Genomic DNA, 57,211 nt, shown 5'->3' on the forward strand with positions numbered 1-57,211 from the left:
ATACCAATGCCCGCTCGATCGTCTTCGATCAGCAGAGGGGCGCCGCCGAATTTGCGGGCAACATCACAGGCCTCGGCACCGAGACAGGGTACGGCACTATCGTGAAGACCGGCGCGGGCTTTCTGATGCTGACCGGCGAGACCAAGTTCAAGGGGCTGGGCGACGGCTACGCATTCGATGTGCAGCAAGGTCATCTTGAGGGCTCGAGCAAGAACCTCGTCGGCAAGATCCATATCGCCAAAGGGGCGGAGCTGACCTTCAAAGAGAGTGTCGACGGCACCTACGCAGGCGGCCTCGAAGGCGAAGGCGAGATCGCCAAGAACGGCAAGGGGAAGCTCATCTTCAATGGCATCAACAGCGCCCTTGGCGGCGCCACGGTCAATACCGGGACCCTCGTCTTGAACGGCACCCTGAGCACGGCCGGTGAGGGCACCACGATCTGGGCCACCCTTGCCCTGAACGGCACCCTGAACAGCGCCGGCGACGGCACCAATATCAACGACGGCGGCCTCCTCGCCGTGAATGGCACGCTGAACGGCAACGTGTCTGTCAACAAGGGGGGCACGCTTCAGGGGAGCAGCCGGGTCAACGGCAATGTCATCAACAATGGGGGCAAGATCACCCCCGGCAACTCCATCGGCCATCTGACGATCAATGGCGATTTCGAATTCGACGCCGGCGAGATGGTGGTGGAGGTGAACAACGCCGGCGACAGCGACCGCATCATCGTCATCGGAGCCGACCATACGGCGATCATCAAGGCCGGCACACTGAGCATCGTGCAGGAGCCCGGCGTCTACACCCCCGGCACCCGCTATACGATCGTCTCCGCCGACGGCGGCGGCACCGCGCATTTCGACACCATCACCGGCGGCACCACCGCATTCCTGTCCCCCGAATTGTCGTTTGATGCGCAGAACCTCTATCTCACCATCGGTTTCGCACCCGGCGCCTTCCGGGCCGGCGGCGTCACGGCCAACCAGCAGGCGGTGGGCGGCGCCCTAGATCTGGTGGCTGCGACCGGCGCCACGTCCCCCCTCCTCACCACGCTCGGGACCGTGCCGGTCGGTTCCGGCACCGCGACGCTGCAGCAGCTCAGCGGCCAGCCTTATGCCGACTTCGCCACGGTGAACCTGCGGGCCAGCCAGTTGTTCATGAACACGGTGGGCCGCCAGATGGCGTCCGATCGCGGCGCGGGCTTTGGTGGCGGGCAAAGCGTTGCCCTCGATGCGCCGGGCCTCGACGGCCAGTCCCGCTTCACCGGCTGGGTCAGCGGCATCGGCACCAAGGGCAGCCTCGACGGCAATGGAAATGCCTCCGACCTCTCCTATTCGCTGGGCGGCACGGCCTTCGGCATCAACTACCGGATCGACCCGCGCTTCCAGATGGGCATCGCCGCTGCGTTCGTGGGCGGCTCGCAGTCGGTCGCCGGCTTCATGGGCGACGGCGACACGGAGGCGAGCAGCGTCGCCATCCACGGCTCGTTCGCGCAAGGCCCGGTCTATGTGGACGCTTTGCTCGGCTATGCCCATGCCAGCAACGATCTGGAGCGCATCATCGCGGTGCCCGGCGTCGTTGGCATCGCCAATGGCGCCGCATCCGCCAACCAGTTCCTCGGCCAGATCGAGACCGGCTACCGCTTCCCCTTCGACGGCAGCGCCAACAGCGCGATCACGCCGTTCGGCCGCCTGCAGGTGGTGAGCCTCAATCAGGGCGCCTTCACCGAGACCGGCCTCAGCGCCTACAATCTGACCGCGAGCGGACAGACGCTGACCTCGGTGCGCACCGCGCTGGGCGCCGACTTCGGCACCCGGCTCGCGGTCGGGGGCATGCCGCTGGACCTCAGCGTGCGGCTCGCCTGGGTGCACGAGTTCGGCGACACCGCCCGCCCGTTCACGGCGGCCTTCGCCGCCGCGTCCTGGGCATCGTTCACCGTGTTCGGTGCGCCGGAGCAGCGGGACAGCGCACTCATCGGCTTCGGTGCCGAGGCCCAGATCCTACCCAATGCCGCGCTGTTCGCCAGCTATGACGCGGAACTGGGCGGCGGCAGCGACAACCATCAACTGTGGGGCGGCATGCGCTTCACCTGGTGAGCAGGACGCGGGGCGCCAGTCACGGTACCCCGCACGGGCTTCACCGGAGCCATTTGGTTTAAGTCACGCTGCCATTTGCTGCTCGTCGAGCATTGCATAGTAGCGCATCGAAGCCCGCGCCCTTCGACGTGGTGATTGTCCACTCGTTCAGCCGTAACGACGGAACGTGGGTCTCCGTGAGGGTGCGGCGCGAACTGTTCGCAAAGCCGCAACAGGTGGTTGAGGGCGCTTGCTTCCAACTCACGGGAGAGAGCTCCACAGGTAAGACCACCGCATTACGGCTTGCTCTTGCAACTATGACCGTTGCGGGCGAGTCTAGATCGCGCGGCGCTTGCTGCAGATCCGGCCTGATCTTGTTCAGGCAGTCGACGATCGGCTTTGCGCTGCGGAAGTTCGCCTTCTTGTCCACACGCGGTGAAATGCAGGGGGATTCCGCTTTTTGCGGATCGAACTAACGAAGCTGCAGCCGCGAAAAATGTAGGCATGTCTGTAGGCATGGAAAATTTTCTACCTGCATTTTTTGTTATAAGTCATAGGCTTAATCAGCTACATCGATTCCTCTTCCGCTTGAATTCCCGCATTGAAATGCCAAGGCAATTTCAGTGGTGCGGGATGTTCCGGCTCTGGTGCGGGGATGTTTTTCTCCTGACGTCCCGGACCAATCTGTCCCAGTCGTGACACGCCGCCACAGCCTCGGCCCGGTCCCGAATGTTTCATGTGAAACGCCCGTCGGGCGAAGATGAACAGCGGATTCGTTCGCGATTTCGCGCATGTTCTGCGCACGAATTTCGCCTTTTCCGTAGAAGTTCTGGCGATGCGCGCGGGAGACGCGGCACGCGATGTCCCTCGCAGCCCGAAACGGCGGCGGCCTGCCGGCCACCACCTCTCCATCCACCGCCGCTCCATCCACCACCCCTCGATGAGGTCTCCGCCGCCCGTCCCCTCGGGGGGAGGGGGGCGGGTCCGGTCAAAGCCCCATCTGCGCCTTCCGGGCGGCGACCCAGCGGCCGATCATGCGGTCCGTCAATATGCCGAGGAAGGCGATGGCGAGGCCGGCCGAGAGGCCCTTGCCGGGGTCGGCCTGGGAGATCGCCACCTGGATCTGCTTGCCGAGGTCGTTGGTGCCGACGAAGGACGAGACCACCAGCATGCTCAGCGCCATCATGATCACCTGGTTCACCCCCAGCATGATCTCGGGGAGGGCATAGGGCAGCTCCACCTTCAGCAGGCGCTGCATGGGGGTGCAGCCGGCCATGGTGCCGGCTTCGGTCAGGCTGGGCGGCACGCGGCGCAGGCCGTGGTCGGTGAAGCGGATCGCCGGCACCAGCGAATAGAGCACGATCGCCACCATGGCCGAGACGTCGCCGATGCGGAACAGCATCACCACCGGCAGCAGATAGACGAAGGCCGGCAGGGTCTGCAGCGTGTCGCACAAGGTGCCGAGGACTTTGTGCAGCCGGTCGGAGCGGCTGCCGAGCACTCCGAGCGGCACGCCGATGAGAATGGCGATGATCGCCGAGATGCCGCACAGATAGATGGTGGTCATGCCGCGCTCCCAGAGCCCGGCGACCGGGATGAAGGCGATCAGTGCCATCATGCCGAGGGCGAAGCGCCAGCCGCCGAGCCGCCAGGCGCCGGCGCCCACCAAGGCGATCAGCGCGGGCCAGGGCATGCCGATGAGCGCATTCTTCACCGGCAGGAGAAGGTTGAGCAGGATGAAGGTGCGGAAGGCCTCGGCGGCGGTGAACAGATGGGTGTTCACGAAGCTCACCACTTCCGACCACATGCTGCCGGTGGAGACGCGCCAGTCGCGCGGCAGGACCTCCAGTTCGGGTATGGCGAATGAGAGCAGGGTGAAGCCGAGCAGGACGGCGAGCCCGGCCCAGAAGAACCGGCGCCGGACCAATGCCGCCTTGCCATGGACCGGGCGCAACTCCACCACGGCGCGGCTCATGCGGTCGAGCACGATGGCGAGCGCCACCACGGCCATGCCGGCTTCCAGGCCCTTGCCGAGGCCGTTCGGCTGGCGCAGCGCATTGAGCACGTCGAAGCCGAGGCCGCCGGCGCCCACCATGGCGGCGATGATGATCATGTTGAGGGTCAGCATGATCACCTGGTTGACGCCGATCAGCAGATCGTCGCGGGCCGAGGGCACCAGCACCTTCCATAGCGCCTGCCGGGTGGTGCAGCCGGTCATGCGGCCGAGCTCGTCCAATTCCGGCGGCACGGCCTTCAGCGCCATCATGGTCACGCGCACCATGGGCGGCATGGCATAGAGAATGGTGGCCATGAGGCCGGAGACCGGGCCGACGCCCACCAGGAAGATCAGCGGCACCAGATAGGCGAAGGTCGGCACCGTCTGCATGAAGTCCAGCGTCGCCACCACCGCCGGCTGGAGGCGCGGCGCGCGGAACGCCCAGATGCCAAGCATCAGGCCGGAGGCGACGCCGAACGCCACCGCCAGGACCACCTGGGAGAGCGTGACCATGGCGCTGTCCCATTGGCCGAACAAAGCGATGTAGCCGAAGCCGAGCGCCCCAAGCGCCGCGAGGCGCATTCCGCCGAGCATATAGCCCCAGATGCCCATGGCGCAGATGATGCCGGCCCAGGACAGGCGGGGAATATGGAAGCCATCCTCGCCGAACGTGAAGCCGGTGGAGAAGACGGCCTTCGGCACCTGAAGCGCAGCCGCGAAGAGGGACGCCACGAAGCGGGTCATATCCTTGAAAGTGAACAGGCCGAAGCTGAGATCCCGCACCAGCCAGTAGAGGAAGGCGCGCAGCCAGTCGGACACCGGCACCACCCAGGCGGTGGGATAGCTCAGCGCCCAGCGAAAGCTGTCCGGCGCGGCGAGGGGGGCCACCAGTAAAGCGGTGACGACGATGGCGATCAGCCAGCCGGGCGAGAAACGGACGCCCCTGCGGGCGGGCGCGACGGCGAAATCGCTCATGCCCGCGCCCCGCTGACCAGAACCTCGATGACGGCGGCGCGCTCCAGCTTGCCGACCAGCGTGCCGGCTTCGTCCACCACCGCGAGCGGGGCGGTGCTGTCCACGGAGAGGGCGGCGACCTCGGCCACGCGGGCGCTCGCGCTCACCGCGCCGCCGAGATGCTCGCCTTCGCGCGCCGGCACGGCAATGCTGCCGACCCGCAGCACCTTGGCCCGCGAGACATGCTTGGTGAAGGCGGAGACATAGTCCGAGGCGGGGGAGATCACGAGCTGCTCGGGCGTGCCCACCTGGATCACCGCGCCGTCCTTCATGATGGCCACCCGGTCGCCGAGGCGGATCGCCTCGTCGAAATCATGGGTGATGAAGACGATGGTCTTGGAGAGCAGGCGCTGGAGGCGCAGAAATTCGTTCTGCATCTCGTGGCGGATCAGGGGATCGAGCGCGGAGAACGGCTCGTCGAGGAACCACAGGTCCGGCTCCACGGCGAGGCTGCGGGCGATGCCCACGCGCTGCTGCTGCCCGCCGGACAATTCGCGCGGATAATGCCCGGACTTGTCGCCGAGGCCGACCAACTCGATCACCTTCAGCGCCCGCGTCTCGCGCTCGGCCTTGCCCATGCCCTGGACTTCCAGCGGAAAGGCCACATTGCCCAGCACCGTGCGGTGCGGCAGCAATGCGAAATTCTGGAACACCATGCCCATCTTGTGGCGGCGGAGCTGAATCAGCTCCTCGTCGGTCATGCGCAGCAGGCTCTTGTGCTCGAAGAACACACCGCCCGCGGTCGGCTCCACGAGGCGCGACATGCAGCGCACCAGCGTGGATTTCCCGGAGCCGGACAGCCCCATGATGATGAAGATCTCGCCGCGTCCCACTTCCAGCGTCACGTCGCGCACGGCGGCGAACAGCCGGGCCTGCCGGATCTCTTCCGGCGTCGGCGTTTCATGCGCCTGCATGAAGGCGGAGGCGCCGTCGCCATAGACTTTCCAGAGATTGCGGCAGGTGAGCGCCACCGGACGCTCGGCGGGGGCCAGGGTCTTTGCTGCCGCGACGGGCGGCGCGACGGTGGCGGCCTGGGAGGCTGCGGCCATAAGCTCTCATTCCAAGATCAAAAGGGAAAAGACGCCGGCCCCGCGGGGCCGGCGGTTCACTGCCTCAGGCGAGGGCGCTCAATACTGGCCCTTGTGATCGGCCATCCACTTGGCGACCACGTCGTCGATGGACTTGCCGTCCACGTCCACGGCCTTGACCATCAGGTTCAGCTCGGGGCCGTCGACCTTGAAGTCCTTCAGGGCCTTGTAGGCCTCGGGCCACTTGGTCTTGGCCTTGGCGGAGATGTACTTGAAGATGTCGCCGTGCGGCTTGCCGCAGTCGAAGGCGAGATCGGGGTTCACGCCCCACTTGGGATCGGTGTAGCAGGCGTCGGTATATTCGGGGAATTGCACCCATTCGCCTTCGAACACCGAGGGCACCCAATGGGGCGAATAGACCCACAGGATGATCGGCGCCTTGCGCTCATAGGCGGACTTCAACTCGGCGAACATGGCAGCCTCGGTGCCGGCATCGACGGCGACGAACGGCAGCTTGAGCGCCTTGATACGCTCCGGATCATGCCCGCCCCAGGTCGCTTCCATGCCGAGATAGCGGCCCTTAGGGGCGGTCTCGGGCACGGCGAAGGCTTCGCCGCACTTCAGCAGCGCGTGCCAGTCCGGCAGCCCGGGGCACTTCTCCTTCATGTACATGGGGTACCACCACTCCTCCTTGGCCTTGGGGCCGAGGGGGCCGAGGTTCTCGGTCTTGCCGGTGGCGTCCGACGCCTTCATGGCATCGCCAGCAGTGGTCGCCCACAGCTCCGACATGAAGGTGATGTCGCCGTTCTCCATCGCCGTGAGGCCGGTGAGATAGTCGATGGTGACGTATTCGACCTTGTCGCCCTTGGACTTCACGATCTCGCCCGCGATGTGGGAGGTGATCGCCTGGCCGGTCCAGTCATGCAGGGCGATGATGATCGGGTCCTTGGAATCGGCCGCATAGGCCGCAGGTGCGCCCGCCAAGGCGGACACCAGCCCGCCGGCGACGACCGCAGCTTTCACATATTTACCCAGCATCTGCTTTCCCCTTGGTTCAGATCGTCGGATGCCACGCGAGCAATCGCGGCTCACGGTCGTCGAGGCTCGCCGACATGGCCCATGCAATGCCTGGGCCGTTGTGTGGGGGAGGCGGGCGGCCTTGCGCTGGCGGCCTGCTCATCCCCGGTTCGAGCCTTCTGAAAGGGGATTGTTCGCGCTCGATCCGAGGCGAGCCATATCCCTAAAGGGGTATGCCGGCCGATCTTTGGGCGAAGATTATTTTCTTCTCACGCAAAAAAGGCCCCGTTCTTGCAAGGCTTCCGCGGGCCAGACGAACGGAGGGCCAGGCACGTGTTCACTCCCGAAACGACGGCGCGGTTGATCGAGCATATCGGCCAGGAGAGCCTGATCCAGGTGCTGGATGAGATGCTCAACGACGTGGTAAGCTTTGATTTTTCAACAATATTCGCCTATCCGTTCGGGCGTCGCCCGATCTTTCTGCACGACGGATACCAGCATCATGCCTCCCCCCAGGCGCTTGATGCCTATCTCGGCGGCACCTATCTGCTGGACCCTTTCTATACCGCCTGCGTCCACGGCCATGCGCCGGGCCTCTGGCGCATGGCGCAATTGGCGCCGGACGATTTCTTTTCTTCCGACTTCTTCAATTCCGCCGAGGTCCATCCCTGCGTTTCCATGGAGCCGGGGGCCCTGGTCGAGGAAATCGGCTTCATCGTACCGCTGCGGGGTGGCAGCTCGGCGGTCTATTCGCTGATGCGCATGAAGGGGCACGAGCCGTTCCGCGACGAGGACCTGGCCGCGCTGCGCGCCACGGAGCCGGTGGTACGGCAGACGCTGCGCAGCCATTTCCGCTCGCTCGAAGAATTTCCGGTTCCACGGCAAACCCTTATGGAAGCGGCATTCGAGCGGTTCTGCGAGAGCAGCCTCACCCATCAGCAGCGGCGCATCGTGCAATTGATCCTGCGCGGCCATTCCAGCACCTCGATCGCCGAGATCCTGGAATTGTCCGAGGGGACGGTGAAGATCCACCGCAAGAACATTTACCGGCGGCTCAACATCTCCAGCCAGACCGAGCTGTTCAACCTGTTTATCCAGGACATGAACCGCCAACCCGCAATGCTTCCCCGCGCGGCGGCCGCCGCGCGGTTTTGAGGCCGGGCGCGCAGGTTCAGGAGAACAGCAAGCCTAAGTGGTCGTTGAGGAACATGCCGTCCGGGTCGAGCTTGCGGCGCAGGTCGCGGAAGGCGTGCGCCTTGGGATAGAGTGCGTCCACATCGTCCCGGTTCATGAAGTGCAGCTTGCCCCAATGGGGACGCGAGGCATATTGGCGCAAAATGCCGTCCACTTCCCTAAGGTACGGCCAATAGGCGATGCCCGGACCGCCCGACACGGACACGGTCACGCTGTCCTGCTCATAAAATGGGCTGATCCAGCCTTTATCACTGGCAGTAAAACGGTATTCCAGAGGATAAATGCAATCCAGGTGCTTGGCCTGCATCAGCGCGCGCACCTCGCACAGCGCATCCTTCCCCTTTGCCAGCGGCACCGCATATTCCAGCTCGTGGAAATTCGGCACATATTCGATCGGGTAGATTTCCGAGGAATAGGCGATGCGCTCGAACGGGCCTTGCGCCGCCTCCGGCGGTTCGTCGGTGATGTCCATCACCTTCATCTCGCACACGTCCGCGCGTTTCGAGGTGGTGGAGACGGGAGATGTGTCGGGCAGGCAATAGAGATGGCGGCTCTCCGGCGTCGGGCACCAGAAGAAGCCGAAATGCCGGTGCTCCGCGGCCAGGGCGTCGTGATTGGCGAGGCAGGTCTCGAAATCGTCGCGCCACAGCCGTTCGCGCAGATTATAGGCGTCCATCACCTGCAGCGTGACTTCGCTGATCACCCCGAACAGGCCGATGGAGACCCGCATCGCATTGAGCAGGTCGGGATCCGCGTCGGTCACTTCCAGGATCTCGCCGGACGGCTGGACCAGCCGCATGCCCACCACCTGCGAGGCGAGGTTGCCGAGCTTGATGCCGGTGCCATGGGTGCCGGTGGAGAGCGCGCCGGCAAACGCCTGGGTGTCGATGTCGCCCTGGTTGGTCAGCGAAAGACCCAGCGCCTTCAGCGCGCGGCCGGCATCGCCGATGCGGGTTCCCGCCGCCAGGCTCACGCGCTTGCGCGCCATGTCCACCTTGCGGATGCCGCTGAGCTTTTCCAGCGATAGCCGCAATCCGGGAGTCGCCACCACGGGGGTGAAGGAATGGCCCGAGCCGGCGACCCGCACCTTGAGGCCGCGCCGTCCCGCCTCCGCCACCAGGGCGCACAATTCGTCCTCGCTCTCCGGCACCGCGGCGTGCTGGGAAATGAACGATTGATTGCCGACCCAATTGTTCCAGTGGCCGCCGGTTCCGAGTTCCATGATCTCCCCCTCGCTTCGCCCTTCACATGGCGGTAAAGCAATTGTCCACGAAAAGATGCGTGCCGCTGACGAAGCTTGCATCATCGCTCAGCAGGAACAAGGCGGCCTTCGCCACCTCGTCCGGCCGGCACAGCCGCCCCTGCTGGGCGGCGAGAGTGGCGTCGGAGACGTCGATGCCGTAGCGCGTCAATTCCTCCACCTCGCGGATGCCGTGGGGCGTGCGGATGAAGCCGGGGCAGACGGCGTTGCAGCGGATGTTGCGCTCGCGGAATTCCACCGCGATGGCGCGGGCGAACATGTGGCACGCGCCCTTGGTGGTGTCGTAGAGCACTTCCATGGGCGTGCCCGCCACCGCCGAGATGGACGAGGTGCACACGATGGCGCCGCCGCCCGCCGCGATCATCCCCGGCAGCACCGCCTTGGTCATCAGGAACATGCTGCGCACGTTGATGCCCATCAGGCGGTCCCATTCCGCTTCCGTCGTGTCGAGGAACGGCTTCACCACCAGCGTGCCGGCGTGATTGAACAAAGCGGTGACGGGGCCGAAGCCGCGCTCCACCTCGGCCACCGCCGCGCTGACCGCCGCGCTGTCCGAGACATCCGCCGCAGCGAACATGGCCTGTCCCCCGGCGGCGGCGATCTCCTGCGCCAGCGCGGCGCCCGCGCTCCCGGGCAGATCGACGATGGCGACCTTCGCGCCTTCCTGCGCAAACAATTCGGAGGCGGCGCGCCCGCAGCCGCCGGCGCCGCCGCTCACCAGGGCGACGCGCCCGGACAGTCGCCCGCTCATGGCCGCGCGCGCCCCACCGGTTCCGCGCCCGCTGCTTTCGGCGCGTGCGCGCGCCCGCTGTCCTGGCCCATGGGTTGGCTCCTTGAAGCTCGCCGGTGCCGGTCCGGGGCCGGCGGATGAGGCGCCATTGTTCTGGCACGGGGCGGGCGTGCCCATATCCCCAAAGGGATAGAGGTTCGAAACGAGTCCGCGCAGGCGGGAATCTGCTATAGGCCAGGGCCGAGCCTGCCTTGATCGCGGGTGGTTGCCGCCGGCTTCGGCGGCGCAGACCGGATGCCGCCGTGACCATCTATCTCCCGATCGCCGAACTGCCGGTGGCCATCTTCGCGATCTTCGCGATGGGCCTCGCGGTCGGCTTCATCTCCGGCATGTTCGGGGTTGGCGGCGGCTTCCTCATGACCCCGCTGCTGATCTTCACCGGCGTGCCGGCGGCGGTCGCGGTGGCGAGCGTCTCGGCCCACATGGCCGCCTCGTCCTTTTCCGGCGCCCTGTCGTATCTGCGCAAAGGCTTGATCGACCTCCCTTTGTCCGGGGTGCTGCTGTCCGGCGGCCTGGTGGGCACTGCGGCGGGCGTCGCCACGTTCACGCTGCTGCGCGCCTATGGCCAGGTCGATCTGGTGATCGGTCTGTCCTACATGACCCTGCTCGGCAGCGTCGGCGGCCTGATGCTGGTGGAGAGCGTGCGGGCGATCCTGCGGTCGCGGCGCGGGCAGGGGGTGAGCATCCGCCGCCCCGGCACCCACGGCTGGCTGCTGCGTCTGCCCCTGAAGATGCGGTTTCGCCGCTCGCGCATCTATGTGTCGGCGATCCCGGTGGTGGTGATCGGCTTCGGCATCGGCTTTCTCGGCGCGCTGCTGGGCGTCGGCGGCGGGTTCCTGCTGGTGCCGGCGCTGATCTATCTGCTGCGCGTGCCGACCCAGACCGCGGTCGGCACCTCGCTGGTGCTGACCCTCGTCACCATGACGGCGGCGACCGTGCTCCAGGCGGTGGCGAACGGCACGGTGGATGCGGTTCTGGCGCTGATCCTGATGGTCGGCGGCACCATGGGCGCCCAGTTCGGCGCCCGTGCCGGCCAATCGCTGAAGGCGGAGCACCTGCGCCTCCTGCTCGGCCTGCTGGTGCTGGCGGTGGGCTTGCGCATGGGCTTCGATCTGGCACGCCCCCCCTCCGATCCGTTCGCTGTGACCGCCAAGGGGAGGGGAAATTGAGCCGCCTCCTGCTCGCGTGGGCGCTTATATTGGCGGCGTGCGCCGGTGCGCGCGCGGAGCGCCTGATCTTGTCTGTGTCAGAGCCCCATGTGCTCATCCATTCCAACTTCACCGGTGCCGATCTGGTCCTGTTCGGCGTGGTCGAGGGTGTGGATCAGGCAACGGCGGGGCGGCGCTACGATTTCGCCGTGACCGTGCGCGGGCCGCAGGAAACCTTCGTCACCTGGCGCAAATCGCGGGTGCTGGGCCTCTATGTGAACACCGACAGCCGCACCTTCGTCGATTGCCCGGCCGTGCTCGCGGTGGCCACCAACCGCCCCGCCACGGAGATTGCCGCGCCCGAAATCCTGCGGCGCGAGCAGATCGGGCTGAAGCGCAACATCTTCCTGCAGCGGGTGGGGCCGGATTTCGCCGACGTGGTGCCGGACGATCCCTTCCGTCTCGCGTTCCTGCGCATCAAGCAGGACGAGGGGCTCTATGGCGAGGCGCCGAACGGGGTGAACCTGCTCTCCGCCACCGCCTTCCGCACCGCGTTCCGCATTCCCGCCCGCGCGCCGGTCGGCTCCTATGAAGTGACGGTGAAACTGTTCGCCGACGGGCAGTTGCTCCAGACCGCCGCGACCTCGGTGGTGGTGGAGAAGGGCGGGTTCGAGCAGGATCTGGCCCAGTTCGCGGAGCACTCCAGCCTGTTGTACGGCCTTGCGGTGGCGATCGGTTCGCTGGTGGTCGGTCTGGTGGCAAACCTCCTGTTCAAGCGCGACTGAACGTTGCGGCAGGCGCCAAAGGCGCCGACAATGTTGGCGGACGGCGCCGATCTGCGCTAGGCAGGCGGTGCGTTCCAATGCATGACGCCGGCGGTTCGAGCGAGCGAGGGGACACATGGCCTCGGGTGATGTTTCTGTTTCCATCGAGGGCGGCATCGCGCGGCTCACCTTGTCCAATCCCGAACGGCGCAATGCCATATCCAGCGGCATGTGGCGCGCGCTCGCGGCGTTTGCCTCGGACACCGCCAAGCGCGCGGATATCCGCGTCGCCATCGTCCGCGGCGAGGGCACCCTGGCTTTTTCCGGCGGCGCCGACATTTCCGATTTCGATGCCGCCCGCTCCGACAGCTCGGGCGCGCAGACCTATGACGAACTGGTGGAAGGCGCGTGCGCGGCCATCGAGGCGGTGGCCTTCCCGACCCTTGCCCTGATTCATGGCGCCTGCGTCGGCGCCGGCGCGGCGCTGGCTGCGAGCTGCGATCTCAGGGTGGCGTCCGACGCGGCCTTCTTCGCCATTCCCGCCGCTCGGCTCGGCCTCGGCTACGATCCGCGCGGGGTGGTGCGCGTCGTGCGGGTGTTCGGCAGCCAGGGCGCGCGCCAGCTCTTTTTCGGCGCCGAGCGGCTGAAGGCGACCCGTGCCTATGAAACCGGCGCGGTGGACCATATCGCGTCGGCCGACGAATTGGATGCGCTGGCCGAGAAGGTGGCCGCCCGCATCGGCGAGAACGCGCCCTTGACGCTTCGCGCGGCGAAAGCGGCCATCCGCGCGGCCGAGGGCGCCGGCGGCGCCGTCGCGGCCGAGGCGCGGCGGCTGACCACCCTTGCCAATGCGAGCGGGGATTATCGCGAGGGCCGCCTCGCGTTCGCGGAAAAACGCGCGCCCCGTTTCAGCGGCAATTGACCGGCGCCGATCCTGCTTATCGAGGCGGGAAAAGGCGTCGCGGGGCGTTGCATTCGGCCCGCTTTAGCGGATATGGTCCGCGCCCATCGCGATGGGGCGTCGCCAAGTGGTAAGGCAGGGGATTTTGATTCCCCCATTCCCAGGTTCGAATCCTGGCGCCCCAGCCAGATTTCCATTTGTTTTCCGCAGCCTATCAATCCGACACTTCGGACACGGCGGAACAGATGGAGAATTTCAGACGCACGAAAACCGGCACAAATTTGTTCCTGTTTTGTTCGTAGCGTTTGATCAGATGTCCTCGCTCGATTCGGGCGCCCGCGCTTGCATCGCTTCAATGACGCTTCTGGCCGGCGCGCTCATAACGTCATAGCCAAAGATCTTCAACGATTGGGCGGTGACCGTCATCACCACGATCAGAGCTTCGTACTCGAGCGAGCCGATTGGAGCGTGCATCGACACCGCCAACACTCGCCGCCGAATGTCGTGCAGCATGGCAACCGCCTCGGTCGTGCGCTGTGCCGTCCAGGCTCGTTTAGGTCCGCGGGCGCTGCTCATGGCTTTGTCTCCTGCTAATGGCGACATAGATTCCACGAGAACAAAAAGAGAACAACTCTGAATCGCGGCGGTGGTCGGGGTGTCCCGCCAACCTGAGGTGGCGGGACGGGCCGGCTATTTTTTGGTGAGCAAAATTCGCTCGGCCTCATGCTTAGCCATGTCCAGGACATATGCGAGCACGAGCAATCCACGGGCCAATGCGAGCCGGCGCAGCTCTTCCGTGTGCGATGCGATATAGTCGGCCGCCGCTTTATCGTCGTCCATGAGTCATCTCCTCCTATGCGGGTGACAGGGACTCACCCGCGCAGGAGGGCGCCGTAACGGAACGTCATAAAGGTATTCGGAAACCCGCCATGTGTAACCTGTACAGCCAAACATCGACGTTGCAGGCAATGCGGGATTTCACTCGCAACATCCGGGAGCATGGCAGCGTCGGCAACCTTCAGCCGCAGCCAGGCATTTTTCCCGACGTGTCAGCACCGATCGTCCGCAATGCGCCGGATGGCGTGCGCGAGATGAGCATGGCGCGATGGGGCATGCCTTCGCCGCAGTTCGTACTCGCCGGCAAGACGACGGTGCCGCCTACGACCCCAGTACCACGCGATTGCGACCTTCGCTCTTCGCTCGATATAGGGCGGCATCCGCAGCGTCGATAAACTGCCTCACGGAGGCTTCGCCAGTTGGCAGCACGGACACCACGCCAATACTCACGGTAGAACCCGGAACGCTGGAATTGCCTGGATTGTTGGCTGCTAAGGCAAAGCGCGATCGGATGGTTTCGGCCATCTGGACGGCGCCCTCTGCGTCAGTGTCAGGCAGCACCACCGCGAATTCTTCTCCACCATACCGTGCGCCTAGATCGCCCGGCCGGCGGATCGAGTGGTCAATGACCCTCGCCAGCGTCCTGAGCACCTCGTCACCGCGGCCATGGCCAAATTTATCGTTGAGTTCCTTAAACCGGTCGGCGTCGATCATAAGCAGGGCCAGGGACGCCCCTGTGCGCTTTGTCCGTCTCCATTCCCTCGCGATCACATCGTCGAAACGCCTCCGGTTGGCCAAGCCGGTCAGGGCATCGGTGATTGCAAGAAAGGCTAGGTCGGCCTCCGCAGTCGCGCGCTTGATCAACTCTCGTCGCAACAGGATCCCTAGCGCCAACAGCCCCAGACAGCAGGCCGCGGCAATCGAGCCTATTACAGCGACCCGCTGAAGCCATCCATCAAAAATGGTCTGCGTCGCGACCGCTGCGATCACGATCATCGGAGTACCGGCGACATGAGCAAATGTATAGAGTCGGTCAACGCCGTCCAGGGACGCCTTTCCTGAGAATGTTCCGGACCCCATCGCGCGAATCCTCAGGAAATTAGGGCTGCTCGCGATGTCGGTGCCCACATCTCCATCGTCGTTCTGCGAAGGACGCCGCATGAGGATCTTGCCTTCGGTGTTCGCCATCACCAGGACGCCCTTGTCTCCCATGTCGATTTTGGAAAAGAAGGTACCGATGAAGGCGAGCCGAACCGCGATCAAGACGATGCCGGCGAAACTTCCATCGGGATTTGAGATTCTGCGGCTGACCACAAAGCTGGGATCTCCGCCGCGCAGCCGGCTCAGGTAGGGCTGGCTCACGAAGAGGCCCGCTGTCGCTTTGTCTCGTTGCGCAACAAAATAGTCGCGATCGGCGAAATTTCCATGCCGTGGTTCACTGGAGGAAGAGTCGGCAACGATCGCGCCTTCCTTGTCGAGAATGAGTATCGATCCGACAAAGTCCGTAACTTGCGAGATCGCGGCCAGCATCCTGTGTTTCATGATCGGGGTGAACGACACGAACTCAGGGTCGTTGAGGGCATCTGCGGCAAGGCCAAGGGCGAACAAATAGAGCCGCATGTGTAGGTCGACATGCCCGACGGTCGCCTGCAGCAGATTTTCGGACGAGCGCCGCGCATTCTCACGGGCGTCCCGGTGTCCTTGCCAGAGCGTCAGCCCCACAAGGAGCATCACGATGAAGGACGCCGCGATGGTGGCGGCCAAAACGAAATGAGCGCTCCGGGGCACAGCTATCGGCTGCTGACGGTCCTCCACAATTTCTCCATCAATCGGGCTTGGATCCTTGACGCTATCCAGAAGGAGCAACGCCGAGCATATCTATACATCTTTTGGAAGTGATTTTTGGCATTTATATCTCCATCGTTCTGCGAACCTTGCGCAGAAATTGTGCTTTGCTTCGTCCCAATGTGTTCCAAGGGCGCTTCCGCCTTGATGCCGGCGAGGTGCGGCTGGCGCTGTGCGGATTTTATGGCTGCTTCAGGACGTGGATCTTGAAGCCCACCCACAGCATCAGCATCACGCCGCTGGTGATCGCCAGCAGGATCGCCCGGCCGACCGTCATGGCCATCGCATCGGTGCCGCGCCGCCAGCGCCGCAGGTGGCGAAAATCCTCTCGGACCTCTTCGCGCTCCTTCGCTTCATCCGCATACAAGCCGATATCGGCGAAGGCCTTATGCACCGCGGCGTTGGTTTCCTCCCGGATCAGCTCGCGCAGATCCTCGCGGGAGATGGTGACCATCTCGGCATGCAGTTCGCCCGTCATGGCTCGCCCGCCTTTGCCAGCGCCGCAGCCTGTGCGTCATAGAGCGCGATGAGCCGTTTGCCGCACGCCGACAAGCGCAGTTCGGAATCGCGCAGGCGGCCGATCAGCGCGACGACCTGCTTTTGCGAGAGAGCGCCGGTGCCGGCCGGGCGGCCGGTCAGCTCCTCGAAGCACCCGCGAATGTCCGCCGGAAGATCGGCGAGCCGCAGATCAATCCGGCCAGAGGGATCGCACGCCGTCAGAAGTAGCGGCGTCAAGGCAAGTGCCATCAGGCGTGCGGGCTTCCAGGGCATGGGTCTTGTCCTCAAGGGTGCGGCGCGCGGCGGCGTCGGCCGCGGCACGTTGGGAATCGGCTTGGAGAGCGTCGGCCTGCGATTGCAGGAAGGTGATCTGCTGTTGGGCCTGGCGCAGGCTGTCGCGCAGGGCGGCTTCCTCGCTGACGGCCTGGGCGGATCCGACGCCGGCGAGCCAGCCGGCCACCAGCAGCCCGGCCGCGCCGGCGCACTGCACCAGGCGCCCATAGGGTACCAACGGCACGAGGCCGTAGATGATGGCGCCGACGGCGACGAGGCCGAGCGTGCCGGCGCCGAACGAGACTGCCCAGGCGGGCAATAGGGCGAGAATCCACGCGATAAGGGTCATGTCGGAGGGCCGTCCTCGGGCGGATTGTCGGTGGGGTCGCTTGGCGCGCCGCGGCGGCCGCCGAGCACGCGGCCGAACACCATGGTGTTGCGGTCATCCCAGGCGGCGCCGAACACGTAGGCGCCGATGGTGGAGCCGGCGAGCAACAGCACGCCGCTGGCGATCGTCCCGGCAAGGTCGGTGTCCGCGCCCCAGCCGGTGAGGTAGACGATCTCGCCGGCGCAAAACAGCAGGGTGCCGATGATGATGCGCCGGCGGATCGCCCAATGGTCGCTGCCGGGCGCAGACGGCGCCGGCGCGCGGCGCGGGCTCACGCCTCGTTGCGCGAGGGCGCGCCGCTGCGGGTCAGGAACACGCGCGGGCCCGGCGTGCCGCCGCCCTTGGGCCAGCGGATCGCATCCAGCCGGCTCTTTTCCACTCGCGTGATGGTGACCGCGTCGCTCTGGTTGCCGCCGAGCACGTGGAAGCAATCGGCATCCTCGCCGATGTAGAATCCAACATGCCCGCCGCCCGGCCGGCGGAAGGTGAGGATCGCGCCGGGCGCGCCGTTGCGCAGGGCCGTGCCGAAGTCCGACCATTGCAGGGCGCCGAGCGGATTTTTCGGGATGTCCTTGAAACCGCTCAAGGTCATGACGTGGGCGACGAACAGGCCGCACCAAGGGATGGCGTCGCCGGTGAAATAGCTGGCGACCCAGCCGCCGAGCCGTTTGGCCCAGCCCATGATGGTCGCGGTGTTGCCGCCGCCCGGGGTTTCCTTGGTGCCCAACAAGGCGCGCGCGTTCGTCAGCCAAACAGGTTCGGCCATAGGTCTCTCCAGTGATGTGATGATGTGGAAATGAAAAAGCCGCCTCAGAGGGCGGCGGGGCAGTCGTTCGGGAGGGTGCGAGATCAGTCGCTTGGCTGCATCCACTCGTCAGGCGCGACCGCCCGAACCAGCATCGTGGCCAGCACCTCATGGTGCATCGCGTGCTCGGGAGCGGTGAGCGCTTCGGCCGGCAGCACCCATGAGACGCCATCGGCCAGCTCGACGGGATCGAGCCCATAGCCGGGATCGGTCGGCCCACGCACGGCTTGGGCGGTGTCGTGATCGAGGATCAAATAGAGATTGGTCATGCGGCCACTCCCAGGATTGCAGCGAGGCCCTGATGGGCGGCGAGGTGCTGTGCGGGCGTGGGCGAGGCGCCGGCGAGCGCAGCGCTGATCTGGCCGGGATAGTAAATAGCCTGCCGCAGCAGATGCAGCGTTGTCGGCATGGTCGACGATGCTGGCGCGGCCTGAAATATATTGACCCCGTTTTTGTAAATTTGGGCTTCGGTCGGGCCAGTGCGGTTGAGCACGGTGAGGCCGCGTGCGTCCGCTATATCAATGCCAAAGCCAGAGCCGCTATTGATCCGCCCAATGACGCCACCACCAGGGTCTCTAGGTCTGATGTACACGACGCCAGCCGCACCTGCGGCGTCGCCGAGGATGCTGCCATTTGATGTCAAATTGAGACCAGCCCATGCTCCGTAGCAGGCCGAATTGAGGGCCATCCGCACAAAGTCCACGCTCGGATTGGCGTTGGTGTCGAGATAGCTGGTGGTGCCGTTGCCCGTGTATCCGCCCGGCGCACCGGGTGCCGATGCGGTCCAAGTCGGGTTGTTGATCTCGGTCAAATCAAACCGATACAGCGTCTGCACCTGAGACGCCGCCGCCCCGCTGGTGGGGATGTAATTGCCCGGCACGTCCATGCACACCAGTTGAGGCATGCCAATCCGCAGCACCACGTCATAAGTCACGGGAGTCGTCGTTGCTGTCGGCGTGTTGTATCGCAGAACAAGGTTGCCGGCCGTAGAGGCGAGGGTCGCAACGCGGGTGTTGGTGTATTGCGCCCGAGCCCCCGGTATGAAGTTGCTCCCGCCGCCATCCGAGTTCAGTCGCAGCGTCACGGCAGAGAGGCCCGCGACCCAGGAGCCCGAGACAAGCTCCACGCTCGCGCTCGATGTCCATCGCTGCCCGATATCAACGTTCGTGTCCGACCGGACGTTGAACGTAACGGCCCCAACGCCCACCGAGGTGCCATAGAGGCGCAGCCTGATAAACCGCTGGCCGTTGACGCTATCGACGCCCTGGATTTCGTATGTGTTGCCGGTGCCCGCCGCGAAGCCCGTCAGTGTTACGCCATCCGGTAAAACACCGGGCGCAGCGCCAACGAACTCGCTGTTCGTCAGCGCGTTCGTCACCGTCCCGGTCCAGGGCACGAGATTGAGCTTGGCGGCCGCTCGGTCGTAGCTGGACGTCATCCACAACCCATCGAGCGCATCAAGCACGCCGGCTGGACGCAGTATCCGTGCCCCGGCGTCCAGCCGCTGCACGAAGGTGTCAGGTGGCAGCGTCATCCGCCCGAGCGCTGCGGCCGCCCACGGGTCCATTCCCAGCGGGTGGTTCAGGATGTTCACATTGCTCAGCCGACGCACCTGCGGGCCGCCGTCGGCAAGACCACGCGGACCGATGATCATGATCAGCTCCGCGCCTTGAGTGGCATGGCTCCGACATTGGCCGTGCCCGTCACTGCCATCGCGTAAACCGCCACGCCCGCTTTCACGGGGATGATTTCGGCACCAGTCGTGATGCGGATGGATGCAGCATTGGCCGCAGCGGCGGCGCCGGCGGTGTTGACGTAGATGGCCGCGTCAGTGTCGATCCGCACCCACTTGCAGCCGGCCGGCGGGGTGAGCAGCGCAACACTGGCAGTCACAGCTAGACGTGCGCCATTTGCGGTGTCGAAGTCGGGATCTTGATCCGGCGGCAGCTTCACGGTGCTCTCGGACTCTTCGTCCACCCCGATCACGAAGACTGGCGTGCCGATCATGCCCCGGCTGTTTGGATTGCTCATGTGTAGCTCCATATGGTCGGAAGGGTCAGGCGATCAGGTCAGGCCAATCGATCGCGGCAACGGCCTCGGCCGTGATCGCCGCCACCACATCCCGCGTCAGGCCATCAAGCTGCGTCTGGCAGGCGACGACGTGGGCTTTGCCGTCTGCGCCAACGGTCTGGATTTGTTCGGCGCTGTGCGGCCGGAACACCCACGCACCGTCCACGTGATCCGCGCACCAGAATGGCGTTGACCAGTCGGGGACTGGGTCGGGCAGCAACGATGCAGTGACCGATCCCATGAGGTTGATCTGATCGGTCGTCGATGAGGGGTAGGTGTGCGGAGCCCCGAGCGCCGAGGACACGAAGCCCTCGACGATGGTGGCCGCGCACGCTGCCGATAGGTCCGAGACCTTTGCGGCCTTCAAGTCGGCGAGAGGGATCTCCGGCGCCATGAAGCCATCTTCGGCGGACCATGCCCAGCCGATTGTCGGCGACACATCGGCAGGTACCTGGACCAACCCGGCGATGTCCGGGAGGCTGTCCGGGTCGATGACGATGAGGTTGGTGACGAGACCGTTTTCGACAATTGCAGCTTTGGTCATGTTGATCCTCACGAAAATTCAAAAACGAGGATGGCCCCATTTCCACCGGTGCCACCGCCGCCCGAGTCGCCGCCGCCACCGCCGCCGCCATAAGTTCCGCCATCGCCAGCGCCTGAGGTGGGAGCGACATTGTCCTGGCCTCCACGCCCGCCGCCGGCGCCAAAGAGGCCCGCGCCGCCGCCGCCGCCATCGAAGCGAGATCCTGGGGAGCCGGCCGATCCCGGAAAATGAATGGCCGTCCCAACGCCGCCGGAGCCGCCGGCACCACCAGAGCCGTTAGAACTCGTCCCGTTGCCCGACCCACCGCCCTGACCGCCACCCGCGCTAATTAGGTTGGCAAATGTCGTGGTGCCGCCTGAGCCGGCCCGGGTATTCGGGGTGTCAGCAGCCCCGCCGCTGCCGCCGCTGCCGATCACAACGGGCACGCCGGCACCCCAGCCGGTCACGTCGAAACGACCGATGTCGATCTCGCCACCGCCGCCACCGCCGCCGTTATAGGTCGTGCTCCCCCCGCCCCCGCCGCCACCAGCGCCGACCGCGAACGCGATGACGTCATTGACGCCTGCGCCAGGGGTATAGGTCCCTGATGTGATCAGGAACTGCATGCTCAGAAATCGCCCGGCCACGGCGGGGGGAACGAAAACGGTCGGGGCTACGGCAGCAAGCTGAGCCTGGGTGCCGTCGAACGTCGCTTCCATCAGCCCCCATGCGGGAATATCTCCACCGCCGAGCGCTATCCCCCCGACGCGGGTGAGTGCGACGGTGGACCCGTTGATGGTCAAGGTCGATGCACCCGTGTTTGCCCACGGGAACAGGATCTTCAACGGGGTGCCCGCAAGCTCGGCCAGTGACGCCGGCGCCGGGCTCATTGTGATCGCATAGGCGTTGGGTCCGCCCGTCGCCTGGAAGTAATTCAGGTGCTGCGAGCGGATCGCCTTGGTGACCTGCTGCAGGTCGGCCGAGGTTGGCGTGAATCCGCTGGTGGCGATGAGGGCATGCAGCTCGCGCAGCGGATGCTCTATCGCTTCGCCGCCCGGGATGGCGCCTTCCAGTCCATTCGCCGGGTCCGCATTGGGCCATCCCCGATTGGGGTCGCCAGTGTTGCCGTTGATCGGAGGCAGATATTTCATGAGATCCTCTCAGGGCACCGTGCCGATGAAACTCGCCATGCCACCGCCGACCCGCGTCACCTCGACGTAGAGACCCGAAGTCGGAAATCCGTACACGGCCGTCATGGCGTCGCTCGTGAAGGTCCACGTGGGATCGGTGACGGTCACGGTGGTGAGCACCGCATTGTTGGTGATGTTCCGGTTGAGCACGCTCCAGCTGGCGCCCTCGACGTCATCCCAGGTGACAACCAGGTCCGAACCGGAGTGATGGGCGGCGATGCCGGTGGGTGCCGGCAGTCCGCCGCCCGCGCCGATCTCCTGCACCAGCACGGCGGCCGGTCCCTGGATGGCTCCAGATAGCTGGGCGACGTTGACGTTGACGTAGCCGGCGAGCGAGCCATAGGCGGCATTTTGCGCCGCCGCCGTGAACGTCCAGCTCCCGCCGGTCACGTCCACGATGGCGAGCGTGGCGCCGGTGGTGACGCTGATGTTGCGCAGGTGATAGGTGGCGCCCGCCAACGCGTCCCAGGTCACGACGATATCGCTGGATGACGGGGCGCGGTCCGCGGCGAGGTTGGCCGGGGTAGCGAGCAAGGTCCAGGCGGGGGGCGAGGCAATCCGGTCGAGGCCGGTGGCGATCGCCTCCGACAGCTCCAGCGCCGTCGCGTGATAGACGGAGCTGGAATAATGGATGAAGCCGGGGTTGCCGATCTCAGGCGTATATCCTGCGATGGTCTCGGCACCCGGCGTCCAAGAGCCGATCATCACATAAGGATCGGCCGCCGCGATCGCGACCTGGACGTCGCGGGCGGCTTTGTAATAGGCCCCGGTGGGCTCGGGCGGGTCCGGCAGGTCGCCCCAGTAGGCGCGGCCGAGCGTCTGGAACCAGATCTTGAGGGTCGGGTTGCCGAGGGCGGATCGCATGTGCGCGAAGATCGCCTCCGTGGTCGCCCGGTAGCGCGAGGGCGAGGAGAAGCGCGGCGTCGCCGCCGGGTCGAAGGCGCTCACGTCGTTTTCGCCTTGCCCCCAGATCACGTCGGTGACCAAGGAGCCCGCTGCCTCGACCCCGGCGAGAAACTCGGTCATGCGGGGACCGGGCGTGCCGGCATCCAGATCCCACCAGTAATTAACCCCGGACACCGGATCGTCGTCCGCGTGCCGGTCGGCCGCCGAGGAGCCCCATGCCGTTTGCAGAGGGATCACCTCGATATCGCGCAGCCCGAGGCGCGCGGCGAGGTCGCGCCGGAAGTGCGCGGCCGAGACCAAATCCTTACGTCCGTTCGTTCCGCTCAACGTCGTGAAATGGCCAAGCGCATTGCTTTGGCCGGCGAAGGCCACCGCGCGGACGACGAAGGCGCCATCATCCACCGGCACGGCGCCCGCCATGCTGGTCGCGAGCGCAGCACCATCAACCCGCAGGCGCCACGCGAGGAAGGTGGGCGGAAAATCGAAGTCCGGCACACCCATTTCCACGGGATAGGCGCAGCGCACGCGCCCCGCCTCGGCAACAGGATGGACGAGGGTGATCGTGCGCAGCACGTCGGCGCCGCTGACGTCGAGGATCTCGACCGCATAGACATGGTCCGTCGGGTCGGCGTCGCCCGGCGACCAGGAGAGCATGACGTCGCCCCAGCTATTGGCGACCATCGCCAGATCACCGGGAAAGCTGGGCTCGACAGGGTCAGGACCAGGATCGGGGCTCGGGCCTGGGCTGGGCAGAAGAGCACCGGAAGGATAGGTCCAGCCGTCGCGCCACACCTGCGGCCGCGCCCACACGAACGTCTCCGCGACACCCCAGGCGAACCCATCATCCGCAGCGCGCAGGATGCGCGGCCACACCGCCGCGGCGTCCTCCGGCAGCAGGTTGAACCCCGCGAAATAGTGCAGGTGGTCGAGCGGGTAGCCGAGCGAGACCGTGCCGGCGGACAGCGTCGTGTCGTGCAGGTCCCAATCATCGGCCGTCACCCAATCGTAGTCCTCAAGCTGGACGATATCGAAGGCAGGATGGCTCCAGCTCGCCACCGGGAGATTGATGGCGGTGAGGATCGGTGCGCCGGGTGCCAGCACCTGCGGGGTGAAGACCAGCAGCATGACGGTGACGCCCGGATGCGCCGTCCGCATCTCGTCCCGCAGCCACAGCGTCGAGGCGCCGAGGCGGTTGCCAAGCCACGCGAGATAGTCCGCATGGATGCCGATCGCCTGCGTCGAGCTCGTGATGCGCGGCGTCGGCACCGCTTGTCCGGTCTCGGCCGTGTAGAGCGCGGTCGTCGCCGCATCATAAATGCACGGGCCACCGCCGCCGAAGGACCCATCCCACCACCACGGCTCGCCGATCTGGTAATGCAGCACGCCGCCGGCGGTTGCCACGGCGCCCAGCAGCCAGTCGGCGACGCTGCGCAGATAGTCCAGCGCTGCCGTGCTGCTGGGTGAGATCAGGGTGGATGGCGGCGTCCATCCGGTGAGGGCGGGCGCGCCGGCATAATCCCGCTGCTGCCAGGCGGTCGGGCAGACGTCGGCGAGGATCTCGTAGGACTGCGAGACCACGATCTGGAAGCCCCGCGCCGTGAGCCGGGCGAAGAGATCGGCAAACCAGGCGCGCGCCGGCCCGCTGACCGGGTGCGCAGGGTCCACGACAAGGCGGCCCTCGCCATCGTCATAGACCAGCGCGTGGAGGTGGGAGGCCCCCACATAAATCACGTACCAGTCGCGATACCCGAGCCGCCAGATGCCATCGACGATGCGCGCCGGCGTCAGGTTGTAGGCGTCGTCATAGCCGTCGGTCATGCGCAGATCGTGCACCGCCGTCGCCTTGTGTCGCCGCTGCAGGTGGGTGTTGATCCCCGAGGCCGTCAGGCTGGAGATCTCTACAAGCACGTCCACCGGTTCGATGGGGTCTGGCACACCGGTGTAGCCGGGGGCGGCAACGCCGATCGAGATCTGCTTGACCCGGTGCCATGGGATCACGGTTCGTTCGGCGTCGTCCTCGGGGTCAAAGCCCCCCAGCACCGGCGCCCCGGTGAAATCGAGATGGATATGGCCGCTCTGGCCATCGCCGGCCGTCATGTAATTGGCGAGGCGCACGAAATAGTCCACGGCCTCATCATCGGTGACCGTCATCACCAGGCCGGCGGTGTCCGTGATCGGTGGCAGGCCTGTGAGGGCAAACTGAAAATCGAGGACGCAGCCGGTGTAATTTCCCGACGTAAAATAGGCGAGGCCGCGCGCCGACCAGCGGTCTTCACTTTCCCAGCGCATGCCCACCACATCCGCCGCAGTGCGCAAGGTACAGGCCAGCCGTAGCCCATCGTCACCCACGGTGATGAGAGATCCCGATGCGGTTAGCGGCAGGTCGATCGTCCAATAAAGCGGTTCGAACCTGCGGATGGGCGGCTGCACGGAGACCGTCTGTTCCGCCGTCCAGTCGCTTGTCGCTCCGTTAAGCATCTGCCGGGCGCGCACGCGATAGGTGCCTTCGGAAAGGGTCGCGGGGATCAGAATCGACCCCGCGCCGGCGCCATCGGATTGGCCCGAAATGACGGTCATGCGGCCTCCCAGAACTCAACGCGGTACGTGGCGTCCGGCTCAGTGGTGACCTCGACCACCGGCCAGCCATCGATATCGAGCAGCGGTGGCGCGATCAGCAGCGGGTACGAGAACACGATGCGCGTGTGCGACGGCTTGTACTGGTTGAAGACGCACATCAGATCGGAGGCGAAGGAGATGCGGGCGAAGGGATCGCGGCCGCATTGGCCCAAGCCCATTTCGAACCAGATCACCCGCTGCCCGGAGACGATCACCCACCAGTAGAAGGCGATTTCCTCGGAGCCGATCTGATCTTCGCCACCACATTGAGACAGGCCGCACATGAAGGGCGCTTGCTCGACGATCGAGATGTCATAGCCGAGCCGCGCCGCCACCCCGATGAAGTAGGCGCGCGACTGCCCGCCCTCGGCCGTCAGGCGCTCCACCAGCGCGGCGCGGCGCTCGCCGATGGTGCTCGGCTCGGTGACGCAGGGGTTGGGCAGGCCAGCCATGCGCTCCCATTCCGGGAGCAACAAGAAGGTGCTGAGGGGCTGGGCTTCGACGTCCACCAGGTTCCAGGCGGCATCATCGACGCGGCCCCAGATCTCACCGAGCCCGGCGCAGAATTGCGCCATGGGCATGCGCGGGTCGCGGGGCCAGGCCTCGCCGACGGGCAGGAGCGAGAGCAGGGCATTGCCGTAATCCTCACCCGAGCGGCGGATGGGCGCGTCAGACATAGGAGATGGTTCCGAGCACGCCAATTTGGCCCGCGGTCATCGGCACGTTGGAGGCAGTAAGGTCGTGGCTGTTTTCACCCAGCGCCGCGGACGCGGCCTCGGCAATCCACGATTTGGAGATGGCCTTCCCCGGCTCGGCCCGACGCAGCAGCATCCGGCGCACGCTGGCCTCGATCGCGGCGCGCACCGTAGGCGTGTCCCGGTCGAGGTTCGAAATCGCGAACGACACCGGATTGGGGATCGGCGGCAGCACGAACAGGCGCTTGACCGTCACCGGCCGCAGGGGGTCGATATGCGCATGCACCAGCGCGCAATCTTCAAGGGTCGGGATGCCGTTCGGCCGGAGCGGCGTGCCGTCGGGGAGCACACCTTCCATCAGGAATCGCACCGTCGCGGCCCCGACGATTTCCGAGGTACCCCATGCGCGCGTCACGCCGGCCACCTCGCGCGCCCAGGCCACATAATCATGGTCGGCGCCGCCCTGCGGGGGCTTGCGAATGCGTTGCAGGATGCGGTCGCGATAGCTCTCGGCGCTCTCGGTCTCCGCACCGCCGGTCCAGTCGGCCGGGATGGTAGCGGCCGCCTCGACGCCGGGCAAAGCGGATCGGAAGGACGCACTCGCGCCCGCCTGAATATTGCCACCGATGCCGGCCTCGGTCGCCCGGGCGGCAATGACGACGCCGCCAGGAGAGGCCGCTGCATCCTCAGTCGTTTCGACGATGACGTTGCCGGCGAGCAGCTCGGTGCCGGCGAGGATCGGTGCGCCGGCGGTGCCGCGCGCGACAATGGTGCCGGTGGCGAACGTGGCCGCCTGCTTCGGGCCGATCCAGATCCGCCCGTGCCGGTCGAGCCAGAACACCGACGTGTCAACCATGAGCTCTTGGGCGAGGGTCTCCAGATATCGGTAAGCGCCGTCGGCGAGGCCGCTGTTGGAGTCCGCCAGCACCCGCATGTTGGAGTTGGGGACCGAGGCGTCGGCGCCGGGCAGGTGGGCGGCAATATCGTCCCGCACCTGCCGGCGGATGGCCGGCAGGGTGTTCAGATCCAAGGCCATGCGGTCAGCTCCAGAGGGTTTGCCAGCGCAGGTCGAGCAGGCGGGTGGATCCGCGATAGGCGTCCACCGTCACCTCAATTTGTTCCATCTCGGTGCGAGTGGCGGTGACGTCCAGGCGGGTGCCGATCTTCAGATCCAGGAACCATTGCAGCGCCTCGCGCACATAGTCCTCGGCGCGGGCGCGAACGTCCTCGGTCCATTTCTCTCGGCGTAGCAGCCAAAGGCGTGAGCCAATGGGTGTCGCGCCCCAAATCTCAGAGGCCTGCCAATCCGCCCACCAGCCGCGCCGGTCATCGTCGGTGGGGTCCGGCAGAACGTCGTCGTCCTCGGCCGTCCGGTCCGTCATGAGGGAGATGATGAAAGCGGTCTTCAGGTCCTCGCCGGTATCCAGCACGCTGCCCTTGAGCAGCCATGTGGACTGGAGCTCGTCGGGGTTCCAATCGGTGCGAATGTCCACCATGTCACACCTTCGCGAAGACGCGGGTGGATGGGCCCGCCGCGGTCATCACCGCCACCGCGCCGGCCTCGCCGCCGAGATAGATGCGGTCCGCTTCGATGATCACCTTTTCGGCGCTCTTCACTGTGACCGTCTTCGCGCTCTCGATCGTGATCCCGGCCGCACCAAGAAGCACCCGCTGGCCCTGGTGATCGTAGAGGGCCACCTCGCCCGACTGCAGGCCCGTCAGCCGGTACCGGCGGTCACCGATAGCCACGACCACCGCGTGCGACCGCTCACCAGAAGGAAAGGCGATAAGGGCCTCGGCGCCGTCCATGGGCACTGCCGTCAACCCGTAGGGTTCCCAATGCTCCACACTGTCCTTGCGCTCGTCCTTCAAAATGGAGACGTCCACGCGCTGCATTTTCTTGGTGCTGTCGGTTTTGCGGAGGATGCCGCGCGCCATCGTCTGTGTGGCCCGGCGGCCGGCATCTGCCTGTGACTGCCTCATGCAACACCCGTTTTGCTGTCTACCGGAGGGCCGTCCCAGATCTTCCCGTCATCGCTGCCACCGCCGCTCTTCTTCTGCCCGCCGCCCTTTTTGCGCAGCGCGCTGAGGGGGACGAGCTGCAGCTTGGTCGAGGTCGGCCCCTGGCCCTGGCTGTGGGTCACCTGCTTGATGTAGAGGGTCCGGTCCAAATAGAGCGACGGGCTCGACACCTGCACGGCGTCGCCAGGCGTCCACAGCTTGCCCTCAGAGACGTGCCAGCCGAGCACGGTGATGTCGGCCACCAGCCCGTTGCCGGCGCGCACGGCACGCTCGAATTCCAGTCGGTTGCGCAGGTCCTTCATGGTCAGGGGCTTTTCCGGGGTGACGATCAGCGGCCGGTGGCGCGGCACGCTCTCGTCGTCCACCTCGTCCCCGATCTCAGATGCGTCGGAGCCCCAGATTTCATCGGTGCCCGCCACCTGGCTCTTGCCGATGATCTTGGAATGCCGCTCCTCGGCGGTCAGCGCGGCGCGCCCCTCGAAGATGTTTTCGCCCTCGATCAGCTTTGCGACCGGATCGCTTTCCTGCGCCTCATCGATCACCAGGCGCCCGGAGGGATCATCGTGCAGCACGACGCCGCGCGAGCGCGCAAGGTCATCCAGGGTACGGAAGACCGTCGAACCGGGCTCAACCGAGACGTCCGAAAAGGTCTCGCCCAGGTCCGCCTTGGCGAGCACATCCACGCCGAACGGCTTGCACAACTGGTTGCCGATGGCGTCGAGCTTGTAGCCCTTGAATTGACCGCCCGGAACCACCGCGCTGCAGTCCACCAGGTCCCCTGTCTTGGACCGCCCGGCCACATGGATGCCGCGCTGTGTCGCGTTATAGGCCGGCTCGACGCGGTCCACATAGCCGGTGATCGCCAGCACCCCGCCGAGCGACACCGTGCATGGGTCGAACAGGTTGATGGGCCACCCGAGTTGCTGGCCGCCCTCGGCCCACGTATCGATCACCGCGAGCGAAAAGGTGGACGCGGCGGCGTCGAACGCGCGCGTCACCTCGACCGTCTTCCAGCCCCCATATTCCCGGTCGCCGATAGCGATCCAAGCCCGCAGGTCGTCAATCGGCATCATGCCGTGAGCGCCCGGATTTCGCGCGGCATGAAGCCGGGATGCAGGGCGCCGGTTTCCGCCACCACCTCGCCCGCCCGGCTGGCGTCGCGCCACAGGCGATGCGCGATGACCAGCGCCGGCAAGGACCGGGACAGCGTCACCGATGCGAGACGCGGCAGCGGACGGCCGCGCTCCAGCAGATCCCGCACGACATTGGCGTGCAGCGTCCGCAGCGTGGACAACAAGTCGGATTGCCGCGCCACCGCAGCGATATCGATCTCGGCATCAAACCGGCCGGTGATGGCGGTGCGCAGCGCATCCGCCTGATCGCGCGAGGTCAGGTCCTGGTCCATCAGCGCGCGCGCCTCCTCGATCAGGAAGAGCCGCCGCACCAGGTCCTGCACACAAACGGCATCCGGTTCGATGGTGGCGGGGAGCGCGGATGTCGGTGCGGCGAACACCTCGGCTCCGGCGCCGGCGGCGCGAAGGGCGGCGATGATGATCGGCAGCGCCGCGGCGGCGTCGGTGGCCGGACTGATGGACTGCTGCAGGTCCAGGATGCCGAGCGCGCAACGGGCGTGTGCAGCGCTGTCGCTGGCGACGAAGTGGAGTTGGCCGAGATTGCCGGTCACCGCCAGCACGGTGTCGTTGACGATGGACTGGCCGAGCTGGTCCAGCGCGCCGAGCGCGGCGGTGTAGATGCCGCTGATCACCGGGACGGCCGCAGTCGCGGCCGCGAATCCGGCGGCGCCCGCCAGGACGTTGACGATCAGGCCGGGCGTGGTGCCCTTCTCGACAAACTGCAGGTCGAGCACGGCCATGCGGCCGCCGTCCACGCTTTCACTGTGGCGCACCGTCTCGCATTCAACCAGCACCTGGCCTTCGCTCGGAAGGGTGATCTGCCCCGCGCCGTTGGCCTCGCATGCGACCGCCAACGCCACCGCGCGCGCCCCGGCATCGGGGCCGAGCAGGAAGGCGCGGAAGCTCCAGCGCCGCGCCTTGCGCCCGTGGCTTTCGGTGTACGGGACGTCGCGGCCGTGGAACTCGTTCACCTCGAGGCGCTTGCCCTTTTCCCCTGACGCGTCGAGGACGTGGAAGCGCACACCGCGGAACGAGGCGGGACGGTAGGCCATCAGCCGGTGCCTTCCATGGCATAGCCCATCTTCATGTTCACGCCGCTGAACAACGGGCCGGAGGAATCGGCCTGCGCTTTGGTGCCTGGCGGGGCATTGCTGAAGCGGACATCGAGCGTGGCGGCGGAGCGCTGGCCGCCCGATTGGATAACGCCGGCCTGGGCGGCCTTCTCCAACAAAGAGCCCTGCTGCTGATAGCCGGGGTTGCTGCGGCCCGGGCCATAGGTCGAGGGCTGTCCGCCTGGGACGGTATTCTGGTTGTTGAGAGGCGATCCGCGCGGCGCGCCAGCAGGGGCGATGCTGGGCGCGGAAAACGTCATTGAATTCCAGAGCGCCTTGACCTTGTTGATGGCATCCATGAAGGGGCCGACAAGGTACTTGTTCAGCAGATCGACGAGCGGCTGTGTGGCCTCTTCCAGCATCTTGTTCAGATCGACGCCGATCGCGTCGCCGATCATCTTGACGACCCCCTTGACCGCTGCCCCGCCAGCGTCGAGAACTCCGCCGAGCATGTTGGTCACGCCAGCGATGATGTTGCCGTCCATCAGTTGGCGGAATCCATCGCCGACCCGACCGATGGCGGCGGAGAATTCGTTCCAATTGTAAATGGCGCCAGCGAGCAGCCCGAGCCCGAGGATGACCGGAAGGCCCGCGGCAGATGCTGCGAATTTGCCGAAATCTACCGCCAGCCGGATTAGGCCTAAGCTGAAATTTAACAGCGGCGCCAAAAGTGCGGCCGTTAGAATAGCGCCCAGGCCAATCAGCACATTGCCCCAGCCGCCCACCTTCTGCGCGAACGCATCGGCGCTGGCGGCGAATTCCCGCATCTGCCGACCGATCTCCTTGAAATCGAGGTCCCTGACGTATGACGTGAGGTCCCTCACCGCGTCCGCAATCGAGGTGGCCAGCCATTCCTTATTGACCTTCATCCACTCGATCATGTCCTTCACAATGGGACCGATGATCGGCGCCAGCTTCGCGCCAATCTGGACAGCGACCCCGCCCACCGCATCGCCGAGGTCTTCCAGGTCGTCTCCGAGTTCATCGGCCGCAGCCACGTCGGCATCGGACAGAACAATACCGAGGTCCCTGGCCTTCTGCGCCATCTTGGCAAGGCCATCCTTTCCGCCGATCAACAGCGGAATGAGGTCAGCCCCCGCCTTGCCAAAGAGGAGCATCGATGCAGCGGTGCGCTGTGCCGAATTACCGTTCTTCATGAAGGCTTCGGAGATCTTCGGCAGAACATCTTCTAGTTTCATGCCCTTGATGTTGATGCCCATGGCCTTGAAATATTCGGCGGCCTTCTTGTTCTTTCCAGCCCGGGTCTCAGCGAGAACCTTGTTAAGCTTCACGAAGCCAGTGTCGATCGATGCGGAGTCGACACCCACCTTCTTCGCGGCATAGCGCAGTTCCTGGAGCTTTTCGGCCGACATGCCGATCTTGGCGGACGCGTCGGCGAGGCCACCACCTAAAGCGGCGAACTTTCCCACCGTCATACCAGCGAACCCGACTGCGGCGCCTTGGACGCTGGCATAGGACACCCCAAGGGCGCCGAGGCTCACCGCTACACGGCCGATGGCAGATCGCACGCCTACGAATGCGCCGCTGGTCCGAGACGCCTGCGCGGCCAAACCGTCAAACGCCCGGTCGCCGGCGACACGGCGCATGCTGGCGCTGATCTGCCGAAGGATGGGTGTCACCCGGTCGGACAGCTCAGCGACGCCTCTAATGTCCAATGGTCCGGCCATTGCTCACCTCATGAAAAATGGCATTCGAATGTTCAGTGCGTCAGCGCTGCATGGCGCTCGGCGCCGGTCGGCTTGTTGATGCCGATCACCCGGCCGATCACCGGCCACTTGGAAGCAACAAGCTCCCGCTCTCTACCGAAGATATTCTGTGTGTACCGGCGCCCGTCGTCGGGCCGGGTGAGGGCGTGGGTGCCCTTGCGATGGACCCAATGGGGTTCGGGCTGACCGGTCCCTGGGTTCATCAGAATGAGCAGGGCAGAAGGTGTCACCGCGTCGAGCTTCACGTCCGAGCAGAATTCCACAATCAGCTCGTCACCACGTTCTATGAACGGGTACAGCATATCCGTGTTGGCGATGATGGTGCCGAAGCCGGGCTTGGGCCGGCGGCGCACATGCCCGCGAACAGGGACCACATCCGGAGCAGCCTCGGCCAGATCCCCCGACTGCCATGCGTCGAAGACCTCGACCATTTGAATGGTAACCTCGGTCGCGTTGGCCGTCTCGGATTTGGTGCAGATATAAAGCGCCTGCTTTTTGTTCAGCCAGTAGGTCTTACCGGGGCGGCCCTTCTGACCATTTCCGTCCACCGTGGACGGAAATGGTCCAAACCGTTGCAGCGCCTCACTATGACGATCCACAAGGTGCCCCATTTTGTGGACCTCGCCGTAGCCGAGAACTTCGGCAAGACGGCGGTGGGAGATCCGCGGTTCGTGGTTGACCTTCGTGTTCAAGTCAGCGGGCGTCAGTGCATGCGTTGTGTTAGGAATTGCCGCAGCCTGATCCATTGAGAGACCCTCTCATGGTTGGGTTAGAGCCGGGAGCAAGGTTGCCGCCTTGCCCCGGCTTGTCTTTAGAGATATCCTTATATCCTCATTGCGTCAATACGGATATCTGGATATTCTCATGGCCCGCCCTCTTCGGTACCCGTTCAAGAAGCTTGTTGCGTTTGATCAAGAGATTATCGACGCGCTCGAGGCATGGAGGCGGGAACAATCACCGATACCGTCTGAGGCAGACGCCATCCGCTTCATCATGCGCGACTGGCTGATTGCCCACGCTTTGCTTCCCCTAGAGGAAGATCATTCGGCCCCCGAATGAGGCGGTAATGGGGGCTGCCGCACTGCTCATGAAAAAAGGGCGGCCGAAGCCGCCCTTTTTCGTCGCCCCAATTGCAGAGGCCATTACTGCGTCTTGCGATAGGACGCCAGTTGATCTTGTGCGTTCGCGGTTCGCGCTGCGGTCAAGAGTTCTTTGGAGACGACTCGCTTGCCAACGGGGAACAGCGATATTCCAGCGAGCTTGAAGTCTTGTAGGCCCAGCGGAATGCCGATGATGGTTATGAACATCAGGCATCCGTGAATAATGTGTGCGACGGCCAGTATCAGGCCGAGCGGTAACCAGATGATATTAGCCAGAAGTCGAAATATCTTGAGGCCAGCACTGCTACTTCCAGTTAGTTCAGAGTGCGAGATTACGTCGCGCCCAAACGGCATTAGGTTCATCAGACCGATTTCCCAGCAGGCCCGAGCCCACGGCAGTCCGATGATGGAAATCGTCATCAACACGGCGGCCGCCCACCATATCAACGCTAGTATCCATCCACCCAGCAGAAACCAAAGAATGTTGGCGCCGGTCCGCATGAAATTACCCCTTACCCCGATGCTTGTGAAGCTTCAGGTTGAGCACTTCGGGTTCCGCGCGTCAACGGCCAGCGCCGTCGTCCAACGAACAGCCGACTCGACTCCTGTCCACTCCCTGTTACCTTTTGCAAGAAATTCGTAGGGGGGAATTGACATGGACGACGCTTTACTTCGTAGGATGAATGATGACCGCATCACAAGCAGGCAGGTCGATGAATTGATAGGTCTCGCGCGCGGTCTAATTGCGGACGATGTCATCAATCATGCCGAAGTAGAATTCCTGCAAAAGTGGCTCGCTGCGAATTACGACGTCAGTTCTCAGCCAATCATCAGTGTGCTTTACCAACGCGTCTCGGAAATTTTGGCTGACGGCATTCTAGACGAAAGCGAAAAGATTGAACTTCTCGATACATTGAGCCGATTTACGAACAATAACTTCGAACTCGGCGAGGTCATGAAACCGACTTCTCTTCCACTGTGTGACCCTGCGCCAACTTTGACGTTCATGGGTAAAAGATATTGCTTCACCGGGACGTTCAACTTTGGCCAACGCAAGAGCTGCGAGGCCGCCGTTTTGGAACGAGGGGCGTTGGTTGGTAGCATAACACAGAAAACCAACGTTCTGGTGATCGGATCTTACGCTACTGACTCATGGAAGCATTCGACCTTCGGAAACAAGATCCTGCAAGCCGTCGAGTGGCGCGACTCCGGGCTTCCCATTTCGATTGTCTCGGAAGATCATTGGCGCAAGCATCTGTGATCGAAAATTGTTCTCACCAACGTTACTTTCCGAGGCGCTCCAGGAAGGTCCGCGTATCGGCTTCGTCCTGGAGCAGCTCGGAAAGTGGTTTCGCCAGATAGTGGTCCGGCGTCGTCTTCCAGACGTGGGCGAGGTCGAACGCCAGCGCGATCAGGGCGCTGGCGTCGATGGCATGAAAAAAGGGGCGAGCGCCGCCGCCAGCGGAAGCCAGTCCCCCGCCGAGATGTCGTCCACGGCGGCCGGCGTCAGGGGCGGATTGGACAGCACCGCCACATACTGGCCGACCCGCTCCATGTCGAAATCGACACCGCCCTCCTTGAAGAGCAGAGGCGATCCGATGCGGCGAACCTCCTTTCCGGTGGGCTCGCGAAGTTCGAACGAGCTGACCTTCTCACCGAAGGAAGTGACCGGGCGGCTCAGGGTTACCTTGGCGTTTTCCATTACATCTTCCTCAGGCGTTCGCCGGCATCAGCTCGTCGCCGGACAGACCTTCGAAACGGAAGGCGACGCGGCCTTCCGCCGGCGCCGCAGTCGCCTCGGCGGCGTACCAGGCATTGCGGATCACGATCACCCGGCCATCGGGGCATTCCGCCATCACCGTGGCATCGGTGGTGGCGTGCAGCGTCTCGATGGAGACCGTGGGCGCGGTCGTGATCTGGCCGGAGATGTAAGGCACCTTCGGCGTTTCCTTGAACCCGTGCACGCCGTCGAGCCCGACGACGCCTTCGCGGGTCGAGGGCGTGACGTCGTATTCCAGCTCCTGCACCGGATATTGCGTCGAGCCCACCTTGAGGTAGGAGACGCCGGCAACTCGTTTTCCCATCAGGGTATCTCCTCAATTTCCTCGGGCAGCGGAAGGCGGTTGCCCTTGGATCGGTTCTCCAACGCCGGGATGACACGTAGATTCCAAGGAACATGCAGCCCGCAGGACGACTTTCCCGCCAAAGGGAAGATGTGATCGACTTCGTGAAGGACGCCGGTCGATAGCGTTGTGGCACGCGCCTTTTCGTAGACGCTCGCTATAGTTTCATCATCGACCCAGGGTGGCATCGCGCAGCGTTTCCGTGCGTAACGCGCCATCGTGCGTGCCGCCTTACGCTCCGGGCTTTCGTGCTTGAAGCGGTTCCTATAGTCGGGATTATTTTTCCGCCAGTTGCGGCCACGCTCGTTATGATCGGCGCGCATAGCCGGGTCCGCCAATTTTCGACGCTTGCTTTCGCGCGCCCATAATCGTTCGCTTTCCCTGCGCTCTTCGCTTGAGAGACGCTGTAGTTTCACCCACTCCACAGACCGTCGCACAATACCTTCGCGATTTTCGCTGTAATATTTTCGAAATCGAAGGCGGCGGCACTCTCGACATTCGGCGCTAAGCCAGACTTTCCCCTTCTTCTTGAGGGGTTGGAAATAGTCTTGCGTAGCGAGGAATCTATTAGAACATTTTGAGCATGTCTTTTGCTCACTCATTCTTGCGTCCTAAACGAGATCTGCAGTTGTGCTATAATTTAATCTAAACTGCGCCAGGACGGCGAAGACCACGAGCTGGTTCACCAGATCCGGCGGCCACAGCACGTTCAGGCGGTCGGGATCGGTGCTGTCCCGCTCCACCACCAGATAGTCCTTGAACGCCTTCGCGTTCTCGACCAGGCCGCGGTCCTCCATCTCGCGATAGTGGGCGACCAGCCGCGCCCGCACGACGTTGGGCGTGACGATGGCCTGGCCCGGGCCGAAGCGCGTGCCGTCGTTGGCCAGCTTGTGGCGCGGGTATTCGCTGGTGATGATAGCTCGCTGTTCCCGCAGGATGCGGGCGAGCGTGGCGCGCGTCTCGATCCGGCGATAGGCGCGGTCCTCGATGCCGTAGGAGTTGGTCTTGTAGGTGGTGACCGACGCCTCGATCATGATCTGGTTGTCGTTGGTGGTGGAGTGCGTCCAACCACCCTGCAGGGCCAGGGCCGCGCGCTCGGGCTTCGTGAAACGATCCTCCGGCGGCGCCGGCAGGGCGCCGGTGAGCAGGAGCGTTTGCAGTGGCCGGGCGGGGTCCGCATTGATAGCCTGCGCAGCCGCCGCAGCATTCAGGGCGGCGATCTCCCAGACCGGCGTCGGTACCGTGGTTTCGACCATGTCCACGCAAATCGCCGGGTCGTTGCGACCGGCGAGGAAGGTCAACAGGGCGGCGTAGGTGCCGCGCTTGGCGGAGAAGCCCCAGCCATAAATCTGCTGGTCGAACGCCCAGCGCGCCGCGATCAGATCCCGGAAGGCATCAAGCGATGCACTGTCGGTGAATGGGAAAGCGCTGTGGTCGAACTCCTGATCGCCCAGGTTCGCAATCGCTGTGTCGAGATCCGGCGCACCGGTGCCGCTGGCCATTGCCGTGATGGTGAGCGAGAGGCCGGCCGGCAACGCCTCGCCGCCCTCGCTGCCACGGTAGTTGGTCACCAGCCGGATATCGTTGCCGCTCTCGCCTTTCCATTTGCAGGTAAGGGTGACGGTAGAGGTCGCGGCGACGGCGGTGACGGGAAGATCCGTGGCGGCGGTGATCGCGGCTGCGATCTTCGTCGCGGTCGTGGCGGTCGTGTCGGAGGAGGTCACCGCGATGGAGATCCTCTGTCCGGCGATATAGAGGAAGATCGTACCGGCAGCGGTCGGGGCGGCGGCGACAACGATGCTCCCGGTCGCAGCGACGCCGGCGGCGGGCTCGGCCACCGGCAGCACCCAAACCTCGCCGGAGGGATTGCGGCGCCGGAAGACGGTCAGCATGCGCGCGGCCATCGATCCGGCACCGAACAGAGCGGCGCCCTGGGCGGCAACGCCGACGGCCACGGGGACGTCAACAGGCGCCGTGCCGGCGGCGAGCTTGACGCCCCACATGAGCGCCCGGTCGGAAATGATGATGCCGCCGGCCTGGCTGCCATCGACTTCGGCCCAATAGAGCGGCAGCGGCCAGTTGCTGGGGATCTGGTTGAAAGATACAGGCATGGCCGTCACTCCTTCGCGGTCTTGGCCGGCGCGGGCTCATCGGTGGGAGGGCTGGCCTCGGCGACCGGAGGCGTGGCCTCGACCACGTCACCGTCCCGCAGCCGGCGCATCAGGAACTGATCGTGCGGCCACCAGTCGCCTTCCTCGAGCAATTTCTGCCCGGTGGCCGGGCGCACGACCACGGCCCCGGGCGAGCCGGGCTTCACATACTTCTCGGACATGGGGGGCTCCTACTGGTCCAGGTGGTCGGCACCGAAGACGTCCGGTCCGTCCTGTGTCAGGCGCCCGCGGATCGATGTGAGATCCGTGCCGGTCGCGCCGTAATCCATCCGCCACGTGGCGGTGATCTCTATCGAGAGGTCGAACAGGGTCAGTTCGTTTTCCGCCCCCTGCCGAAGGGTGGTCTCCACTGTCTCCACGGCCTCGACCCCAGCGAGCCAATCGGCATCGTTCAGCAGGGATTCGATGATGGCCGTCTCATCGGCGAGCAGCGCGTTTTCCAACAGCTCGCCGTCGTCCGCCGTGCGGCGCATCACGATCATGATGGTGGCCCGGGCGAGGAAGCTCGGAGCGCCGAGGTTAGCCCGGCCCTCGCTCTCCAGCCGCGCGCGCCGCGCAGTGATCGCCAGCGCCGGCAATTGCTCGGCCGTGACCGGCAGCCAGGGCGCGCGGATCACGGTTGGAATTATGCCGGCGGCAATGAGCCGGTCCGCCGTGCGATCGCGCAGCGCGCGCAACTCGCTCATGCGGTCACCTTGCGCAGCACCACCGTGGCGCCGCCCTGGCCATCGGGTTCCGCGAAGACGACCAGGAAGGTTTCCGTGCCGATGAGGATACGGTCCTTCTGCAGCGGCACCGCCGGCCACTCATCAATACGGATGCCGAGACGGGGCGCGACGGACTCTTGCACCGACCCGTCATCCGAAGGGACCTGGACATAAGCCCGGTCGAAGATCCCACACACCTGGTGCTCGCCACCGGCGGCGGGCTTGAACACGACGGCGCGGGAGAAAACCCGCATCGCCGGGCGCAGCACCAGGCGCGAGAAATCAACCATGGGTCAGGTCCGCCGGCCGCGATGCAGGGCGGACGGGGCGACACACACCGGCAGCGGGTAGGAGTAGACCTCGACGTCCGCCCAGGCGTTGCGATCCTTGTCCAGCACGATCCAGGAATAGACCGGCTGGCCCGGCGTATTCACGAAGTCGAATGTCTCTGCTGGGGCGTAGGCAATCTGGAAGATGCCGGCGTTGACCGGGAAGAACTTCACCTTTTCCGTTCCGACCGACACTGCGCCATCATCGGACCCGCGATAGTTGATCCAGGTGATACCGCCATAATTGAACTGCTGGTACGGCGCGCCGAAGCCATTGCGCAAATCAGCGGCGGACTGCGTGTTCAGGAAGGTCTTCTCGACCTCTGGGTGGCCGGTGAGATCATCCCAGAAGGCATCGCCGCACAGCCCGACGATGGACACGGAGGCTCCACCCATACCCTTCAGGTTGGTCAGGATGGACCGCACCACCGTGTTGCATTTCTTGCGCACGGCGCCGGTCGCCGGCGTCGCGTTGTCCAGATCGAAGTCGATCTCGGCGGGAATGGCCTGCCCGAACTCGGTCGCCCAATCGAACAGCACGCTGCCGTCCGCATCGGTCACCAGGCCCTGGATGGCGCCGAGGCGCATATTCTCCAGGGTCAGTTCGTGGTCGTTGCGGATCAGCAGTTGCCGCCGGGCAATCTCGGTCTGCACCTGCTTGAGTTCGGTCTCAGAGCCGAAGGCACGGATGTTCTGCAGCTCGCTCGCCTGGATCTTCGAATTCCGCGCCAGCCGCACCGTATCGAAGCTGCGTCCCTTCCGCTTTTCCTTCTGGCGGGGATCTGGCGGCGCGCCGCGGGGCGAGGTGTTGATCAGCAAGGGACCGTCGCCACGCTCCTCGACGAACACAGAGGTGGTGCGGACGGGCACCGGCTGGAACAGGCCGGGGATGCTCCCGAGCACGCCGGGCACATAGCCGATCTTATCCACCGCGGCCGTGAGGCTGGTGGCGCTGAAGAGGTCCTGCTTGAAAACGTCCATGGTGATCATGGAAAAGCTCCTGGGGAGATGCCGAATTGCGGCGCGCGCCTTGCCCAAGGGCGAGATGGGCGGGCGGCGCGCCGCGCCGCCGGGGTTAGCGAACGGTGATGCGGGCCCGCTTCAGGTCCGCGATGGCGGCCGCCTTCTGGATAGCGGTGATGTCGTCGGGCCAGGTGAGATCGCCATCGGTGACAGCCGCGATCTGGACGATGGCAGTGGCGCGCGCGGTTTCGCCTGCACCCGTCGTCACGCCATCCCAGAGGATCGCAACGGCGACCTCGCTGCCGTCCGTGGCCGTCGGGTCGAACCCCTTGTAGACCTCATCAGCATCCTCGATGCCGACCGTGATCTCATAGGCATCGCCCACGACATTCGCCGTGCCGCCGGCGGTGATCGTGAACTTGACTTCCTTGTTGAAGGCCGCGCCGTGCGTGGACTGCCCGATCTCGACGCCGTTGGGATCTTCCCAGCGCACGGTCGTGGCGGTCAGATGGACGCCGCGGTATTTGCCGTTCTTCGCCTTGGAAGAGACGGCCGGATTCGCCATCGCGATGGTGCTGTTTCCGGTGTTCCCAGCGACCGGCGCCGCGGTCGCGGTGACGCCCGTGTCGGTAGCCGTCTTGCCGAGCACGTGTCCGGCAACGAGGGTTTGGCTCGCGGCGATGACGATCGCTTCGCGGGACATGAAGTCGGGCAGTTCCGAAAGCAGGAAGCCACCCGCATGAAGGGTTTCGGTCAGCGTGGTCATGGTGATGCTCCTTCAATCCGGCGGCTATACCGGCGGTTCACTTCTGGGCGACGCCGTATCGGCGGTTCACCTCGGCGGTCACTTCGTCCCAACCGGAGCCACTCGCCTTGGGCGCGCGGGCCGCATCGAGAATTTCTTTGTCGGCCGCCTCAGCGGCGCGTTTCGCCAGATCCGCGCGCACCTGGTCGAGCGGCGTTTTCGCCGTGACCATCTGGGATGCGACGACCGAACTGACGCCGGCGATCGCGCAGAGCTCCAGCACCGCGGCCGCCGTTGCGGCGGTGTAGGTGTCGGCGGTGGGCGCAGGGTTGGCGGCAGCGGCAGCAGCAGCGGCAGCAGCAGCCGCGGCAGCGGCGTCGATCTCCGCCTGGGTCTTCTCGGTCATGTTGACCTCCTGGTTTGCGGCGGCCGCCGCGGGACGGGGGACGAAAGGGGTGAGGGCGCGTGCCGCGGCGCGAAGGTGTTCGGGCGCGTGGGCATACAGCCGGTAGTCGTAGGCGGAAGCCGACGCATCGGCTGCGGCCGTCTCGTCCGAGCTGGTGGCGAATCCCTTGTCGACCGCATCCGCGGCGGTCAGCCAAGTCTCCGCCTTCATCAGGCTGGCGATTTCATCGCGGCCCGTTCCCGTGCGGCGCGCGTAGATGCCTGCCATCTGGCCATCGAGCTTGCGCAGCATCTCGGCGGATTTTTCTAGATCGTCGGCGGTGCCGGAGCTGTTGGCGGACGCGTCGTGGATCATCATCAGGGCGCCGCCCCGCATGACGATCTCCTTGCCCGCCATCGCGATGATGGACGCCGCCGATGCCGCGATGGCATCCACGATGATGGTCACCTTGCCGTCGTGGGCGAGCAGGGCATTATAGATGGCGATGCCGTCCCAGGCATTTCCGCCACCGCTGTTCAGGCGCACCTGGATGTCGCCTTCGATGCCCGCCATCGTGTGCAGGACGTCGCGCGCGGTGAAGCCGATCTCGTCGTCCCAGAAGACGCCGCCGACGGGCCCGTAGAGCACCATCTCGCTATCGACCAGCAGATTTTTGGGCATGGAAGCTTCCTGTTCTGGAGTCCGGCAGGCCGGGTCTCAGGCGGCGATGCGATCCTGCTGGCCTTCCTTCGGCATCAGGCTGGGGTCGGCGATGCCGGGCACGTCGGGAAAGGTGAGGCCGAGGCTGGCTGCGCGCTTGGCATCGTCAGCAATGCGCTGATCGACCTCTTCCGGGTCTTCGCCTTCGGCCTCGATCGTCTGCGACCGGGCGCGGAACCCGTTTTTGATGGCCAAGACTTCCGCCTGCCGATCCTTGTAGGGATCGACCCACTCCCACCGCGGCGTAATCCAATTCACGCCGAGGTACTGGCGCGGGGCCGTGGCATAGCCGGGCATCTTCAACGCGCCGGATAGGGCGGCGGCATCGAGAAACCAGCGCCACACCGGGCGGCAGAACTGGAAGACCATGACGCTGTGCTGGATCGCCTCGATCCGCCGGCGGAATTCGACCAGCGCTTGGCGGCTGTTGCTGTAGTTCGACTTCACCATGTCGCTGGTTAGCGCCATGTAGGGAAGGCCCAGGGCGGCGCTGATGCGGGTCAGGGCGCGATATTGCCACGCCTCATAGGCGCCGCCGACGTCGGCCGGCGTGGAGAAGGTGATGTCCTCACCCTCTTCCAGAATCTGCAGGGTGCCGGGTTCCAGCGCCACCAGCGGGGGAGCGGCGCTCCCGTCGTCTTCGATGTCGAGGCCGACTTCGCCATTGGCCGGCTTGCGAATGAAACCGGCGAACATCGCCGCCGTCTTCTTCCGCTCATGCTCGGCGTCGTCGTATGCGTCGAGAGACCAGAGCGCGACGATTGCGGGCGTGAGCCGCGGAAGCCCGCGAATTTGCCCGGCCTCGACCGGGTCGAACACGTGCAGGATTTCGGACGCGGGAATCCGCACCGTGTCCGGGTTCGGGTCCTGCGTCACGTCGCCGGGATGGCGGCGGTAGAAGTGATATGCAACGCGCCGGCCGACGCGGTCGAACTCAATTCCCTGCCGGATCACGTTTCCGCCGGAGGGCGTGATAGCGATCTGCTGGATCGGGCACATCTCCGATGGGATGACCTCGATCTGCAGTGGCACGGCGAAGCCGTCCGAGAGATAACGGGGGCGTCGGCGCACGAAGCATTCGCCCGCGATGAAGAGTTCCCGCGCGACCCGCCGCTGCAGGCCGTAGAAATCTGTCAGCCCCTCGGCGTCGGCATCGTCGGTCCAGTCCTTGAAGAGCTGCTGGCCCGCGCTCTTCAGCTTGCTTTTTTTCTGCAGCCAGGCGGGCTTGATGCCGTAGCCCACCAGGGCGGCCGAGAACACCTCGACCGCGTTCGCGGCGTAGGGGTTGTTCCGCGCAAGGTAGCGCGAGCGCGCCAGCACGGTGTCGCCGGACGACTGGACCAGCGTATTGACGTGCTGGCGGCTGGGCAAAAACCCGGAGAGGCGACGCTGATACTGCCCCGCTTCCAGGCCCGTGCCGGATGCGGGCGCGCGCGCCTTCGGCGTTCCCCGAAACCGGGAGAACAGACCTTCCAGCATTTCAGAGACCCTTGTTCGACACGGCGCGCAGCGACCGGCTGCGGCGCGGCGTGGCCGACAGGTCGCGGTCGATGATGTCGAGCACCGAGCGCATGTCGTTCAGCGAGCGGTATTTGACGGTCTTCCCGTCATAGGTGACTTCGGTCGCGCCGCTCGCGATCGCCTCTCGCAGGGCCTCGCGCTGTTCGGTGGTGTAGGCCATGACGGTCACCCCATGTAGGAGGACGGCGCGACGCGCGATCGGCGCTTCGTCGGGCCCTTGGTTGCAGCTTGCGGCGGAGGCGGTGTCGGTGCCGGCGCGCCGTCCTGCCTGGGCGCCGGCCTGGACCTGCTGGCGCGCTCCGGCGCCGGCGGACGATCAAGCCGTATGTTGGTGGACAGGCGCGCGGCCATCGCCAGCACGAACGTGTCGAGCGCCTCGTTGCGCGCACCTTTGGGGCATTCCCAGATGCGGTACGGGCGACCCTCGCGGAAACGGGTCAGCACCTTCTCGACGGTGAGCTGTGCGAAATATTCAGCGTCGAATCCGTCGGCCGCTGGGAAATGGACATAGCCCGGGCGGATCTCTTCACCGTCGCCGAGCCGGATCTTCAAGCGCCCATAGATGGCGTCCTTCGCGGTATCGACGCCGATAGCGTAAAACTGCAGCGAATGGGTCTTCGACCTGGTGCCACGCTTCGGCCAGATCGGCCGCGGCCCGCTCATGCCCTTCGTTGCGTACACCCCCTCTCGGCGGTAGGCCTTTGCGTAATTGAGCACCTGCGCGGTGTGGTGCCCGCCCATGTCGATGCAGCAGGCTTTCACGCGCATCGGCCGGCCGGTGTCCGCCACCAGCACTTCACGGCGCATGTCGGTGAGCTTGGCCCAGACATCCGGCTGCGAAGGATCGCCAAGGATCACCTCGTATCGGCAGGGCCAGCTTTCCTCGCCCTCGCCCCACGCGATCCATTGCGCTTCGAGACGATTGCCTTGGACGTCCACCCCCATGGTCACCAGCCGGCAGGAGTCCGGCAGGGTGTCATGGTCGAACAGTTCCAGCCGGTGCATGAACCCGTTCGGGTCCAGGCCCTCTCCTTGCTCCTCCCACGACTCTCCGAGGACCGTGTTGACGAAGGTCTGCAGTAGCTCGGGGGATTTCCGGCAGTCGAGGAATTCCCGCACCAGGCCGGCAAGCCCGTCTTCGAGCAGCTTGGAATACAACGCGTTGAAGCGGAAACCAGCGATCCCTTCGAACGGCCGCGTCGCCACCCACTTTCGATTGTCGATCGCGGCGAGCCGGTCACCCTCGGTCCACAGCTCGCCGCAGCCTTCACACTGATAATGGGCGGTGTCGAACAGGTGTTTCCCGTCCTCGGCCTTGTCCCATTTCACCTGTTCCCAACGCAGCGGCTGGAACACATCGCAATAGGGGCAGGCGACGTGACAGACCCGCATGTCGGACCGCTCATATTCGCGCTCGATGCGCGAGAAACCTTTGCGCGTCGGGGTGGAGCCCCCGATGGTCTTGCGGTTCCAGAAGGTGGTCTGACGCTTGCGGGCCAGCCTGATGGGGTCACCTTCGGTGCCGGCGGAAACCGGATACCGATCCACCTCGTCGTAGAGCACGACCCGCTTCGGCCGGGAGGCAAGGCCGGATGGCGCGTTCGCTCCGACCATATCCACCTGTCCGCCCGGGAACTGCTTGTGCAGGATCTTGTTGCCGGAGTTCCGCGACTTCGGGTCGGCGATCAGGCCGGTCAGAGCAGGAGAATCCCGAACCATCGGCGCGAGCCGGTCGGTGCTCCAGGCCTCGGCCATCTCAACGGTGGGCTGGACCACCAGGATGGACGTCGGATAATTCAGGCCCTGCCTTTACAATGGTTTAGCGACATTTGCGCAACCCTTGCGAAAGACGTTCTCACTGGACGTGCGTCGGCTTTAGATCCAAGGCAGGGGGCGGCAGGAGCTGAATCGCAGCGAGATCGGTCATCTCCCTCCGCCGGTGGCCACCAATCACGGGATGGGCGTATGTCTGTAGCGTCGTGTTGAAGGTGCGATGCCCAAGCAGCGAAGCCACCTCCATCATGCCGATGCCTTGGCTGATCCACCAGCTTGCCGCGAAGTGGCGCAGGGCATGAAAGTGCAGAACCTCCTCACCGTCTGCCAGCAATCCCGATAGCCGCAGAAGCGGCCTCCAATCGCCACGGTGAAAATTCGATGGTGAGTGCATCGTGCCGGACTTCTGTCGGAAAATGAGCCCTCGTTCGTTCCCGACCGCGAATTGCTGAAGCCATTCAGACAGCAAATTCGCAACATGGGAGGGCATGGGGACATCGCGAACCCCGGCTCGCGTTTTGGGCGCCTTCAGTTCATCAAAGTCGGTCAGACTGTGACGCACGTGCACAACGCGGTCATCAATGTTGATGCACGGAAGGGTAAGGCCTGAGATTTCACCGAACCGCAACCCGCAGAAGACAGCGAGATGAACATAGCATTTTAGCCGGAGATGGCAGCGCTCACGCTGGTGTCTCCGCTTAATTTCCAGTTGTTTCAATAGCCTAACAAGTTCGTCTTGCGTGAATGTTCTGACAGTGGTCTCCTTCGCGCCGCGCAGATCCTGCAAGAAAGCAGTGACCGGCTCTTGCGCCATCGCTCCTCTTTTTATAGCGAACTGGCACACGTTTCTAAATTTGGTGAGGCGCATCCGAGCCGTCGTCGGATGCAGTCCCCGATTTTTTATCATCTCCTTGTAGAATCCTTCGACATGCGCAAAGGTGATCTCGTTGATTTTCATTTTTCCAAAATATGGAATGACACCCTTTTCGATGGATATTTTGTAATTCTTCTGAGTTCCTCTTCCCATACGTCCATCTTCTAACCTGTCTTCAATAGATCTCAGAAAAGCTTCGCATATCGCATTTACCGTCCTTTCGTCAGTCGATGAGATGTGTCTATTTTTCTCTAACTCAATTTCAACTTTCAGCCGAAATTTATCAGCGTCCTTCTTCTTTTCGAATGTCTTCTGACAATGCCGACGCTTCGCATCAAAATATCGGACGATCCATGCGCTCTTGGTTTCGCCCTTGTGCGTCCACTCTCGCTTGCTGACGCTTGCCATGTTCAAGGCTCCTAAATGAGGTTGGGTGCCCGGCCACCAGCGCGGCCGGGCCTTCGATGAGCCGTCGGCTAGGCCGAAGCTCCCGGTGCGGCCGGGCTTATTTCAGATACGGGCATCGTCGTGCGGAACGTCATCGATGCCGTGATCTTCCTCGAGCTCGGCATCCCAGTCGGGCTCCAGATCCTCATCCGGTCCCTCTGCATCCGCCATACCGCGGTGGTCGCCCCAATGCTCCTGTGAGCCGAAGGCGATGCGCTTCGTACTGCCGATGGCCGGAAGAAACCAAAGGGGCGGCTGGAGGTTTTCCGTGGCGCCCAGCGACGGCTCCTCGTCGTCCAGGCTGGAGTAGCCGAGATGCGACTGGTCGGGATCGCTGGCCCATCCCACTGGCTCGCGATCTTCGTCCGTCTCCCCTTCCTTGGTGTCTAGATCGTCGTCCTCCTGCTCATCGTCGTTTCCACCCTCGTCGGATTCCTCTGCGTCTTCATCCAGCGCCTGGAAGGCGGCGAGCGCGTCGAGAATGGCGGAAGTGACCGGTGCCAGCAAAAACCGGCGTGGCCCCTGGGTGAAAACGTGAGCTAATTCGCAGAGGTCCCGCAGGGCCTGTGTCTCCATCAGCGTTACCGGGCACCCGCACCGGAAGAGCATGAAAACACGCACCAGCTCCTGTCGCACAGCGGCGGCAACCGGTGTCCGCGAGAGGGCGCAAATTACCAGCGCCTGCCCCTCATTCAAAAGCCAGCCTGCGCCCGGCCGGCCCCTCGTCCTTTTTTCTCCACCGCGGAGAATATTCGGCAGGAGCGCGCCGTAGCTCTCCAACTCAGCGCGGTTCCGATCGATCAGCCGGCGGATGTTGTGGGGTTTTTCGAAGCCCAGGCGTTGGGCCAGGGTTAGGTCTGCGATACGAGGTTCATCGGACGCGGCGACAAGATCATTCTTGCGCAGGCGCGGCCCGCCTAGGACGTGCATGTTCATGAGTTTTGCTCTGTGACCGATCCGGCTTCTCAGGGCCGGGGTCCCACCATCGAGGCGGGACCAACGCCAGCAGCAGGCTGGCACCGGGAGTCTGAGAACACGTCACAGAGAACGTGCGCCACGGCCTTCACCCGAAGGCTCTTGTATAGCCGTGGCACTCCCGGCATAGTTCGCCGGTCACACCCACGGCGTGGGCGCGTCGTCTTTTCGATGGCTCTCATCCCCGGCAAGGGATGCTACCAACGCTCTGTGATTGCGATGCAAACCCCGGCAAGGGCCCATCGCGAGAGTTCTCAGGCTCCAATTCAACGATGCACGCGTTCGCGGCGGCTTTCAAGCCGCTGAACGCGCTCGCCATGCTTATTTTTTGTGATACATATATTCCATTGCGCGATTTAACGTGATACGCAATTGCGCATGGACATCACCTGCGATCCCGCGAAGCGCACTTGGACCCTGGAGCACCGGGGCATCGACTTCATGGACGCATCCGAGGTGTTCGCCGGCACCACCCTGACTCTCGAAGATGATCGGCAGGACTACGGCGAAACCCGGTATCAAACCTATGGGTGGCTTGCAGGTCGCGTGGTGATGGTGGTTTGGACACCGCGCGGTGAGGCGCGGCACGTCATTTCAATGAGGCACTGCCATGAACGCGAAGCACGCAAAGTCGCCGCCCACCTTGATTGATCCTGACGACGCCCCGGAATGGACCGAGGAACAGCTCGCGCGCGCCGAGGTGGCTGTGGGCGGCAAAGTCGTTCGACAGGCGAGGGGCACGCTTTCCCGTCCGCGTGGCCGCCCGCCCGTCGAGCACCCGAAGCAGCAGATCTCGGTTCGGCTCGATGTCGACGTACTAGAGGCGTTGCGCAAATCCGGGCCAGGCTGGCAAGCTCGGATGAACGCAGTTCTCCGCAAGGCAGTTGGGCTCTGAGATGATCAAAGCACCGCAGCTGTTCGATTTGTGGACCCACAATGGTCCTTCCTTCTCATGGAAGGGCGCTGCTGCCTTGCCCATCATCTGACCTTTCGGTCACAAGAGGGTGGAGCCCTGCCGTACCGGATTGAACGGTCGGAACCCTAAGAGGCCCGCAGGGCCGCCGCGCGTTCACGCTGGCGATAATTTGCGGACGTGTCGCCTGCATCGATTAAGCTGGATCAGTCGAGACGATGCCTCTCTATGCCCTTGCCTTCGTCTTGCCGCTTTCGCACAATCATCGGCTGCATTTAAGTGCCGCGGCGCCTATCAAGCGGATAAAGCCCGGGAATATGGGCTACAGGGGGGAATATGGAGACGACCGACGATAGTTCCGCGGCGCCCGTGCGTCTCCTCCTCCGCGCCGACCTGGCTCCCTGCTTCACCTTCGCGTCATTTCAGAACGCTATCCCAGTCCTGCGTTCGATCATCATCGAGAACCATGGCTCGGAAGCCTTCGAGCGGTGTCGCCTCGAGCTGACTTCCTCGCCGGCTTTCCTTCGGGCGAAGACGTGGACCATTGAGCGACTCATCCCGGGTGATGAGCTTGCGCTCTCCGATCGGAAGGTCGATCTCGACCCGACATACTTCGATGGCCTGAACGAAGCCGAGCGCGGCGAGATCACCCTGCGCCTCCTCTCGGGCGAGCGTGTGCTCTGCGAGGAACGTCGTCCGGTACGGCTGCTGGCGAGGGACGAATGGGGGGGCGTCCTCGACATGGCGCAGCTCCTACCTGCCTTCGTCATGCCTAATGACCCGGCGGTCGCGACCGTCCTGCGCATAGCGGCGGACCGGCTGGCGGCGCACGGCCATCCAAGCGGCCTCGACGGCTACCAGACGGCCAGCCCGCAACGCGCATTCATGCTGACTGCGGCCATTTATTCCGCTGTGGCCGGAATGGCGCTCCATTATGCGGAACCACCGGCGAGCTTCGAAAGCCGGGGGCAAAAGATCCGCCGCCCGGCCTCCGTCGCCGCTGATCGGCTCGCCACCTGCCTTGACTCCTCGCTGCTCTTCGCTTCCGCGCTGGAGGCAGCCGGCCTTCACCCCGTGGTGCTGTTGTTTCAGGGGCATGCGGCTGTCGGGGTCTGGCTGGTGCAGCGGACCTTGTCGAATGCGATCGAGCCGGATCCGATCGAGGTGCGCAAGGCGCTGGCGGCTCGCGAGCTCATCATTTTCGAAACAACCGGCGTTACCCACCGTCCGGCTATGACTCTCGAGGCGGCACAGCACATGATCGGCCTGCGCCTCGACCAGGAAGAGTCGGCGGGCTTCGTCGCCGCAGTCGATATCCGCCGCTCCCGAAGCGGCGGCATCATGCCGCTGGCATCCCATCAGCCGATCAACAGAGGCGCGAGCGAGGAGGACCTGCCCGGCGCGGGTGCCGTACTGCCGCTTCCAGGCGCGCCGACCATGCCGGAGCTGCCTGTCGAAGAGGTGGAGGTCAAGCCCACCACGGCCGCGGGGCGGATCGACCGTTGGCAGAAGAAGCTGCTCGACCTCACGCTCCGTAACAGACTTCTGAATTTTCCGGACTCCAAGAAGTCTGTGCCCTTCCTCTGCACCGATGTCGGTTATCTCGAGGACCGCCTCGCACATGGGGCGGCGATTCATCTCATCTCGCTGCCGGCGCATAACCCACTCGGCGAGCGCGACGCCGCCCTTTATCGCGATGTCCACGGTCGCGACCTGCAGAGAGGCTTCGCCGCCGAAGCGCTGCAGCGCGACGAACTGTCCTCGCCGCTGGATGCTCGCTTGTTGGAAGCGCGGCTGATCGACCTTCACCGTCAGGTGCGCAACGATCTCGCTGAGGGCGGAACCAACACGCTCTTCCTCGCAGTCGGCTTCTTGCGCTGGAAGAAGAAGCCTGAGCACGAGCGCAGCTACCGCGCGCCGCTGCTCCTCGTCCCGGTAAAGCTGGAACGCCGCAGCGCGACCTCGCGCTTTACGCTGAAGTTCCACGAGGATGAGCCGCGCTTCAACGCAACCTTGCTGCAATTCCTCGAACGCGACTTCAAGCTCAAGCTGTCGCAGTTTTCCGGCGAGTTGCCGGCTGACGAGAACGGGGTCGACGTGCCGCGCCTGCTCGCGCTGGTGCGGCAGGCCATCCGGGAAGTGCCGGGTATGGAGGTCGTCGACGAGATCGCACTCTCCACCTTCTCCTTCGCCAAGTTCCTAATGTGGAAGGATCTTGTCGAGCGGACTGAGGCACTTCGCCAGAATCGCGTCGTCCGTCACCTCATCGATTCGCCGGAGCAGCTTTTCCAGCAGGCCGCTAGCGGCGATGTCTTCCGCAGCGAGCAGGAACTCGACCGGCACTATGTGCCGAAAGACATCGTCACCCTGCTGCCGGCCGACTCCTCGCAGATCGCCGCCAGCCTTGCCGCAGCCGAGGGCCGCGACTTCGTCATCGTCGGACCTCCCGGTACAGGCAAGAGCCAAACCATCGCGAACATGATCGCGAACTGCTTGGCTGTGGGAAAGAGCGTGCTGTTCGTGGCCGAGAAGACGGCCGCGCTTGACGTTGTATACCGACGACTGCGCGAACACGGGCTCGGCGAGCGCTGCCTCGAACTTCACTCCAACAAGGCTGACCGCCGCCGTTTCCTCGCACAGCTCAAATCGTCTTGGGAGAGCGGCGGGCGCATCGATGCTTCGCAATGGACGGAGGTCAATGAACGCCTACGGATCCGGCGCGACGAGCTGAATGCCTATGTCGAGGCGCTGCACCGCCGCCATGCCAATGGCTGGAGCGCTTATCAGGCAATGGGGCTGGCGCTGCGCGACCGCGAGGTTCACGCACCTACTCTGTCATGGCCGGCGGGCGCGCAGCACGACGAGGCGTCGCTGGCGGAACTCGACGAGATCGCTGGAGATGTCGGGCTTACCTTCAGTTCGGTAAGGATGAGTCCGGCTTTGCAGATGGTGGACGTCTCGGACTGGACCTCTCAGTGGCAAGAAAGCCTTATAGCAGCCGCCGACGCACTCAGTGATGCCAGCGATGTGCTGGGCAAGGCCATGGCGGCCTTTCTGGCGGATCTCGGCCTGCACTCGAGGGACGATCTCGCACAGGGAGAGTTCGATGCCTTCTGGCGGCTGGCGAAATGGTTGAACGAGACTGCGGGCCACAATGTCGCGATCCTCACCGACAATGACTTCGTGCGGATGCGGCCGGCGCTCACCGACCTCGGAGAGACGATCGAGCGATATCGGGCGGCGGAGAGCACGCTGTCGGCACGGTACCATGCTGATGTCCTTTTCCAGATCGATCCGCAGGCTATCGACGGGCAATGGCGCCGTGCCGTTGCCGCCATGTGGCCAGCTTCCGCCCTCGGCCGGAAGAAAGTGCAGAGGCAGCTTCAGGAACAAGTCATCGAGGGCGAGGCAGCACCGGAGAAGGACATTGCGCTGCTATGTGCGATGAGGGAGTGCGCGGAGCGCGCCGAGGAAAATCCGCTTGCTGGCAAGCCGCTGCCCTTTGCCGGCATCGACACCAATGTCGGACAGCTCGGCCGTATCCTTGATCTCGCCGAGGGGCTCCGCGGCGCACTGCAGATGCCGCATCTCGCCCAGGAAGATTTCCGCGCCATACTGCGCGCGGTCGTGCCTATCCTCCCCGGTACGGCTCAGAGAGAAGGCATCCGTACCTCGGCTGCGCGGGTTCTGACAGCTCTCGGCCAGTTCCGTTCAGCGATGCAGAGCTTTTCCGAGCTGGCCGGCGAGACGCCGGCCATGAGCGCATCGGAAGGGCGTCTCGCCAGATTGCGGGCTTCGCTCGGCGAATTGATCGAGGCGCGACATCTGCTTCGAGACTGGACCGCAAGGTGCCGTGCTCGGGAGCGCGCCGTAGCCGGCGGGCTTGCTCCCCTGGTCGAGGACCTGGAGAAGGGGCACACAGCGCCCGACAAAGCCCAATCGGCGTTCCGGCTGGCCTACGCGCGGTGGTGGCTCCCCGCCGCGCTGGATGCCGATCTGGTGCTGCGAGATTTCCGCCGCTTCCAGCACGAAAATGCAATCTCTGAATTCCGTGACATCGACGATCTGGTGCGGGCGCACGCTACCCATCGAGTGCTCGGCGCGCTCGCGCACGGGCTCCCTTCCGTCCAGAGCGTACCGCGCAATTCCGAGCTCGGCCTGCTGCGCGCCCAGATGGAGCTTCAGCGCCCCAGCCGCTCGATCCGCGACATGATCCGGGCGTTGCCCATCAGCTTCCCTAAGCTCGCGCCGTGCATGCTGATGTCGCCGCTGTCGATTGCGCAATATCTGCCTCCCGACCAGGCGCTTTTCGATGTGGTGATCTTCGATGAGGCCTCGCAGATCACTACTTGGGATGCGGTCGGCGCCATTGCGCGGGCGCGCCAGACCATCATCGTTGGCGATCCGAAGCAGTTGCCCCCAACCAACTTTTTCGGCCGCAACGAGGAAGATGACGGTGAAATCGTCGAGCACGAGAAGGACCTCGAAAGCATCCTCGACGAGGCCAAGGCCGCTGGCATCCCGGTGCGCGACCTTCGCTGGCACTATCGCAGCCGCAGCGAGTCACTGATCGCCTTTTCGAATCACTATTACTATCAGAATCGGCTGATAACCTTCCCCTCGCCGACGGCCGAGGACCGCGCTGTGCATCTGCGCAAGGTAAGTGACGGTATCTACGACCGCGGCAAGAGCCGGACCAATCCGGTCGAGGCGCGGGCCGTCGTCGCCGAAGCCGTCGCCCGCATGCGCGCGTGTCTCAAACTGGAGGATAAGGCGCGCCCGACCCTCGGCATTATCACCTTCAACACTCAGCAGCAGTCGCTCATCATGGACCTGCTCGATCAGGCCCGCAGGGCGGAGACGGCAATCGAATGGTTCTTCTCCGAGGACCGAATCGAACCGATCATCGTCAAGAACTTGGAGAATGTGCAGGGCGACGAGCGCGACGTGATCCTGTTCTCTATCACCTTCGCGCAGGATGCAGCCGGTAAACGGACGATGGGCTTTGGCGCCCTCAACCGTGATGGGGGCGAGCGTAGGCTGAATGTCGCGGTGACGCGCGCCCGGCAGGAGCTGATCGTCTTTTCTGGCTTCACCGCCGACCAGATCGATCCGTCCCCGACCAGGGCGCTCGGTGTGCATCACCTCAAGGCCTTCCTCGACTACGCCGATCGCGGCGCGATCGCGCTTCCGGCGCAGGATGAAGGATCAGTCGGCGGCTTTGATTCCGCCTTCGAGGAAGCCGTCGCGGCCGAGTTGGGGCGCCGCAACTGGCGGATCGTGCCGCAGGTCGGCATCTCCGGATTCCGGATCGACCTCGGCATCCGTCATCCCGACCTGGAGGGCGCCTATCTCGCTGGCGTCGAGTGCGACGGCGCGACATACCACAGCTCGGCGACTGCGCGGGATCGCGACAAGGTGCGCGAGCAGGTGCTGCGCGGGCTCGGCTGGCAGATCGAGCGGGTGTGGTCGACCGACTGGTGGTTCGATGCGGAAGGCTGCGCTGCGCGGCTTCATGCAAATCTAGAGGCCCTGCTTCAGAAGGACCGTGAGCGACGTACCAGCCAGGAGGAGGCGCTCGACGTTACCATCCGCTGGGACATGGGGCACGAGGTCGAGAATGCAAAGCCGATGCCGGACGAGGAAACGCCGTCTGCCGAGGAGCCTCCACCGCCACCGCCGACATTGAAAGCGGACCTTGTCGAGCTCTTCGTGACGCCGGCCCTGACACAGCCATCTGCCTTCCCCACCGCGTCCGTTCCGGACGCAACGTTTCGGCACGCCGAGCCAGCTGCAGTCCCTGCTAGGGAAGCGGCACCGAGCGTACGAGGGTACTACCGCGTCACCGATCTCGCTCACTTCGGCGCCGATCCGGACCGCTATTACGATCTGGACTATCGCAACACATTGCGGTCCATGATCGATCATGTCATCGAGCAAGAGAGCCCGATCCGCGCCGATATTCTTGCGCACAGGATTGCACGCGCCCATGGATGGCTTCAAACCGGACGCAGAATACGGGAGCGCGTCGACCTACATCTCCGAGACGCCGATGCCACACAGGAATCGAGCGGCATTTTTGTCTGGAAGAAGGGCAGCTTAGCCGAAGTTGTCGAATATAGGACCCCAACCGACGCCGCCTCCCGCCGGACGATTGCCGACATTGCGCTGGCGGAGCTAGCTTTCGTCGCTGTGACGAATCGCGATCTGCTTGATCAGCCGGACCCGGCCCTGGACCTTGCGCGGCTCTTGGGCGTGGAGAGGCTGGCAGCGGTGTCCCGCTCACGTCTCGACGAAGCGATAGAACGGGCAAGGACTTATCTGACGCGGAGCAGCCCGTCGCAATGACGTTTCGTTTCCTCCACAGCGGCGACCTGCATCTCGGCAAGCGCTTCGGCAATCTTCCGGAAGACTTGCGCGGGCGGCTGCGCGAGGCGCGCCACGCCGTGATCGGCCGGCTCGCTGAAATCGCGCTCAAAAGCGGGGCAAGCATCGTACTGCTCGCGGGCGACACGTTCGACACGGAGACCCCCAGCTCTTCGGTGCTGCGGCAGGCGCTCTCGGTCATGGCGAGCCATGCGACGCTGCGCTGGGTTCTATTGCCCGGCAACCACGACAGCTTACTCGCCGAGGAATTGTGGAACGCAATCCGCGCCAATCTGCCGCCGAACGTAACGCTGGCGAGCGAGACGGCGCCGTTGCCACTGGAATCCGGCTTCGTTCTGCTGCCAGCGCCGTGCAATGTTCGCCGACCGGGCCGCGACCTCACCGATTGGATGGATGGCGCCGTCACACCGGAAGGATCGCTACGCGTCGGCCTTGCCCATGGCCCAGTCCAGACCTTCTCTGAGGAAGCCACCGGCGCCAACATCATCGCGCCGGACCGCGCGGCACGGGCCGGGCTCGACTATCTCGCGCTCGGCGACTGGCACGGCTCCATGCGGATCGGTGAGCGCACTTGGTACAGCGGCACGCCGGAGCCAGACCGGTTCAAGCACAGCGCACCGGGAAGGGCCCTTCTGGTCACCGTCGACGGGCCAGGTGCGCCGCCTCAAGTCGATCTAATGGAAACGGGCAGCTTCGAGTGGCGTACCGCCGAGCTCGCCCTGCTCGACAGAGACGATGCATCAGCCATGCTTGCCTCATTGCTGCCAGCGGCGCCGCTGCGTCGGCAGACACTGCTGCGTATCCTCGCTTCGGGGCGGCTGCGGGTGACCTCCCGTACGGCGCTAGACGCCGCCTTCTCCGCCGTTGGACCAGAATTCGCTCTTGCCGAGTTGGAAGTGACCGGACTGGCGACGATCGTGGAGAATGCCGACCTCGATCTCATCGATCGCGCCGGCGCGCTGCGGCGGGCGGCGGAGGCGCTGCTCGCCGAGAGCCGAGACGAGCAGCGGGCCCGGGCAGAACGCGAGGTCGCTAGCGAGGCTTTGGTGCGGTTGTTCTGCTATTATGAGGCGGCGCAGCAGAGATGAAGCTGAGGGCACTGAGACTTCATAATGTCCGGCGTTTCGCCGGGCGCGGCGTCGCCATTGAGGAGATCGGCGATGGCGTGAACGTGTTGTGCGCGGCCAATGAATTCGGCAAGTCGACCTGCTTCGACGCGCTGCACGCGCTGTTCTTCCAGCCCCACTCGGGCACGCCGGGTGCGGTGCAAGCGTTGCGCCCCTATAGCAGCGGTAACCCGCTGATCGAAGTCGACGTCGAGGTAGACGGGCGCCGGCTGCGCATTGCCAAACAATATTATGGCGGGCGGCGCGCCGCTGTCACCGATCTCGGCTCGGGACGGCTGCTGGCGCAGGCAGACGAGGCGGAGCGGATGATCACCGATCTCGTGCAGGGCGGTGCTGGCGGGCCGGCCGGATTGCTCTGGGTGCGCCAGGGTGTGACCGGGCTTGAGCGCCGTACGCGCGGCGACGAGGAGGGAGAGAAGCGCGCGCGCGAGGTCGTGCTCAGCTCTGTGCAAGGCGAGGTGGAGGCCTTGACCGGCGGGCGGCGGATGGCCGAGGTGCTCGCCGCTTGCGAGGAGGAACTGGCTCGTTATGTGACGGCGAGCGGAAAGCCCAAGGCCGGCCAAGTCTATGCCGCAGCCGTCGACGCACATGCGCAACTCGCCGCAGAGGAGCAAAGGCTCGCCATTGAGATAGCTGATCTGCAAAAGGCGCTCGACGCGCGGCGCTCAATGCGCGAGCGCCTCGCCGGACTCGAACGGCCGGAAGAGGAGAAGCGGCTCCGCCGCGATCTCGCCGACGCGGAGAGCGCCCATGAGGCAGCGAAGGCGCACAAGGTGGAGCTGGAGCGCGCCGAGGCCGAGGCAACGCTCGATCGCAATCGCCACATCGCCGCCCGCGTCGCTCTTCAAGCGTGGCACACGCTGCTCACGCGCACCAACGAGGCACTCATCCGTTATGAGGCGTCGCAGGAGCGGAGCTCGCAGGCACAGGAGCGCCGAGGCCGCGCCGCCGACACAGCCGAGGCGGCAGAGCATGCGGCGGAAGCGGCCGAGGCGACGGAGCGCGCGGCACAGGAACTGAGTATGCGCCTCGCCCGCGCTGCCCGGACTCGCGAGGCATTTGGCCGGCTGAAAGTACTCAAGCAGACCATCTCCCGCGCGGACGCGGCGCGAGTCGAGATCGAAGAAGGCGAGATGCAAATGCGCCTGCTCGTGCTTCCCGACAAGGGTGTCGAGGCGCTGCAGGCGATCGAGGTCGAGATCGCCGGGCTAAAGGCGGCCGCCACCGCTCATGCGCCGCGGCTGCGGATCGACTATGCGCCTGGGATTGCCGGCGCTTTGGCAACCGACCGCGGGCCACTCGCAGATGGCGAGGAGCGTACCTTCGAAGCGGTCGCCCGAGTGAGCATTGCCGGTATCGGTACGCTCACTCTTTCGCCCGGTCGGCGAGAGGGTGTCGACGCTTTGCCGGCGCTACAGGAGCAGCGTCAGCGACTGCTTGAACGGCTCGGCGTTGCCAATTTGGCCGAAGCACGGCAGCGCGCGGCCTCCGCGAAGGAGAGGAAGGCAGGGCTCGACCTCGCCCGCCAGAGCCTCAAGTTGCTGGCGCCGGACGGCATCGACGTGTTGCGCGAGGAGGCAGCGCGTCTCGCCTGTCACGACGTCACCGAACTTGAGCTTAAGGGCGACCCGGACGAGGCGACGCGCGCCCATGACGCCGCGCGTCGACAGCTCGACGTGCGGCGTAACGAGGTTCGCGCCGCCCGACCGGCGCGCGATGAGGCCGACCGCGCAGTGATCGAGGCCGAGAAGGAGTTCGCCGCCGCGGCCGGCGCCCGCGAGGCCGCCGAGGCCGAGCTTGGACCGCCGGGGAGCCGCGCCCTGCGTGAGGCGGCGCTTGCCGATGAGCTCGCGGAAGCGGAAGGGCCCTCGGCGGCCAGCGCGGAGCGTGTGGCGCGGCTGCGTGCGGCAGCGCCCGATCTCGGCAATGTTGAGGCCGCGCTGGAGCGCATACGTTCCATCGTGCAGGCGGCAGAAAAGACGCGGGGTCAGTTGCGCGAGCAACTTGCCGATCTGAACGGCCGCATCCATGCACGCGCGGAGGGCGCGGTGGAAGAGCGTTGGCGCGAGGCGTGTGAAGCGAAGGCCGCCGCGGAGGCCGGGGTCGCGCGTATCGCCCGGGAGGTG

At 64.8% G+C, this 57,211-nt stretch carries 55 protein-coding genes and 1 tRNA gene (1 of these 56 cut by a window edge); 13 read left to right on the forward strand and 43 right to left on the reverse strand.

Features of this window, described 5'->3' with window-relative positions:
• On the forward strand, positions 1–2,093 hold a 2,093-nt coding region (locus V5F77_RS02245; RefSeq protein ID WP_429003695.1), incomplete at its 5' end, for an autotransporter family protein.
• A gap of 967 nt (positions 2,094–3,060) precedes the next feature.
• On the opposite strand, the gene V5F77_RS02250 is transcribed toward V5F77_RS02245, so the two are convergent.
• The 3 genes from V5F77_RS02250 to V5F77_RS02260 form a co-directional block, all read right to left on the reverse strand.
• Positions 3,061–5,043: an ABC transporter permease gene (locus tag V5F77_RS02250; RefSeq protein ID WP_429003696.1), complete on the reverse strand. Its 1,983-nt coding sequence runs from the start codon at positions 5,041–5,043 to the stop codon at positions 3,061–3,063.
• Positions 5,040–6,131 (reverse strand): quaternary amine ABC transporter ATP-binding protein, encoded by a 1,092-nt coding sequence (locus V5F77_RS02255; protein WP_429003697.1) that lies wholly within the window; start codon positions 6,129–6,131, stop codon positions 5,040–5,042. Before V5F77_RS02255 ends, V5F77_RS02250 begins: the two co-directional genes overlap by 4 nt.
• Positions 6,132–6,209: 78 nt before the next feature.
• Entirely contained in the window at positions 6,210–7,148 is a 939-nt protein-coding gene (locus V5F77_RS02260) for an ABC transporter substrate-binding protein (protein ID WP_429003698.1), read from the reverse strand.
• 312 nt (positions 7,149–7,460) lie between these two features.
• On the opposite strand from V5F77_RS02260, the gene V5F77_RS02265 reads away from it, so the two are divergent.
• Complete coding sequence (locus V5F77_RS02265; RefSeq protein ID WP_429003699.1) at positions 7,461–8,282, forward strand: helix-turn-helix transcriptional regulator; 822 nt, start codon at positions 7,461–7,463, stop codon at positions 8,280–8,282.
• A gap of 16 nt (positions 8,283–8,298) precedes the next feature.
• On the opposite strand, the gene V5F77_RS02270 is transcribed toward V5F77_RS02265, so the two are convergent.
• Positions 8,299–9,543 (reverse strand): D-arabinono-1,4-lactone oxidase, encoded by a 1,245-nt coding sequence (locus V5F77_RS02270; RefSeq protein WP_429003700.1) that lies wholly within the window; start codon positions 9,541–9,543, stop codon positions 8,299–8,301.
• A gap of 22 nt (positions 9,544–9,565) precedes the next feature.
• Positions 9,566–10,333, reverse strand: a complete 768-nt coding sequence (locus tag V5F77_RS02275; protein WP_429003701.1) for an SDR family NAD(P)-dependent oxidoreductase — start codon at positions 10,331–10,333, stop codon at positions 9,566–9,568.
• A 281-nt stretch (positions 10,334–10,614) separates the two neighbouring features.
• Here V5F77_RS02275 and V5F77_RS02280 point away from each other — a divergent pair, with 281 nt between their 5' ends.
• The 4 genes from V5F77_RS02280 to V5F77_RS02295 all read left to right on the forward strand — a co-directional run bounded on the left by V5F77_RS02280 (position 10,615) and on the right by V5F77_RS02295 (position 13,373).
• The gene (locus tag V5F77_RS02280; protein WP_429003702.1) at positions 10,615–11,541 is read left to right on the forward strand and encodes a sulfite exporter TauE/SafE family protein; all 927 of its coding nucleotides are present in this window, start codon (positions 10,615–10,617) and stop codon (positions 11,539–11,541) included.
• A 74-nt stretch (positions 11,542–11,615) separates the two neighbouring features.
• On the forward strand, positions 11,616–12,305 hold the full coding sequence (locus tag V5F77_RS02285) for a TIGR02186 family protein (RefSeq protein WP_429004030.1): 690 nt from the start codon (positions 11,616–11,618) through the stop codon (positions 12,303–12,305).
• A 115-nt stretch (positions 12,306–12,420) separates the two neighbouring features.
• The gene (locus V5F77_RS02290) at positions 12,421–13,206 is read left to right on the forward strand and encodes an enoyl-CoA hydratase-related protein (RefSeq protein ID WP_429003703.1); all 786 of its coding nucleotides are present in this window, start codon (positions 12,421–12,423) and stop codon (positions 13,204–13,206) included.
• A gap of 92 nt (positions 13,207–13,298) precedes the next feature.
• Positions 13,299–13,373 (forward strand) — tRNA-Gln (locus V5F77_RS02295).
• 121 nt (positions 13,374–13,494) lie between these two features.
• On the opposite strand, the gene V5F77_RS02300 is transcribed toward V5F77_RS02295, so the two are convergent.
• The 22 genes from V5F77_RS02300 to V5F77_RS02405 form a co-directional block, all read right to left on the reverse strand.
• Positions 13,495–13,761, reverse strand: a complete 267-nt coding sequence (locus tag V5F77_RS02300) for a hypothetical protein (RefSeq protein WP_429003704.1) — start codon at positions 13,759–13,761, stop codon at positions 13,495–13,497.
• Between the two features lie 114 nt (positions 13,762–13,875).
• Positions 13,876–14,025 (reverse strand): hypothetical protein, encoded by a 150-nt coding sequence (locus tag V5F77_RS02305; RefSeq protein WP_429003705.1) that lies wholly within the window; start codon positions 14,023–14,025, stop codon positions 13,876–13,878.
• Positions 14,026–14,343: 318 nt separating this feature from the next.
• A complete protein-coding gene (locus V5F77_RS02310; RefSeq protein WP_429003706.1) occupies positions 14,344–15,888 on the reverse strand; it encodes a sensor domain-containing diguanylate cyclase in 1,545 nt (514 codons plus the stop codon).
• Between the two features lie 160 nt (positions 15,889–16,048).
• Positions 16,049–16,345, reverse strand: a complete 297-nt coding sequence (locus tag V5F77_RS02315) for a hypothetical protein (protein WP_429003707.1) — start codon at positions 16,343–16,345, stop codon at positions 16,049–16,051.
• The gene (locus tag V5F77_RS02320; RefSeq protein WP_429003708.1) at positions 16,342–16,602 is read right to left on the reverse strand and encodes a hypothetical protein; all 261 of its coding nucleotides are present in this window, start codon (positions 16,600–16,602) and stop codon (positions 16,342–16,344) included. The genes V5F77_RS02315 and V5F77_RS02320 overlap by 4 nt, the downstream gene beginning before the upstream one ends.
• Positions 16,556–16,987, reverse strand: a complete 432-nt coding sequence (locus V5F77_RS02325; protein WP_429003709.1) for a hypothetical protein — start codon at positions 16,985–16,987, stop codon at positions 16,556–16,558. Before V5F77_RS02325 ends, V5F77_RS02320 begins: the two co-directional genes overlap by 47 nt.
• The gene (locus V5F77_RS02330) at positions 16,984–17,301 is read right to left on the reverse strand and encodes a hypothetical protein (protein ID WP_429003710.1); all 318 of its coding nucleotides are present in this window, start codon (positions 17,299–17,301) and stop codon (positions 16,984–16,986) included. Before V5F77_RS02330 ends, V5F77_RS02325 begins: the two co-directional genes overlap by 4 nt.
• On the reverse strand, positions 17,298–17,792 hold the full coding sequence (locus V5F77_RS02335) for a TIGR02594 family protein (RefSeq protein WP_429003711.1): 495 nt from the start codon (positions 17,790–17,792) through the stop codon (positions 17,298–17,300). The genes V5F77_RS02330 and V5F77_RS02335 overlap by 4 nt, the downstream gene beginning before the upstream one ends.
• A gap of 83 nt (positions 17,793–17,875) precedes the next feature.
• Complete coding sequence (locus V5F77_RS02340; RefSeq protein ID WP_429003712.1) at positions 17,876–18,100, reverse strand: hypothetical protein; 225 nt, start codon at positions 18,098–18,100, stop codon at positions 17,876–17,878.
• Entirely contained in the window at positions 18,097–19,485 is a 1,389-nt protein-coding gene (locus V5F77_RS02345; protein WP_429003713.1) for a hypothetical protein, read from the reverse strand. The genes V5F77_RS02340 and V5F77_RS02345 overlap by 4 nt, the downstream gene beginning before the upstream one ends.
• A 2-nt stretch (positions 19,486–19,487) precedes the next feature.
• A complete protein-coding gene (locus tag V5F77_RS02350; RefSeq protein ID WP_429003714.1) occupies positions 19,488–19,862 on the reverse strand; it encodes a hypothetical protein in 375 nt (124 codons plus the stop codon).
• Between the two features lie 25 nt (positions 19,863–19,887).
• A complete protein-coding gene (locus V5F77_RS02355; protein ID WP_429003715.1) occupies positions 19,888–20,445 on the reverse strand; it encodes a DUF4376 domain-containing protein in 558 nt (185 codons plus the stop codon).
• Positions 20,446–20,453: 8 nt separating this feature from the next.
• Positions 20,454–21,575 carry a glycine-rich domain-containing protein gene (locus tag V5F77_RS02360; RefSeq protein WP_429003716.1) on the reverse strand — a complete coding sequence of 374 codons (1,122 nt, stop codon included), beginning with the start codon at positions 21,573–21,575 and terminating at the stop codon, positions 20,454–20,456.
• Positions 21,576–21,584: 9 nt separating this feature from the next.
• Positions 21,585–25,097 (reverse strand): non-contractile tail sheath protein, encoded by a 3,513-nt coding sequence (locus V5F77_RS02365; protein WP_429003717.1) that lies wholly within the window; start codon positions 25,095–25,097, stop codon positions 21,585–21,587.
• Positions 25,094–25,813 carry a YmfQ family protein gene (locus V5F77_RS02370; RefSeq protein WP_429003718.1) on the reverse strand — a complete coding sequence of 240 codons (720 nt, stop codon included), beginning with the start codon at positions 25,811–25,813 and terminating at the stop codon, positions 25,094–25,096. The genes V5F77_RS02365 and V5F77_RS02370 overlap by 4 nt, the downstream gene beginning before the upstream one ends.
• On the reverse strand, positions 25,806–26,867 hold the full coding sequence (locus V5F77_RS02375; protein WP_429003719.1) for a baseplate J/gp47 family protein: 1,062 nt from the start codon (positions 26,865–26,867) through the stop codon (positions 25,806–25,808). Before V5F77_RS02375 ends, V5F77_RS02370 begins: the two co-directional genes overlap by 8 nt.
• A gap of 4 nt (positions 26,868–26,871) precedes the next feature.
• Positions 26,872–27,327, reverse strand: coding sequence for a phage GP46 family protein (locus V5F77_RS02380; RefSeq protein ID WP_429003720.1), 456 nt, complete (start codon positions 27,325–27,327; stop codon positions 26,872–26,874).
• A 1-nt stretch (position 27,328) separates the two neighbouring features.
• On the reverse strand, positions 27,329–27,814 hold the full coding sequence (locus V5F77_RS02385; protein ID WP_429003721.1) for a phage baseplate assembly protein V: 486 nt from the start codon (positions 27,812–27,814) through the stop codon (positions 27,329–27,331).
• Positions 27,811–28,926: a phage baseplate assembly protein gene (locus tag V5F77_RS02390; protein ID WP_429003722.1), complete on the reverse strand. Its 1,116-nt coding sequence runs from the start codon at positions 28,924–28,926 to the stop codon at positions 27,811–27,813. The genes V5F77_RS02385 and V5F77_RS02390 overlap by 4 nt, the downstream gene beginning before the upstream one ends.
• Positions 28,923–30,038 (reverse strand): DNA circularization N-terminal domain-containing protein, encoded by a 1,116-nt coding sequence (locus V5F77_RS02395; RefSeq protein WP_429003723.1) that lies wholly within the window; start codon positions 30,036–30,038, stop codon positions 28,923–28,925. The genes V5F77_RS02390 and V5F77_RS02395 overlap by 4 nt, the downstream gene beginning before the upstream one ends.
• Entirely contained in the window at positions 30,038–31,786 is a 1,749-nt protein-coding gene (locus V5F77_RS02400) for a hypothetical protein (protein ID WP_429003724.1), read from the reverse strand. Before V5F77_RS02400 ends, V5F77_RS02395 begins: the two co-directional genes overlap by 1 nt.
• A 32-nt stretch (positions 31,787–31,818) precedes the next feature.
• Entirely contained in the window at positions 31,819–32,571 is a 753-nt protein-coding gene (locus tag V5F77_RS02405) for a hypothetical protein (RefSeq protein ID WP_429003725.1), read from the reverse strand.
• Between the two features lie 118 nt (positions 32,572–32,689).
• Between V5F77_RS02405 and V5F77_RS02410 the strand changes: the two genes are divergently transcribed.
• Positions 32,690–32,884, forward strand: a complete 195-nt coding sequence (locus V5F77_RS02410; protein ID WP_429003726.1) for a hypothetical protein — start codon at positions 32,690–32,692, stop codon at positions 32,882–32,884.
• 83 nt (positions 32,885–32,967) lie between these two features.
• Here V5F77_RS02410 and V5F77_RS02415 read toward each other — a convergent pair whose 3' ends face one another.
• Positions 32,968–33,408, reverse strand: a complete 441-nt coding sequence (locus V5F77_RS02415; RefSeq protein ID WP_429004031.1) for a YccF domain-containing protein — start codon at positions 33,406–33,408, stop codon at positions 32,968–32,970.
• 172 nt (positions 33,409–33,580) lie between these two features.
• Here V5F77_RS02415 and V5F77_RS02420 point away from each other — a divergent pair, with 172 nt between their 5' ends.
• Positions 33,581–34,186, forward strand: a complete 606-nt coding sequence (locus V5F77_RS02420; RefSeq protein ID WP_429003727.1) for a BRCT domain-containing protein — start codon at positions 33,581–33,583, stop codon at positions 34,184–34,186.
• 150 nt (positions 34,187–34,336) lie between these two features.
• Here the strand turns inward: V5F77_RS02420 and V5F77_RS02425 are convergent, their stop codons facing one another.
• From V5F77_RS02425 to V5F77_RS02495, 15 genes are all read right to left on the reverse strand, one after another.
• Positions 34,337–34,627 (reverse strand): phage tail assembly protein, encoded by a 291-nt coding sequence (locus V5F77_RS02425; RefSeq protein WP_429003728.1) that lies wholly within the window; start codon positions 34,625–34,627, stop codon positions 34,337–34,339.
• A 10-nt stretch (positions 34,628–34,637) separates the two neighbouring features.
• A complete protein-coding gene (locus V5F77_RS02430; protein WP_429003729.1) occupies positions 34,638–35,009 on the reverse strand; it encodes a phage tail tube protein in 372 nt (123 codons plus the stop codon).
• Positions 35,009–35,650: a hypothetical protein gene (locus tag V5F77_RS02435; RefSeq protein ID WP_429003730.1), complete on the reverse strand. Its 642-nt coding sequence runs from the start codon at positions 35,648–35,650 to the stop codon at positions 35,009–35,011. The genes V5F77_RS02430 and V5F77_RS02435 overlap by 1 nt, the downstream gene beginning before the upstream one ends.
• Before the next feature lie 9 nt (positions 35,651–35,659).
• Positions 35,660–37,159, reverse strand: a complete 1,500-nt coding sequence (locus tag V5F77_RS02440) for a phage tail sheath C-terminal domain-containing protein (protein ID WP_429003731.1) — start codon at positions 37,157–37,159, stop codon at positions 35,660–35,662.
• Between the two features lie 5 nt (positions 37,160–37,164).
• Positions 37,165–37,380 (reverse strand): DUF2635 domain-containing protein, encoded by a 216-nt coding sequence (locus V5F77_RS02445; RefSeq protein ID WP_429003732.1) that lies wholly within the window; start codon positions 37,378–37,380, stop codon positions 37,165–37,167.
• A gap of 9 nt (positions 37,381–37,389) precedes the next feature.
• Positions 37,390–37,905, reverse strand: a complete 516-nt coding sequence (locus tag V5F77_RS02450; protein WP_429003733.1) for a hypothetical protein — start codon at positions 37,903–37,905, stop codon at positions 37,390–37,392.
• On the reverse strand, positions 37,902–38,216 hold the full coding sequence (locus tag V5F77_RS02455; RefSeq protein ID WP_429003734.1) for a head-tail joining protein: 315 nt from the start codon (positions 38,214–38,216) through the stop codon (positions 37,902–37,904). Before V5F77_RS02455 ends, V5F77_RS02450 begins: the two co-directional genes overlap by 4 nt.
• 3 nt (positions 38,217–38,219) lie before the next feature.
• On the reverse strand, positions 38,220–39,245 hold the full coding sequence (locus V5F77_RS02460; protein WP_429003735.1) for a major capsid protein: 1,026 nt from the start codon (positions 39,243–39,245) through the stop codon (positions 38,220–38,222).
• Between the two features lie 85 nt (positions 39,246–39,330).
• A complete protein-coding gene (locus V5F77_RS02465) occupies positions 39,331–39,984 on the reverse strand; it encodes a head decoration protein (RefSeq protein ID WP_429003736.1) in 654 nt (217 codons plus the stop codon).
• A 37-nt stretch (positions 39,985–40,021) separates the two neighbouring features.
• Entirely contained in the window at positions 40,022–41,029 is a 1,008-nt protein-coding gene (locus V5F77_RS02470) for a head maturation protease, ClpP-related (RefSeq protein ID WP_429003737.1), read from the reverse strand.
• 36 nt (positions 41,030–41,065) lie between these two features.
• Positions 41,066–42,547, reverse strand: coding sequence for a phage portal protein (locus V5F77_RS02475; protein ID WP_429003738.1), 1,482 nt, complete (start codon positions 42,545–42,547; stop codon positions 41,066–41,068).
• Position 42,548: 1 nt separating this feature from the next.
• A complete protein-coding gene (locus V5F77_RS02480) occupies positions 42,549–42,749 on the reverse strand; it encodes a phage head-tail joining protein (RefSeq protein WP_429003739.1) in 201 nt (66 codons plus the stop codon).
• A 5-nt stretch (positions 42,750–42,754) separates the two neighbouring features.
• Positions 42,755–44,389, reverse strand: coding sequence for a phage terminase large subunit family protein (locus tag V5F77_RS02485; protein ID WP_429004032.1), 1,635 nt, complete (start codon positions 44,387–44,389; stop codon positions 42,755–42,757).
• A 55-nt stretch (positions 44,390–44,444) separates the two neighbouring features.
• Positions 44,445–45,644, reverse strand: coding sequence for a site-specific integrase (locus V5F77_RS02490; protein ID WP_429003740.1), 1,200 nt, complete (start codon positions 45,642–45,644; stop codon positions 44,445–44,447).
• Between the two features lie 102 nt (positions 45,645–45,746).
• The gene (locus V5F77_RS02495; protein WP_429003741.1) at positions 45,747–46,619 is read right to left on the reverse strand and encodes a hypothetical protein; all 873 of its coding nucleotides are present in this window, start codon (positions 46,617–46,619) and stop codon (positions 45,747–45,749) included.
• Positions 46,620–47,036: 417 nt separating this feature from the next.
• Here V5F77_RS02495 and V5F77_RS02500 point away from each other — a divergent pair, with 417 nt between their 5' ends.
• From V5F77_RS02500 to V5F77_RS02520, 5 genes are all read left to right on the forward strand, one after another.
• Positions 47,037–47,309, forward strand: a complete 273-nt coding sequence (locus tag V5F77_RS02500) for a BrnT family toxin (protein WP_429003742.1) — start codon at positions 47,037–47,039, stop codon at positions 47,307–47,309.
• Complete coding sequence (locus V5F77_RS02505; RefSeq protein ID WP_429003743.1) at positions 47,269–47,553, forward strand: BrnA antitoxin family protein; 285 nt, start codon at positions 47,269–47,271, stop codon at positions 47,551–47,553. Before V5F77_RS02500 ends, V5F77_RS02505 begins: the two co-directional genes overlap by 41 nt.
• Before the next feature lie 354 nt (positions 47,554–47,907).
• Positions 47,908–53,919: a DUF3320 domain-containing protein gene (locus V5F77_RS02510; RefSeq protein ID WP_429003744.1), complete on the forward strand. Its 6,012-nt coding sequence runs from the start codon at positions 47,908–47,910 to the stop codon at positions 53,917–53,919.
• On the forward strand, positions 53,916–55,046 hold the full coding sequence (locus V5F77_RS02515; protein WP_429003745.1) for a metallophosphoesterase family protein: 1,131 nt from the start codon (positions 53,916–53,918) through the stop codon (positions 55,044–55,046). The genes V5F77_RS02510 and V5F77_RS02515 overlap by 4 nt, the downstream gene beginning before the upstream one ends.
• Positions 55,043–57,211, forward strand: partial view of an AAA family ATPase gene (locus V5F77_RS02520; RefSeq protein ID WP_429003746.1) — the 5' portion only. Its footprint extends 462 nt past the window's final position; 2,169 of the gene's 2,631 nt are visible here — the first part of the coding sequence; its start codon is at positions 55,043–55,045; the stop codon falls past the right edge of the window. Before V5F77_RS02515 ends, V5F77_RS02520 begins: the two co-directional genes overlap by 4 nt.

This window comes from Roseixanthobacter psychrophilus, assembly GCF_043195195.1.
Lineage (GTDB): Bacteria > Pseudomonadota > Alphaproteobacteria > Rhizobiales > Xanthobacteraceae > NCEH01.

Coding starts and splice junctions, on each gene's coding strand:
- V5F77_RS02250 (WP_429003696.1), bottom strand. CDS start 5,043: ATGAGCGATTTCGCCGTCGCGCCCGCCCGCAGGGGCGTCCGTTTCTCG.
- V5F77_RS02255 (WP_429003697.1), bottom strand. CDS start 6,131: ATGGCCGCAGCCTCCCAGGCCGCCACCGTCGCGCCGCCCGTCGCGGCA.
- V5F77_RS02260 (WP_429003698.1), bottom strand. CDS start 7,148: ATGCTGGGTAAATATGTGAAAGCTGCGGTCGTCGCCGGCGGGCTGGTG.
- V5F77_RS02270 (WP_429003700.1), bottom strand. CDS start 9,543: ATGGAACTCGGAACCGGCGGCCACTGGAACAATTGGGTCGGCAATCAA.
- V5F77_RS02275 (WP_429003701.1), bottom strand. CDS start 10,333: ATGAGCGGGCGACTGTCCGGGCGCGTCGCCCTGGTGAGCGGCGGCGCC.
- V5F77_RS02290 (WP_429003703.1), top strand. CDS start 12,421: ATGGCCTCGGGTGATGTTTCTGTTTCCATCGAGGGCGGCATCGCGCGG.
- V5F77_RS02300 (WP_429003704.1), bottom strand. CDS start 13,761: ATGAGCAGCGCCCGCGGACCTAAACGAGCCTGGACGGCACAGCGCACG.
- V5F77_RS02305 (WP_429003705.1), bottom strand. CDS start 14,025: ATGGACGACGATAAAGCGGCGGCCGACTATATCGCATCGCACACGGAA.
- V5F77_RS02315 (WP_429003707.1), bottom strand. CDS start 16,345: ATGACGGGCGAACTGCATGCCGAGATGGTCACCATCTCCCGCGAGGAT.
- V5F77_RS02325 (WP_429003709.1), bottom strand. CDS start 16,987: ATGACCCTTATCGCGTGGATTCTCGCCCTATTGCCCGCCTGGGCAGTC.
- V5F77_RS02335 (WP_429003711.1), bottom strand. CDS start 17,792: ATGGCCGAACCTGTTTGGCTGACGAACGCGCGCGCCTTGTTGGGCACC.
- V5F77_RS02340 (WP_429003712.1), bottom strand. CDS start 18,100: ATGACCAATCTCTATTTGATCCTCGATCACGACACCGCCCAAGCCGTG.
- V5F77_RS02345 (WP_429003713.1), bottom strand. CDS start 19,485: ATGATCATCGGTCCGCGTGGTCTTGCCGACGGCGGCCCGCAGGTGCGT.
- V5F77_RS02350 (WP_429003714.1), bottom strand. CDS start 19,862: ATGAGCAATCCAAACAGCCGGGGCATGATCGGCACGCCAGTCTTCGTG.
- V5F77_RS02355 (WP_429003715.1), bottom strand. CDS start 20,445: ATGACCAAAGCTGCAATTGTCGAAAACGGTCTCGTCACCAACCTCATC.
- V5F77_RS02360 (WP_429003716.1), bottom strand. CDS start 21,575: ATGAAATATCTGCCTCCGATCAACGGCAACACTGGCGACCCCAATCGG.
- V5F77_RS02365 (WP_429003717.1), bottom strand. CDS start 25,097: ATGACCGTCATTTCGGGCCAATCCGATGGCGCCGGCGCGGGGTCGATT.
- V5F77_RS02370 (WP_429003718.1), bottom strand. CDS start 25,813: ATGTCTGACGCGCCCATCCGCCGCTCGGGTGAGGATTACGGCAATGCC.
- V5F77_RS02375 (WP_429003719.1), bottom strand. CDS start 26,867: ATGGCCTTGGATCTGAACACCCTGCCGGCCATCCGCCGGCAGGTGCGG.
- V5F77_RS02380 (WP_429003720.1), bottom strand. CDS start 27,327: ATGGTGGACATTCGCACCGATTGGAACCCCGACGAGCTCCAGTCCACA.
- V5F77_RS02385 (WP_429003721.1), bottom strand. CDS start 27,814: ATGAGGCAGTCACAGGCAGATGCCGGCCGCCGGGCCACACAGACGATG.
- V5F77_RS02390 (WP_429003722.1), bottom strand. CDS start 28,926: ATGATGCCGATTGACGACCTGCGGGCTTGGATCGCTATCGGCGACCGG.
- V5F77_RS02395 (WP_429003723.1), bottom strand. CDS start 30,038: ATGGCCTACCGTCCCGCCTCGTTCCGCGGTGTGCGCTTCCACGTCCTC.
- V5F77_RS02400 (WP_429003724.1), bottom strand. CDS start 31,786: ATGGCCGGACCATTGGACATTAGAGGCGTCGCTGAGCTGTCCGACCGG.
- V5F77_RS02405 (WP_429003725.1), bottom strand. CDS start 32,571: ATGGATCAGGCTGCGGCAATTCCTAACACAACGCATGCACTGACGCCC.
- V5F77_RS02410 (WP_429003726.1), top strand. CDS start 32,690: ATGGCCCGCCCTCTTCGGTACCCGTTCAAGAAGCTTGTTGCGTTTGAT.
- V5F77_RS02420 (WP_429003727.1), top strand. CDS start 33,581: ATGGACGACGCTTTACTTCGTAGGATGAATGATGACCGCATCACAAGC.
- V5F77_RS02425 (WP_429003728.1), bottom strand. CDS start 34,627: ATGGAAAACGCCAAGGTAACCCTGAGCCGCCCGGTCACTTCCTTCGGT.
- V5F77_RS02430 (WP_429003729.1), bottom strand. CDS start 35,009: ATGGGAAAACGAGTTGCCGGCGTCTCCTACCTCAAGGTGGGCTCGACG.
- V5F77_RS02435 (WP_429003730.1), bottom strand. CDS start 35,650: ATGAGTGAGCAAAAGACATGCTCAAAATGTTCTAATAGATTCCTCGCT.
- V5F77_RS02440 (WP_429003731.1), bottom strand. CDS start 37,159: ATGCCTGTATCTTTCAACCAGATCCCCAGCAACTGGCCGCTGCCGCTC.
- V5F77_RS02445 (WP_429003732.1), bottom strand. CDS start 37,380: ATGTCCGAGAAGTATGTGAAGCCCGGCTCGCCCGGGGCCGTGGTCGTG.
- V5F77_RS02450 (WP_429003733.1), bottom strand. CDS start 37,905: ATGAGCGAGTTGCGCGCGCTGCGCGATCGCACGGCGGACCGGCTCATT.
- V5F77_RS02455 (WP_429003734.1), bottom strand. CDS start 38,216: ATGGTTGATTTCTCGCGCCTGGTGCTGCGCCCGGCGATGCGGGTTTTC.
- V5F77_RS02460 (WP_429003735.1), bottom strand. CDS start 39,245: ATGATCACCATGGACGTTTTCAAGCAGGACCTCTTCAGCGCCACCAGC.
- V5F77_RS02465 (WP_429003736.1), bottom strand. CDS start 39,984: ATGACCACGCTGACCGAAACCCTTCATGCGGGTGGCTTCCTGCTTTCG.
- V5F77_RS02470 (WP_429003737.1), bottom strand. CDS start 41,029: ATGCCCAAAAATCTGCTGGTCGATAGCGAGATGGTGCTCTACGGGCCC.
- V5F77_RS02475 (WP_429003738.1), bottom strand. CDS start 42,547: ATGCTGGAAGGTCTGTTCTCCCGGTTTCGGGGAACGCCGAAGGCGCGC.
- V5F77_RS02480 (WP_429003739.1), bottom strand. CDS start 42,749: ATGGCCTACACCACCGAACAGCGCGAGGCCCTGCGAGAGGCGATCGCG.
- V5F77_RS02490 (WP_429003740.1), bottom strand. CDS start 45,644: ATGGCAAGCGTCAGCAAGCGAGAGTGGACGCACAAGGGCGAAACCAAG.
- V5F77_RS02495 (WP_429003741.1), bottom strand. CDS start 46,619: ATGAACATGCACGTCCTAGGCGGGCCGCGCCTGCGCAAGAATGATCTT.
- V5F77_RS02500 (WP_429003742.1), top strand. CDS start 47,037: ATGGACATCACCTGCGATCCCGCGAAGCGCACTTGGACCCTGGAGCAC.
- V5F77_RS02505 (WP_429003743.1), top strand. CDS start 47,269: ATGAACGCGAAGCACGCAAAGTCGCCGCCCACCTTGATTGATCCTGAC.
- V5F77_RS02510 (WP_429003744.1), top strand. CDS start 47,908: ATGGAGACGACCGACGATAGTTCCGCGGCGCCCGTGCGTCTCCTCCTC.
- V5F77_RS02515 (WP_429003745.1), top strand. CDS start 53,916: ATGACGTTTCGTTTCCTCCACAGCGGCGACCTGCATCTCGGCAAGCGC.